Origin of the sequence: Pseudoalteromonas sp. APC 3694 (assembly GCF_030407565.1) — a bacterium.
GTDB classification, from domain to species: Bacteria; Pseudomonadota; Gammaproteobacteria; order Enterobacterales; family Alteromonadaceae; genus Pseudoalteromonas; species Pseudoalteromonas tetraodonis.
Genome location: NZ_JASDDE010000013.1, coordinates 1 through 53,560, shown reverse-complemented (window position 1 = coordinate 53,560; position 53,560 = coordinate 1). Strand labels below are relative to the sequence as shown.

Genomic DNA, 53,560 nt, shown 5'->3' with positions numbered 1-53,560 from the left:
GTAAGAAACCAAATTTATCTTGCTGCTCTTGCGCTTCAATACCTAAAATTCTAAATGCTGCTTCTTGCATATCTGCATTGTGAATACGTACCGAGCCACCGCCTACTTCGTAGCCGTTTAATACCATATCGTAGGCATCTGAGATAGCCGTTGCAGGGTTTGCTTCAAGCTCTTCAGCACTAATGTCTTTAGGTGCAGTAAATGGATGGTGTACAGCGTGAAGTGTGCCTTCGTCATCTTCTTCAAACATTGGGAAGTCAACAACCCAAAGTGGTGCCCAGCTATCTAAATTAGTGATTTCTAAATCAATACCAATTTTTAAACGAAGTGCGCCCATGGCTTCATTTACGGTGTTGCGTTTATCCGCACCAAATAAAATGATATCGCCTGTTTGTGCATTAGTACGTTCAAGTAACTGCGTGATCACATCTTCATTTAAGAATTTAGCGATTGGCGATTGCACGCCCTCAACGCCTGCATCGCGGTCATTTACTTTCATCCATGCTAAGCCTTTAGCACCGTAAATACCAATAAACTTAGTGTATTCATCTAGTTGCTTACGAGAAAGTGATGCACCACCTGGAACAGTTAGCACTGCAACACGGCCTTTTTCATCATTTGCCGGACCCGAGAATACTTTAAATTCTACGTCTTTTACTAAATCAGCTACATCAATAAGCTTCATTGGGTTACGTAAGTCTGGCTTATCAGAACCATATAAGCTCATTGCCTCAGAGTAAGGCATAATTGGGAAATCACCTAAATCAACATTTAGTAATGACTGCCACATTTCACGGATCATTTTCTCTGTCATACCACGTACTTGATCAGAGCTCATGAACGAGGTTTCTAAATCTATTTGAGTAAATTCAGGTTGACGGTCAGCACGTAAGTCTTCATCACGGAAACATTTAACAATTTGGTAGTAACGGTCAAAACCCGACATCATCAACAATTGCTTAAACAACTGTGGTGACTGTGGTAATGCGTAAAAGCTACCTTTATGAACACGACTCGGTACTAAGTAATCGCGAGCACCTTCAGGCGTTGCTTTAGTTAGCACTGGCGTTTCGATATCTAAAAAGCCATTTTCATCTAAAAAGCGACGTACAAAGCTGCTTGCTTTAGCACGTAATTTAATACGGTCGCTCATTTCTAAACGACGTAAATCTAAGTAACGGTATTTTAAACGACGCTCTTCTGAGTTCACTTGGTTAAAATCAAGTGGCATAGGCTCAGAGCGGTTAATAATCGTTAAACCAGTGCCTAAAATTTCTACTTCACCGGTAGCCATGTCTTTATTTACTTGGCTGTCTGGGCGAGCGCGTACAATCCCTTTTAACTGAACACAAAATTCTTGACGAAGTTTGTTAGCTGTTTCCATTAATCCTTCAACTTCCGGATCGAATACAACTTGTACTAAACCTTCTCTATCGCGTAAATCGACAAAGATAAGTCCACCAAGGTCACGTCGTTTGTTGATCCAGCCACATAGTTCAACTTCCTGATCTACGTGAGTTTTATTTAGCTGTCCGCAGTATATAGAGCGCATAGTTTTCCTGTCAGATAAAAGGCTTCAACGGTTAAAGTTATTTGTTTTTTAAGGCGTGTGATATAAAAAAGAGCCACCACACTACAAATAAAGCCGCTAGCAATCTAAAAATATTCAAATTAAGCCCTGCATTATACCCAAGTAGGTTGAAGATGCTAGGCGTGTTTGGCTTGTTGGTGTTAATTTAAAGCATGCGCTGTTTGGATTTGCTACACTTGCGCCACGATGTAATTTATCAGCTTTTTTTATGTTATATATTGGATGCCCACAGTGGTCGAGCAACGCATGGAAAGGGAATTTGTTTTCACGCCAGTGCAAAAATGCCGATATGCTCAGCCAGTATGCGCAGCATTTTAATTCAGTAGAAGGCAATACCAGTTTTTATGCTGACCCATCGCCTGACACCGTTTTACGCTGGGCAGACAGCGTGCCTGATGAGTTTAAATTTACCTTTAAATTTCACCGTCGCTTTAGTCACGAACTTCAGCTTACTAACGTACAGCGTGAGCTAACCGATTGGCTCAATTTGTTCGCCCCATTGTTTGCAAAAACAGGGCAAATAATGCTGCAGTTACCCAAAGCGTTTGCACCACAACAGTTAGCTAAGCTTGCCGCTTTTATTGAATTACTTCCTAAAGAGCTGAACTATGGGGTTGAGGTACGCCACCCTGATTTTTTCAAAAAAGGGGAGGCCGAAATCGCACTTAATCAGCTTTTAATGGCACATAATATAAACCGCATTGCAATGGATACCCGCGCATTATTTGCGGTTAAACCCACAACCGAAGCACTGATAGATGCACAACAAAAAAAGCCTTATTTACCGGTGCACGCTATTGCTACGGGCTCGCAGCCTATGGCACGCTTTGTTATTGCTAACTTAGAAAACGATTATAAAACCTTTTATAAGCCGTGGCTTAGCAAAGTAACCCAGTGGCTGAATGAAGGCAAAAGCCCCTATGTGTTTTTTCATACCGCTGATAACCGCGAAGCGCCCTTACTGGCTCGCCAGTTTTGCCAAGATTTGGGGTATAATCACAACGTACTAAATCCATTTAGTGGAGAGAAAGAAGCCCAGCAGCAAGCGCTTTTTTAAAAATAAATTCAAGATACAGAGATAATAATGAGTGAATACGCACGTTACTTTACCGGCTACCCTAGCAATATCGTTGAGCAAGTATTAAGCCTAATAAAAGCAGGAAAGGTAAGTGAGTATTTACTTAAAAAGTACCCACAGGCGCACCGCTTTACCAGTGATAAGTTATTGTATAGTTACGCCACTGAGCTTAAAAAACAGTATTTAAAAAATGCACCGCCGTTTGGCCGCGCAGCCTTTAAAAAACAAGGTGATATGGTTACCAATGCGCTCGGTACCCACACGTACCGTATGCAAGGTAAAACCCGTAAGCACGATTTAGCTATCAACAGCGATTTACTGCGCGCGCCAGAGCCATTATTAAAAGCATTAGTGGTGCACGAACTCGCGCATTTTAAAGAAAAAGACCATAACAAAGGCTTTTATAAATTATGCTGCCATATGGAGCCGCAGTACCATCAGCTAGAGCTGGATTTACGGATTTTTTGTGTAGCTATTGCGATGGGTGAGAATCCGTATATTTAGTGCTATATAGATTTTATCTTTTTTCAAAAAAGTACCGTTTAATTAAAAATAAAGTGAGATCAATATGCTTCAATTATTGCAAGAATCAGCTGAAAAATACCCATTAATTATTCAGCCATTATCTAGCTTTTTAGCAATATTCTTTGCTTTCTTAATCGCATTCTATGTTCAGTATAGAATGGATAAAAGGCAGCGTAATAATCATGAGTACGAAAGAGGTGAAAAACTTAGAGCCGTTGAAAGAGAAAAAATTGAGGTTATTTTTAAATCTGTCGAAACTTATATAAATGATTCTCGTAGCTTAATGTCACTTTTAAATTCAAATGTCGATATTAAACACTCTAATGAAAAGACAGATAATGATATAAAAACTATTCTTATCAGAAACGCGATAAGTCTAAACAGTAGTAATAATAACGTTTCAGAGGCAGCAATTATTTCAAAATTAAATTTTAATGAGTTAGCTCAAGTTTCTGACAACTTTATTGAAGCTGACTCTAAATTTTATACCTTTCTTGAAAATCTTGTTCAATTCCAAAAGCAGGAGTGGAAAGCTGAGCTTAGGAAGGAGTTAAACGCGGTTCAAAAATCTGCAATAAATTGGAAGGAAGAAATAAACAAAATGAGTAAAGATAAAAAGTATATAAAATAAACTCAAATAAAAAAGTACGATTTCAAATCGCACTTTTTTATTTGAGTAACTTTTTAACTTACCACTAATAGCTAAAAACTGACAGCTAGCTCGTTGGGTTTCGTTTTACTCAACCCAACCTACTTAAAACGTTAAAGCCCTAATTCGGCCATAAAGTCGTCGTCGCTATCATCTTGCTTTGGCTGTTTCGCTTTTTCTTTATCCGCTTTTTGCTTAGCTTCATTTTCGATAATATCGTCTGGGTCTATCGCTTCTACAATGTCAAAGTCGTGAAGTTTAATAAACTCTGTTTTATCCATCGCTAATTCTAAATAGAAGATATTTTGGTTGCGAGTCGTAAACGTTACGCGACGTGCTTGCGGACGATCCATAGTGGTATCAACCGATATTTGCACTTGTTTATTAATAGCCATCATTTTTGGCTGATTTTGGGTAATAGAGGTATGCAGCTGTTCACGCACTTTTGACGTGAAGTCGCCCACTATTTGGTTCATCAACTCGCCCATCACGTTTGAAACATCATCAGACAAGTGGCTGTGTGCAATTTCGTCTTCTGGCATGCCCATATTACGCATGTAATCGCCATAAATTTCCATCGCCGCTTGCGCCGTAAAGTTGGTAACAACTAAGCCGGTAAAGCCCCCGTCAAATAAAACAAAACAACCTATGTCTGGTCGCATACATGTCCGGGTAATTTTTTGTACCATGGCTGAATAGCTGATCTCGTTGCCGCTGGCTGATGAAAGTACACCCGTTACTGAGTGGCATAATGTTGCTAATATATCGTCGGTACTAATAACCTTACTTTTGCTCATTTAATAATCTCTTTTATACTTATTCTTCATAATTCTAGTCAAGCTACTGAATTTATCACTGACTATCCAGCATAAAATGTTAAAATAGCACTATTATTTTCAAAGAGACTGCCTTCGTGAGTATAAAAGACAGTATTTATGCCTCTGAGCAACAAGTAAAAGACTTTAGTTTTGATCAAAACGTGGTTGAAGTATTTCCCGACATGATCCAACGCTCGGTACCCGGTTACGCCACCATAGTAAGTACCATGGGAAAATTAGCGGGTGAGTATGCTCAGCCTAATTCTAACCTTTACGACTTGGGCTGCTCGTTAGGGGCGGTTACCCTAAGTATGCGCCGTAATATTCAAACTGATAGCTGTCATATTATTGCTGTAGATAACTCACAAGCCATGGTGGAGCGTTGTAAGGTCCATTTACAAGGGTTTAGATCAGACGTTCCTGTAACGGTTACATTAGGTGATATTAACGAGCTTGATATTCAAAATGCCTCAGTAGTAGCGATGAATTTTACTCTGCAGTTTATTCCACCTGCGCAGCGCAAAGCGGTACTTGAAAAAATATACGCTAATTTAAAACCCGGTGGCGTTTTGCTATTAAGTGAAAAAATTAAAGCCGAAAATGAGCAATGTGATAACTTACTGATTGACTTGCACCACGACTTTAAACGTCATAATGGCTACTCTGAGCTGGAAATAAGCCAAAAGCGTACCGCCATTGAAAACGTAATGCGCCCCGATACACTTAGCACACATACACAACGTTTAAGCGACATTGGTTTTAGCCAAACGCAAGTGTGGTATCAATGTTTTAATTTTTGCTCAATGGTAGCAATTAAATAATTTAGAGAGTGACACATGTCTGCATGGTTTAACCAATTTTACGCTGCTATTGCACAAAGTCCACTTAGCCACTGGCTAGAAACCTTGCCTGCGCAATTAAAGCATTGGCAACAAGAGGCCAGCCATGGCGATTTGCCTCAATGGCAAAAAGTACTAAAAAACTTACCTGAGGTATCAACAAACCAAGTTGATATTGTCAGCAAAGTAGCAATAGGCGCGCCTGGCGAAATGACTGAAGGCGAAAAAAAGCAAACCACGCATTTATTAAAACGAATGATGCCTTGGCGTAAAGGCCCATTTAATGTGCACGGTATCGACATTAATACAGAATGGCGCAGTGACTGGAAATGGGATAGACTTCTACCGCATATTGAGCCATTAAAAGGCCGTACTGTATTAGATATTGGTTGTGGCTCGGGATATCACTTATGGCGTATGCGCGGTGAAGGTGCACAGTTTGTGGTGGGTATTGACCCATCTGACTTATTTTTGTGCCAGTTTCAGGCAATTAAACACTTCAACCCTGATGAAAACGTGCATTTATTACCATTAGGTGTAGAAGCCCTGCCAGAGCTTAAAGCATTTGATACGGTATTTTCGATGGGAGTACTTTATCACCGTCGCTCACCTATCGACTTTTTAGCGCAATTAAAGGCACAGCTTCGCCCTGGTGGTGAGCTAGTACTTGAAACTTTAGTTATTGAAGGCGATGAAAACACCGTTTTAGTACCGACCGACCGCTACGCAAAAATGCGTAATGTATGGTTTATTCCAAGCACTGCGGCATTAAAATTGTGGATGGAACGTGTTGGCTTTAAAGATGTGCAAATTAAAGATTGTGCTATTACAACGCTCGACGAGCAGCGTAAAACTGACTGGATGGAAAACGAATCTTTAGTTGACTTTTTAGACCCTACTGACACCAGTAAAACCATTGAAGGCTACCCTGCTCCACTTAGAGCGATACTTACAGCAAAAGCCTAATTTGTAGTATTAATTTTTATTTTCATGTTAAAAAGCGCCATTGGGCGCTTTTTTTGTTTACTAATGCAACAATTAGCGGACAAGTGTCCTTGTCTTTAAAATCAAATATAGATTTCAACTAGCCGCGCTCCTGCAATTGTTGTAAAATACGCGCGTTTCTAAGTAAGCATCAAAACAACTATTTTGAGGAAAACCTGTGAGCGAACAAAAACAGTCTCTAAGCTATAAAGACGCGGGCGTAGATATCGACGCTGGTAATGCACTTGTTGAGCGTATTAAAGGCGTAGTTAAAAAAACTCGTCGTCCTGAAGTGATGGGCGGAATTGGTGGTTTTGGCGCACTTTGCGAAATTCCTGAAGGTTATAAGCAACCTGTACTTGTAGCAGGCACTGACGGTGTTGGCACTAAGTTACGTTTAGCAATTGACCTTAAAAAGCACGATACCGTAGGTATCGACTTAGTTGCGATGTGTGTAAATGATTTAATAGTACAAGGCGCTGAACCCCTGTTTTTTCTAGATTACTATGCAACGGGTAAACTAGATGTAGACACAGCAGCCGACGTAGTAACCGGTATTGGTAAAGGTTGTGAAATTTCAGGTTGTGCCCTAATTGGTGGCGAAACAGCTGAAATGCCAGGTATGTATGATGGTGAAGACTACGACATGGCAGGCTTTTGTACCGGTGTGGTAGAAAAATCAAAAATTATTGATGGCACTAAAGTAGCCGCAGGCGATCAGCTAATTGCCCTTGCTTCTAGCGGTCCTCACTCAAACGGTTTCTCTTTAATTCGCAAAGTTTTAGAAGTCTCTAACGCTGATACTAACCAAGTGATTGATGGCAAAACCTTAGGTGAGCACCTTTTAGAACCAACACGCATTTACGTTAAGCCATTACTTGAGTTGTTTAAGCAAGTAGATGTGCATGCGCTTTCGCATATTACTGGTGGCGGTTTTTGGGAAAATATCCCTCGTGTATTACCTGAATCTGCTAAAGCGGTTGTTAAAGGTGATAGCTGGCAGTGGCCTACTGTATTTAGTTGGTTGCAAGAAAATGGCAATATTACCACTCACGAAATGTACCGCACATTCAACTGTGGCGTAGGTATGGTGTTAGTTGTACCTGCAGATCAACTTGATAACAGCTTAAACATTTTAAAAGATCTTGGCGAAAACGCATGGCACCTTGGTGAAATCCAAGATGCCGTTGCTGGCGAAGAGCAAGTTGAAATTGTAGGTGGTGCTGCGTAATGGCACCCACTCGTCTAGTAGTTTTGATCTCAGGCAGTGGCTCAAATTTACAAGCCATTATAGACGCCTGTGAAAGCGGCGAGATAAACGCCCACATAGCGGCTGTTATTAGTAACAAAGCAGACGCTTATGGGTTAGAGCGTGCAAAAAGTGTAGGCATTGCTACGCAAGTACTGAGTCATAAAGAGTTTGACTCACGCGAAGCTTACGATGCCCAGTTAATGCATATAATTGACTCTTTTGAACCAAATCTAGTTGTATTAGCTGGGTTTATGCGTATTCTAACTCCTAGCTTAGTGCAAAAATATGTTGGAAAAATGTTGAACATTCATCCATCTTTGTTGCCTAAGTACCAGGGGCTGAATACCCACCAAAGAGCAATTGATGCAAAAGACGACGTTCACGGCGTTAGTGTTCACTTTGTTACTGAAGAGTTAGACGGCGGACCCGTTATTCTTCAAGCTAAAGTGCCTGTATTAGCAAACGATACAGCAGACACGCTCGCTAAACGTGTGCATGCGCAAGAGCACATAATTTATCCTTTGGTGATCAAGTGGTTCAGTGAACAACGACTTACGATGGAAGCAGATTATGCAGTTCTTGACGAAAAACAACTTCCTGCACACGGCGCGCACTACCCAAAATAAAAAATTAAGTGCTTGGCTACTATGTGCGGGCACTTTATTACTTCCTACCAGCCTGATTGCAGGCGAGTTAACCCAGTACCAAGCTAGTTATGATATTTTGCGCAAAGGCACTAATCATGGCAAAGCCGAGCGTGAACTAAAAAAACTCGATAATAATAACTACCAAGTCACTTACCACAGCGATATTGAATGGATGATTTTCTCTGACTCACGTCAAGAGTCATCAACCTTTAGCTTTATGAATGATAAAGTAGAGCCTATTGATTACACGATGATCCGCACAGGCACTGGGCCTGACAAAAAGTATGAAATTAACTTTGACCGTCTAACCAAAACTGTTACCAGTAACACCAGCGATTACCCGTTAAAATGCCAATGGCATGATAACTTCCAAGATGGTATTTCTTATCAAGTACAAGTTCGTGAGGGTCTTAAAAAAGGCAAAACCAACTTCTCGTTTCCGTTGGTTGATAAAAAAGGTAATTGCCGTGACTACGACTTTGAAGTGGTAGAAACCGAAATGATTTCTCTGCCTATAGGTAATGTAGAAGCAGTGAAAGTTAAACGCTTATACGATAACGATAAACGCCAAGCTTTAGCCTGGTTTGCCCCAGAAATGGATTATATGCTCGTGCGCATGTGGAAGGGTGAAAAAGGTGTGGAACAGTTTGAAGTGCAGATGAAATCGTTTACCGTGATCAATCCACCGGCTTTACCTGAAGAAGTTAAGAACGAAATAACCCCCTAATAAATTACTTACAAGATGCAATACGAAAAGCCCAAGTGTGGTAACCATAACTTGGGCTTTTCATTTCAATACTTAGATTTGAAACTTTAAGTTGAGTTTCGTTTTACTCTACCAACCTACATTAATTCACCCATTTTAAATAACGCAAACTCTCCTGGCTGCATTTTTTGCCAGCGCTCATCATTAGTTAATGGCCTTGTTGCTATAACCGTTACTACATCGTTTGGTGTGGTTTCTTGTTGAAAGTCGACCACCATGTCAGCATCAATCAATGTAGCTTTACCAAATGGTGCACGGCGCGTTATATAATGTAAGTTATTAGTACAATACGCTAAAACAAATACACCATCGGTCAATAACATATTAAATACGCCCTTTTCACGCAGCGTATGCGAAAGCTTGGCGGCGTATCTAAAAACCGATGCCATATTACTTGGACGCTTTGGGTATTTTTCGCGAATTTTGTCAAGTAACCAACAAAAAGCGAGTTCACTGTCGGTGTTTCCCACAGGGCGATAATACTCTGGTTTTAAATCGTGATAATTTGAAAGCTGCCCATTGTGTGCATAGGTTATTTCGCGCCCCCACAACTCTCGGGTAAACGGATGAGTGTTTTCAAGACACACCCGACCACGATTCCCTTGGCGAATATGACTAATAACCGATACGCTTTTAATTGGGTACGCTTTTACCAGCTTTGCTATTTCTGACTGGTAACTTGGCTCTGGATCTTTAAAGGTTCTGCAGCCTTTACCTTCATAAAAAGTAATACCCCAGCCGTCTTTATGCGGGCCAGTATTTCCACCACGCTCCAACAACCCTGAAAAACTAAAACAAATATCCGTTGGCACATTGGCTGACATGCCAAGTAATTCACACATAAAATAAATAACCCCTTATAAACAACGCAGTAGTAAAAAACAAACAACCCACGATTTCAATTGGTCACACTTTGGGTCGCACTTTGGTTCTGTGGCCGTTATATTTTTTAGTTTCTTACTGCTTTAGTGCGGTTATTGTTAAGCACGATTAATGAATTGGCAAGTATTAACATTACTCTACGATTGGCTCTAGTGTGCTTTTTAAGCTGCTGGCTGTTGATTTATGGCCTGTAAATTCGCCTTTGGTAATTGGCGGTCCCGCGCCTTGGTCTTTGTGGCCGTGGGTTTCTAGGCTTTGGTTTATATCTTTAACCAGGCTTATTAAATCTAGCAGTACTTGCGCTACGTTTACTGAGTTGTTGCCGAGCCACACGGTTTTGCCTTCTACCTTTGCTAGTTCGGTGGCTTTGGCGTGCAGGGTTTTTAGCGTGGTTAGGCTCATGTTTTCGGTGGCTTCAATGTCTACCTGCTTTTTACTGCCTAGCAGTAACCCTTCAAGTGCGACTATTAGTGCTTTTTCACCGACTACTGTTTTTAGGGCGCCCATTACTTCGGTTACTTGGTTGCCGTCTATTTTTAGCACGTCGTGCGTGGCTATGTTGGCGCTGCGCTCGTGGTAATTTTGCTCGCTGCTGCGTGCTGTTGTTTTGTTTGTGTCGCTGGCTTGGGTTATTTCGCCGTCCGTTGTAGTGTGCCAGTGGCCGGCGCGGCCTTGTATTTTGCTGCGGTTACTTTGCTGCAGCGTTACATCTGTTCGTTTGTGCTCGGGCACTAGGCTTTGCCATGGCAGTAAATTGGTGATCACGGCATGGCTGTTTAGGCCGTCTATATATTGTATTAAACAATGCATGCCTGGCGCTGGTTCGTTTAATAATCCGTGGTCGGATGTTTGCCCTGTGCCGAGTGTTACCTGTTGAAATGCGGGCACGGCTAATGGCTCGCCTGTTCGCGGGTTTAATAGCTGTACGTCGGCTGCTTTTAACGGCCTAAATGCGGTGCTAATGGCTGCGCCGCCGCTTGGCAGGTCATATATTTTTTCAATCCGCGCCAATTGCGGCAAGTGTTTACGCTCGCTTAGCTCTGGAAAGTAGCGCTGTATTAGGCGTTTAATGGCTTGTTTGACCATCGTATGTGCATCCTGTCGTTGATTAGGGTTGTTTCGGTTATGTGCCGGCCGTTTATTTGTATGCCTGGTCTTAATTTTGGGATGGCTATTAGCTCGCCGGTGGTTGAGCTTTTGGCTGTTATTGTGTGCTCTGGAAAGTCGTTTATTGCTGCGAGTGGCCAGCGCGAGTCATGCCAGCTGCCGACAAATATTTTACCATCGGGGCGTTGCTGAAATATAAAATCGCTAATGCCCCACACTTTACCTACTTGTCTAAGCGCTTCAATACCTGTGCCGCTGTGATAAAACGCGGGTGCTATTTTATTTAAATATTCGGCGTTTTCAGGCGTTACGAACTCAATACCGAGCTTTGCCAATTCATCGAGCACCGCTTTTATTGTTGCGTGACGAATAGCAAGCGGGGCGGGAAAGCTTAGCGCGCCGAGTAATTCACGGCAGGTTAAATACCAGCGGCCGTTGGCTTGGTGCTTTGACTCTATTACACCAAGGAAATACGGGATCATATTATCAAGTGTGTAACCTAGGTGCAGCTCGATTAACCCGCTTGGCTCTTGCTCTGCGACTACTTCAAATTTTGCGCGACCTGTGCTGGCAATGTCTAGCTGCACGGTTTTGCTAACAATATTGGTTACTGTGTTGCCGCCAATTGTTAGGGTGTTGGATAGGCGGGTGCTCATGGCCCTTCGACCTCGTTGAATTTATTTTGCACATCGTCGTTGCTGGTTGTTGCTTGCGGCTGGGCGCTTTCGGTTGCCTGCTCGTCTAGCTGCTGTTGCTCGCGCTCTGAAACAGACTGCACTTCTACCAGCTTAAATGTGACTTGCCATGCGCGTTTGTCTTCTATTTCGGTTGCGCTTGCGTCGCCATCAAACTTTGCTTTGCGTATTTTATATGCGGCTGCTAGCTCGTTATTTACGGTGTAAATGATACGCGCGCCGTTTTCATCCAGCGCCTTGGCTTTGCTTATTAATAATGCAAGGCTAGCGCTTTCGTTAAATGGGATTTTAGTATTTACAGTTAGTGTGCCCGACTTTACGCCTTGGTCGCTACTTAGTGAAAAGCTGCCAAGGCCTGACATATCGCCACCGGCTAATTTTACGCCTGCGTTTACGCGGGTTTCGAACCCGGGCACGTTCCAGCCGTCGAGTGCTATGCTCATAGTACCTCTTTAATTTTATTTAGCTCAGCTGCTTGGCCTACAAATACGCACATTGCCCAATACATTTGGTCGCTGCCTTTGCGGGTGATTGCATCGGCTAGCTGCTTTGCTGTGCCAGCTGTAATTAATTGCACATCTACCCCGCTACTTTGAGCAGTGAATTGCGCCTGATTTAGTCGCTCGTCGCGGGCTGTTTTTAGCTCTGCTGTTTGGGTTAGTGCATCGTCAATGGTAGTAATTAATTGCTTGCCGCTATCATCGACCGCCGCGAGTTCGTCAGCTATTAGCTGCTCACGAATTGGCAATAGGTTTTGCAGGGTGTTTATTTGCCACTCTATGCTTTGGCCGCCATACGTTTCGAGCTGGGTTTGATCTAATGTACTTTGGCTTTTGGCATACTGGGCGCAGGCGATAAACTCAGGGATTGGGCAGTATTCGTTTATTGATTCCAACTTACTGGCTAGCGCTGCGGGATCGATTGCGCTCACTGATAACAACAAACCGCCATAGCTTGCTGGCTTATCTGTGCGCGAGTCGTCTTTAATGGCAGACGCAAGCAACTGCGCGCCCACTTGCATTGAGCAAGGGGCGGCAGTTTGATGATAACAAAGCGCTAGGTTATGCATTGTCAGGCAGTGGGTAGCGCGCTTTAATTTCGGCCACTTTGTCGCGCCATTTTTGTAGCGACTCTGGCGTGCCTTCGAACTGCGCTTCCATGTATAGCGGGTCTGACTCTTTTGTGTATGCCGCTTGGCGCTTTTCTAGGTTTTGGCTTAGCTCAAACTGCTGCTGATTTAATACAGATTCGATTTGCTCTTGGTCCATGCCTAGCGACTGCATGTATTCGCTGCTTGTATTGCTGTGGCTTGCGCCTTTGTAAATGTACGTAAACATAGTTTTACCTTTTAAATTGTTAGTTATGCCCGCGCTATCGCGCGGGGTTCAAATTTCAATAACCAATTACGCAAAGAAAGCGGGACGAAAACCGAAAGCACTGTCCGTATACGAACGCGCATTGCCCAGATCGAGCGCGCCCAGCCCAGCGCTCGAGCCAAAGTGCCAGTAGCCGCCACGTCGCGGGAATCGAGAGCCATAATTTCGACAGCTGATGTAGCCGCCAACGGTTGTGGTTGATTCAGACTCGATTAACAGACGGCGTAACAGCTCGATTTTGTTGTAGTCGAGTGCTTTTTCGATTGCTGCAAAATGACTATTTGTTAAATAAGGGTTGTCGTTTGCGTCATTACCTACTGGGCCGTTGCGATTTGTAACGCTGTTGCTTAGCTTTGGAGATCCAGCGCTGCCGGTGCCTTCTGTGTTTGCCGTTGGCGAGTCGAAAAACGCCGTGTGCTTGTTCCAGTTTTCTTCAATTACTGCTGGGTTGTTGTCGAGCGTAGTAATGATCTGCCCTTCGTCTAGCATCATTTGGTCTAACCACTCGAACACGTTACCCACTAGGTCTTGAATGCCCCATTCGGTGTGGTCGTGCGACCATGTTACAGGGCCTTTGCCGGTGTCTGTTCTGCCTAGGCCTGATGCATCGCCTGGCAAGCCGTTGTCGCTACGGCGTGCTGTTTCTAATTTGTTTTCGTGGCTGCGGCCGTAGTTTGTATTGCCGCGCGGCACTGTGCCATTTGCATAAGACCACAGCGCTATTGCTGCCCATTCGTGAATGCTCATCATGTGCCAGCCAGCGCCTTTGTTATTGCATAGTGCTTTTGCCTGGTCGTAATTAACCGATGTGCGAGGCTGCACACCACCGATAACACTGCAGCCGCCATTTGCTCCGGCTGATGCTAGGTATTTACCAATGTACACTTCGCCCAACTGAACACCGTTGCGCATAAACATGGTTGGAATGCCTGTGCCTAGGTTTAAGTCTATGCTGTATTTTTCTTGGATTGCAGCGGCTAACTCTTCATATGTGAACGGGGCAATTGGCACCATCACATTTGGGTTGCCCTGTTCGTCGATGATCACTTTATTGCGGCCACCTGATGCGTGTTCGATTGCCTTGCGGTAACCGTCTGATGCAACGACTGCCATTTCGTTTGCCTTGGCCTTTACGAACTGGTCTAGCTGCGTTGTTTTGCTGTCGATTTCTGCTGCTTTGCCTTCGATTGCTGTTGTTAGCTGGTCGGCTGCGGTTACTAGCTGGTTTATTTGCGTTACGCTCATGATAGTTCCTTGCTGAAATTGCTGAAGTTTTTATTTAAAAAGTAATTGCGCACAGTGCGGCGCATGTTGTTTATTTGTGCCGTTGCATTGCTGGTTGCTAACAGTGTTAGCGCGTCAATTTGCGGGCTGTAGTCGAACATCCACGATTGCGCTGGAATGGTAATGCGCGCTAGGGCTGCGGCTGCCGCAAACTTTAAAACAAACGAGCGGTTGTGCACGTTGTTTACACCTTGACGCTTGCGCTGCAGTGGTAAGTAATCTACTGCTAGCAGCGTGCCGTTGCGCGTAACTAGGCCTATCCAGTTGTAGTCAAAGTCGCCTATATCTTGCTCTAACACTACTGCCCACGCGACTGTGTTTGCATCTACATACCCTGACGTATCTATGTTGCGACGATAAACTATTTGTGCGCCGCCCGGCATTTTTTCGTTTGGGTTGCGGGTTGCTTGCTCGTTTAGCCCGGGTATATTTGCAAATACTAGCTCTGTTACTTCAAGCCCTTTGTTTTGCAGCGTTGCTGTTGTTATGTATGCCTTGCCAGCATTGGTCATTATGCCGGTTATTGCCTGATTCATAGTTGCTCCTTGGCGGTGCTTATGCCGCCGTCTTTGCTTAAAAACCCATAATGCTGGTGCGCGGTAATGTTGTGCTGCACATCAATGCTTGTTGCTTGGTGGCGCGTGTTGCTTGTTAGTGCGTCTAGCCCTAAAAAGCTATGAACTACGCCGTGATCAATGCCGGTTATTGCGTTTATTTTTGTTGCTGAGTTAACGTAGTTGTTATCCCATTGCACATGCGTTAGGCCGAGGTTTAGCGATACTGCTGCCAAGTTATGCACCGTTAGTTCGTATCGGCGGCATGTTCGGCCGTACAGTTGTATTAGCTCTGGCAACAGTTCGTATGCGCTTGCTAGCGTTGAGTCGGTCATGTCTATTGCAATAATATCCCAGTCGCGCCCCTCTATTCGCTCGCGCACATTTATGACCTGGAGATCCAGCCGGTTAAAAATATCTTTTATGGTTGCTATTTCTCCGGCGTCAATTGTATTGACCAGGGCGTGCTGTACGCGCTTGCGGTAGAGATCCAGCGGCTCACTATTTAACCGCTGCGTTAACCGCTCCCACGCTAGCAGGCCGAGAATTGGCTCTTCGTTTTGCAGCTCGTCTTTTTGCTGTACAGCCCACATAACGTAATTGCGCGACTTGCTCCAATACCCTGTAGCGGCTTTTACAAGCTTTTCGGCGTAGCCTTTATTTAGCCATGTTGCTATTTGATTAGCCATTTTAGCCCTTGGTTACTGTGAGTGATGAAAGCACGGGTAGCCAGTTAGCGGCGGTTATGTCGTCAATGTCGAACTTGATTGATTGCAGTTCACTAAATTGCGCGTGGCACTCTGCAACCAGCTGGCTAACACTGAACACGCATTGATGCGCTACGCGGGTGGGTGCGTATGCTGCATTTTGCCTGAACGCTGCTTGTATAAATGTTGTTAACTCGCTTTGTATGTCTTCGCTTTGCGAGTGTAGCTTGTATGTTGCTGTTACATTAAACCCAGTGGTTGCCATTGCATACGCTATGAAGTCGTCGCCTAAGCCGTGATGCCCTGCAGCTCTTATGTGCTGATTAATTGCCCCCAACAAAGCGGTGGGCACTGCGCCTATGTCTAGGTATATATAGGCGTTTGCTGTGCCTGGGCCGCGCGGCGCTCCGGTTTGAATGTAGATGTTATCTATTGGCACGCCAAAGCTTGCAATTATTTGTTTGTATACTGCGTTAATGTGCCAGCGAGCGGCCGTGCCGAACACGTTGCGTATGCGTTGGCGGTAATGCTCGGTGCTTTCGGTGTTTGCCCCGGGCTTTATTAGCCAGTCTTGGTTGTTAGTTACTGTTATGCCTTCTTGTTGATCAATAAAGTAGCGGTATGCGTTTGCTGGCAAGTTATATGCTGCGCCCTCTTCTTGTGCTTGCGCCAATGCGTATGCCGTGCTTTGACCTGCTGCAAAATGTACATCTTGCATTAGCGTTAATTTATATACTTGTTCGCCTAGCACGTCGGTAGCAATTTGCGCACCGGCGATAATAGAGTTTTCTCCGGCGGTGTCTTGGCGCGTGAACGTGAGTATGCCTTGCGCTTTTACGCCCGCTTGAATAAATACATTGCGCGCGGGGCCGTGCTTTTCTATTAGTGCGTCGCGGTTGGCGGTCATTATAAATAGGTTGGGCATAAGCTGCTGCGCAACCCAGTTTAATAGCTGCACTAACGGCTTGGTTATTAGCGCTTCAACGGTTCGCCAAAACGGGCTGAACGGTGAGTTATTAGCAACTTGTATGTTTTGCTCTTTTAGCTGGGCCTGCCATTGCTCCGCTGCTGCTTGCTCGTCCATTGGCAAGCCTGCGTTTTGCATCATTGTTTTAAAGTTCATTGCTGCTCCCGTACTGTCGTGTTTGCGCGTTAATGCTTAGCGTGCCATCGTCGTTGCGGTGCACTTTTATTGTGCCCGGCTTTATGCGATTGTCTTGCTCGGTTAGTAGTTCTAGCTCGGTTAATATGGGCGCTATGCCGTTTTTGTTGCGCAGGCCAACAAGCTTGGTTAGTAAGCCGCTTTCTAAAATGCGGTGCTTTATGTCTTGGCCTATTACGTCGGCTTTTTTAAGCGTGCTAGGGCTTAACGAGTCGTTGAGTGCAAAATCGCCGTCTTGTATCTCTAGGTCTATGTGTAGCGCTATATCAAATTCCATTAACCTGCCAGCTCCATCATTTGTTCAAAGCTTTGCGCTAAGTTGTCTGATTTAAAGTTTACGTTTTCAATGCTTATATGCTTGCTGCTATCGCTGCTATTGCTGTTGTTATTTGTGTTGCTGTTGTTGTTGGTTAGGCTTTGCAAGTAAGCCGACTTTTGTGCTTTTGGCTTATATGCAGTGGCCTGTTGCTCTGCGCTAATTTGCTGTGCTTTTTCTGCGCTGTTGCTGGCTGTGTTAGTAATTACCTGATCTGTTTTTACGATTGGCAATGCTGGCTCTGGCGCCGCACCTTGATTAACGCTTACCAGCTGCGGTTGCTTGGGGGTATAAACAGGCGAATTTGCCGCGTTAGTAATATTGCTAACTGTGGTTGTTACCACTGGTGTTGTGTTGTTTTGAACGGCGTTAATTGCGCTGCTCGTTACTGCGTTGTTTTGCGTGTTAGAAAACGCGCTGTTTATTAACGCTTGGCTGCGTGCTTGCGCCTGTAAATTTAACGGTGCTGTGGTGTCGGTTGGCACTGCGGGTAAACGCTGGTTAGTGAATTTAAATGCGTCGTTTGTCGCTTCACGCTCTGTCATTACTTTTGGCTGCGCTGAATAAACAGGGTCGTTTGCTGCTGCCTGCTCTGCCAATGCTTTTGCGCGCATTTCTTTAGTTTCAGTAATTGTTGTTACTTTAGTTGCGGCATAATTTACAGTGCTATTTGGTGCTATGTATTGCGAGCTTGCTTGCGTTGCTGGCGTGTTTGCTTTGTTTATTACTGCTTGGCCGTAGTCGCGGCTGTAAGCTTGGTCGGCACTTTGCATAACCATAGTTTGCGGCTGAACGGCTTGGGTTACCTGCTCAACTTTGTTTGATACTTTTGCTGGCTCGTCGTCTGAGAAAAACGAGATAACCGAGTTTAATACGCCGTTGTCGGCAATGGCTGAAATAAAGCTACTTACGCCGTCAAATATTCCACTGATGCCGCTGGCTATGCCGCCGAAAAAGTCGCCCAAAAAGCCGAACGTTTCGGTTAAATAATTTATTAGCGATTCAATTATGTCGACTGCGCTTTGCCAAATACCGGTGAAAAACCCTGATACAGAACTCCCTATGCCTGAGAAAAATCCGGTGATGGCGCCGCCAAAGCTGGACAGTAAATTAAACACATACGAAAACGCTGAGCCTATGGCGTTAACCATACCCATAACCACGCTGCCAATGGCTGAAAATGCGGGTGCAAAAAAATCGACTACGCCTGCGGCTATTGTTTTTATTAGCCGCCATATTAGCTGCAGCGGCAATGTGATTAGGTCGAACGCAACCTTTAGCGACTTAAAGATCATTGAGCTTTGCGCCCACTCGTTAAATGCGGCGGTTATGTCGTCAAAGTAATAGATAAGTGCGGCAACAGCGGCGATTAATGCAACGGCCGCTATAACAACCCATGTTAACGGGTTTGCCCAAAGGGCGGCGTTAAATAGCCATGTAGCCGCTTGGCCTGCAAGCATAACCGTTTTAAATGTACCCATGGCAATAGCGGCGGCGCCCATGGTCGCTATAAGCGACAGGAACCCAGCAACACGCAGTGCAATTAATGCGCCCTGCCATAGCTTAGTTACTACTAACTGTGCATTAGTTAGCGTTATGCCTATACCTGTAGCAAAGTTGTATAACCCCATGGCAAAGGTAGCGAGCCCAAAGGCGGTCATAAGTGCGACTACGCCCACCACCGCGACTGATATTACGCTTGATAAAAATGGGAATTCTTCGGTTAGCGAAACGATGCCTGCAAACATTGACGCAAGCACTTCTACAAAAGGCTCTACCACGGGCAGCAAGCGGTTACCCATTGCGGTGGCTGCGGCATTGAATGAGCCGCCTAGTCTATCCCACGGGCTGGCAATGATGTTTGCCATTTCTGCCGCTTTGGAGTTGTCTTGCACGTTTTCGAAAACGTTTATGCCGTCTTTTAATTTATCGACTTTGGTGCTGAGCACGTCGACTGCTTTTGCGCCTTGCTTGCCAAATATTTGTGTTAGCACATCGCCACGCGCTACAGAACCGAGTGATGATAACCGCTCATTAATACGCCCTAGCACTACGTCTATTGCAAGCATGTCGCCGTTGTCGTCGGTTAATTGAATGCCTAGCGACTCTTGTGCTTTGCCAATACCCTGTAATAGTGATGCGGCTTGCGTGCCTGCAACCGAACCCGACTTAGCAACTAGCTGTAACTCGCCCACTAGGGCAAATTGTTGTGCTGAGCTTAGGCCAATATTTGTTGCCGTTGCGCCTAGGTTTGAAAACGCCGCTTGCATTTCTGCACCGGTGGTTTTGTAAAGCTGTACGGCGGTGGCGGTTTGGCCTGCTATTTGGTTTACCCAATTAGACTTGCCCATTTTGTTGGCTGTTTTTTCGAAGATGCCATACATGGTGCCCATGTAGCTGGTAATGGTGGCTGCATCGGCTTTTGTGGCTGTAGCCAGTATGTTTGATGTTTTAGTAAATTCTGATAGCTCATCGCCCGTTAGTCCGGCAATGGCTGATTGAATATCGTAGGCACTGCGTACAAATTCGGCAGAGTTGCCGCCAAATTGAAAGCCAAATTCGTAGGATGTTTTGGTTAGCTTTTGCAGTGCGTCGTCGGCAACGCCCAAAGATTGCACTTCGCCTAATGCTGCAACGTGATCAATTGCGGGAGCGAGTGAACGCGCCAGTGCATAACCACCGCCCACAGCCGTGGCTGCGCCGCGCATCATTTGATCTTGCGCGGCGGCTGTTTGCTGGCTCAGCTGATTAATTTTAGCCATGACTTTATTAACCGGCCCCGTCACTTTGTCGATGATGCCGATTGAATAAGTTAGCTTGTCTAATTTGCTGAGCGTGGCCATTGATTTACTCGCTAAGTGCTTGGCATATGCCGTTGTTTACAGCAACTACAAAGTTTTCTTGCTGCTGCGTTTCGAGATATAGCGCTTGCGCTAGGCTCTCTTGTGTTACTGGCATATCGCTAAAATACTTAGCGTGGTATGCCAGTAGCTGTTCTAACCGAGACTTGCCTATTTGCTTGGCTCGGTCTTCGATTTTTTTACCGTAAAGTTAAACTCTGGCTGGTATTCTTCAACAATGGCACCTACTAAAAATAGCGCGGCACCGGGCTGTTGCACTAGGTCTTTGAGCTTTTTAGCGTCTTCTTGCACTACGGTGTTTAATACAAAGTTAGTGGCTGGCTGCACTTTGTTGTTTGGCTGCGTAGCGTTAATGTATTTGTTGTAATCGCTTGCGTTTACGTTGAATGTAATTTCGCCTACTGGGGTTTCTAATGTGATTTTTTTCTCGAACGCCATGATTATTTACTCTCTTTTGGTTTTTTAATGTCTGCTTGCTCTAGCAGTGTGTAGCTAAAATAAGGGCCGTACTTGGCTGCTGACTGATCACACAAAGCAATAAGCTCGTTAAAGTCGCTTGGATTAGCTAGCACTTGGCAACCAGCTGACCATTTATCAACTTGGGTTGATGTGGTTTTGCTGTTTGCGCGGTGACAGTTAATGCCAAAGTAACCTTGCTGTAGCTCGGCTTGGGGTGTGACGTCCGTGTCTAACTCGGTGTTTTTGTCGTTGTCGCGTAGGACAACAACAGGTTTATGCTGCACGAGGGCGCGGTATTTGCCCTGGTGATAACCCAACTTCCATACGCTTTTATGCTGCCCTGCAATAAGTACTGCAGTGCCGTCTATGTTCATTGGGTTGGTTCGCCAGTACGTTCCTGCGTCTGTTGTAGCTTTGTACTGCTTTAATTGCCATTCGCCGCCTTGCTGATACAGCACACAAATAACATCGTTAAAGGTATTGGCGCGCGTGTTGTGGTGGCGAATACCTATAATGTTTAGGTTTAATTCTCCCTCGAACACGCGGTAGCCGCAGGCCTTTAGAGTGCTAAGCAGTGTTGCGGCAGTTAGTTTGCGAATGGCTTTGGTCATTACAAGTCTCTCACTTCGTCAGATGTTAGGTACGGTACGCCGTTGATTTTTACAAAGTCGGGGCTGGTAACCGGACACTTAATTGATGTTGTGTCTTCTTCGCCGCCGTCGGCTTTGATGTTTAGGATTTCGTCTAGCTGCGGCAAACAGCCAAACGCTTCTACGTTCTTTTTGCCTGCGGCTACTTCGGCGTTAAAGGCTACGTCGAACGGCTCTATGCCTTTCCAGCTGCCTGCTTTTTCCGCTTGCGCTTGGACAATTAGCCAGTTTTCGTGGTCGAGCTTTAGGGTTACTTCGGCTTCTACATCGCCGTCAATAAAGCCTTTTGGCACGCCACGCACTTTTTTAACTGTGCGGCCGTCGGTGATTTTTACGGTTGCTTCAATGACATGAACCATTGAGTTACCAATGAATATGTCGAAGTCCTTGCCGCCTAATACTTTTTGCATGTTCGCGCTCCTATTCTGCGTTATCTAACATGATGCCAACAATGATGGTGTTGGGTGAGTTGATTGGCTTAACCTTGAGTACTACTTGCAATGTGGTTGCGTTCATAAACGTTAGGTTGATGCTGTCGTCTTTTGGCGTGTCGATTAAGCCCGGGAACTTGTCGGCACCAATGTTAATTGAGCGCGCCATTTCGCGTAGCGGTTTGCCCATAATGCGCTTACCAAACTCAATACCGCTGGTGCTGTTGTTTAGGCGGCGGTTTTTAATGTTTTGAATGGCAATAATGCGCACGTCTCGTGCGGCTTTATCGACAATGCGGCCTGTTTCGATTTGCTGAAAGTCGCCACCTTCGGCATCTAGCATGTTTACGTCGCCAAAATATGTGCCGTCAAAGTCTGGGTAAAACTGAGTGCAACTAAAGCGCAGTGCGTCTAGTGCGGCGGTGGTTGAGTTGGTTAGCGGTTTGCCTGCGGCATCTACCGGATGCGGCATGAGTGACATTGCACCCGTTAGCACTCGCATTGGGCTATCGGCAATAGTGACTGCACTTTTACATAAGCGGCCTGTTACTGCGCCTAGTTCGTCGCCAAATAGCAATGGCACTACGCCTACACGATCAGCGACTACGCCATCGGTAATGGGCTGTAAAGCGGTGACTAGATCAGACCAGTTTTGTAGCTCGGTTAGCCCTGGCGCTGCAACTAAAAAGCGCACGCGGCGCGCAAGGCTTGATAGTATTTCAAGCGCTTTAGCTTGATAGCTTTCCACTTCGGCTTTGCCGGTGACTGGCGTACAAATAACAATGATTTCTGGACTTACGTCTTGATCCATTGCTTCGTCAATAAGCGTCATTACGTCGGCGTCAATTGCGTGCGCTATTGCATAACCACTTACTAGGTCGTCGCCGTTGCGCTGCCATGCTTTAACTTGGGTTTTTAATGGTGATTCGGCTGCGCCAAATAACTCATCAAAATCGCTTTGTGCATTAATGGATAGAATTTTTCCGTTGTTTTCGGCCGCTTGGCCGATGAACAATACGGTGCGTTCTACCTGTTTTGTAGCGCCACTGCCTGTTTGAATGGCGGCAACGGATACTTTACCTTGTGCCATGGTCGTTCCTTTTTTTGCTTGCGCTACGCCACTTGCATAGCTTTGTTTAAAATAAAATTCATTTGCTCTTTTTGCTCGGCCGCTGTTTGCCCTAAAAATGAGCGGGCCGGTAAATTAATTTTCCATGTGCTCTTGCCTGAGCTGCCCTTTAGTTCGCGCAGTAAAAACCCTGCTTGGTTAATGCTTAAATTGTTTGTTATCCATTTAATACTGGGCCGCTTACTGCTCTTACCTTTGCCGCGCGGTATTTTGTAACCCTCGGCTATTAATGCGCGGGCCAAGTTGCGCGTGGCTGGGCCTTCTTTATTTTGTGCGGCACTGCTTTTGGGCTTGCCTGCATCTAGGCTTATGCCCTCTTGGTGGGCGCGGGCTATTTTTCCGCTGTTGCCACCTTGGAAAAAAACGCCTGCGCTATTTGCGCCGTAGCGCACTTTCATGTTGCGCTTTAGCTTGGTTAGCATTTTCTTTTTTTTGCCGTTGGCACGTGCTTGCCATGTTTTGCCCGTTAAATCACTTTGCCTGGTGATCCGCTCTTTACTGCTTCTGTTTGCTGCGCGTATTGCGCTGCGCAATATGTTGCGGCGCTTTTGTGGCTTGAGCTGTAAAAACGCGAGCTGCTCTTTGCTGCGCCCTTCGTCAAACTTGACGTTAAGCACTTACTTCGCCATGCAGTGTGAATGCTTCAGCTATCCATAGGCTTTGCTCGCCAAAGTCGTAACGCTTGCCGTTTAATTCAAACGGGCCGTTTGGTGTTTGTACTAGCTCTATGTCTTCACAAAGCTGGTGTATTGTTAGTTCTACTTCGTTGCTGTTGTCGTCGTTTACGTCGGCACTAAATTCAATGTCGCTGCTGTCGTATTTGCCGCCGTTGTTTTGCAACCAAAACGATGCAAAGGCACAAATAAGTGCTGCGGGCGCTGCGCATGGGTTTATGCTGATCACCCCTGAGTAATAAAACCTTGCTGCCAATAGGCCATTGCCGTTAATGGTTTTGCTGCTTGGCTCTATGCGGCCGCCTTCTATCCAGCTGTCGAACTGGGTGCTTAGCGCTAGGTTGCGGCCTTGATATTCTGCAGTTGCTAAATGCTGCTTAAGTTTTGCTATTTTGCTTTGGCTCATAGTAGCTCTACCGTTATGTTAGGGCTTAAGCCTTGCAGTTGGCGCATGGCGTTTATGCTTTGGCCTTTCCAATATTCATAATTATCAATGGCCGTTTGGCTTTGTGCTGTGGCGCTGTCGCGGTGCGTACTGCCTAGCTTTGATACCAGTAAATTAGCTTTGGCTTTACTGTATACTGCATCGCTATAAAAAATTATTTGCTGTGCGTTTAATAGCTCGCCATTGGTAAGCACTGCGCTGGCTAGTTCTTGGTTAATTTCGGCCTGTGCGCGTGTAAGTTTTTCGACTAGCAAATCACTTTTGTTGGCGTACTCTTGGGCAACTGCGTAGTGCTCAATAAAGTGTGCGGTGCTGAGCGCTGGGTAATAGCCATTGCCTGGCACATCAACATTGATGCTTTGTAAATCTGCTTGTGGCATACCGCTTAAGTTCATATTGCACCTGTAAAATACACTCATTAAATTGGGTGCGGGCGCCACTTAGTCACGCGCGTTAAGCAAGTAATGCTAACGTTGTGCTAAGTTGCCCGCTGGCGTTGGAGCTAGTTAGCGGTTTGCTGTTCTGGCTCCGCTGGTTTAATTATTTTTTGCAATTCTTTTATCAGGGTTTTAACGCCTGCTTTGTCGTTAATGCTTTGGGCCATTTCGGCAAAGTAAAGCGCGTTACCTAGGTTAAGCTGTGCTTTGTTAACTTTTGCGGCTATGGCGTAAAGCTTTCCGCCGACGACTTCTAGCCCTGCCCAGTCTTGGTTTTTAACTGCATTAATTAAGCGGTGCAGAATAAAGCCAATGTCGTGCAGCTCTTGCTGTTTTGATTGTGCTAGGTAGTAATTTGCATCGTCGTAGAGTTGGTCGATAACGAACGCTGCCCAGTGCTTGGTGTTAAACACGGTTGGCAGTGGTTGCTTTTGCTCGATCATTAATGGCAATAAGTCCATTACTGCATCCCAGCGTTTTAAATCAACTAGCCAAATAAACACCCATGCCAGCACTTTGTTGTGGTGGTTTTGGCCGCTTAGGCGGTATTGGTTTATGTATGCTAGGTAGTCTTGGCGCTCTAGCGCTTCTGATTTGTAGCTGGCTTTATCTGCAATATCGGTAAATGTTTTTAGTTGAGCCAGGTCGGATTCTATAGCTGCTACATAAAGCTGGTACTCGGTTTGCTTGTTTACGGTTGCTGGCGCGTTGGCTTGAGTGGCGTTAGCCGCTGCCGTTGGCGCTTTATTTTCAGTGCTAGTTGGTACACTGCTTACTGCTTTGGCTAATGATTTTTTGACTAAGCTCATTTAAAAACACTCTTATTTGGTTAAAAAAAGCCGCCCTGAAACTCGGGATAAAAGGGCGGCTAATTGCTGCGCTAATAAATTAGGCGGTTATACCCAGGCGTCGCCTGCTGAGTTTGGCAACTTGATGTTTGCTGACTCGAAGTACATTGCTTTTTCAAGGTCTTCGACGTAGTAGCAATCGTTGCGCGATAGGTAGTCTTCAACGCGTTTCTTTTTGGCGTTGTCTTCTACGTGGGTGCGGGTTGAGCCTGCTTGTACGTAGTGACTTAGGTTTTCAAAGCTGGTAATTAAAATGCCGCGCTCTGGAAAGAACGGAATTTTATAGCTAGCTAGGCCGCCGTAAGTGTCGATAACTTGCTGCAATTCGATTTTAGTTTTTTCGCTTGGCGTGTGTGCTTGTTTGGCGTATAGCTTGTTTTTATCTTGCGCTAATAGCTCGTCCCCAATAATGGCCACCATGTTTACACGCTTGTGAACGGGGATGCCTTGCAGTGCATCGTGCACGGCTTGGTCTAGGTTTTCGTAGTCGCCACCGGCACCAATGCGAATTTCATCAACGGTTGCACCTTCGGTAATTACACGCTCGGGTGCGTCGCGGCGTAGCAGCTGTAACCAACCGATGTTTACGTCTTGTAGCATGGTGTTGGTTGCAATGTCGGTAGTGTTGGCAGCTGATGTACCATTAAAGCCAATTTTAATAATGTCGAGTGCAATTGCTTGGCGCACATGGTTGCGGTAACGCTGATGAAAGTCGGGGAACTTTGACCACTGATCCATTTTTGCCCACGATAAGTGAATGTCACATTCGACTGGGTAACAGCGGTATTCGCGATTGGCAAGGCCTGCTACGTCGCGTGTTTGGCGCTCTTTGGTGTCGTCGGTTTCTACACCGGCGCGACCTGTTACGCCGCCGTCTACGCTCATAATTACCGATTGGCCTACGATGTCGTCTACTAGTGCGGTGTTGATTAATTGTAGAAATTCTACTGAGTCGTACGTTGCGTCGTATAGGCGCTGCTCAGTTGTTGGCTCTACGTTAAATTGCTCGCTCATTGATGCTACGCCGTAGTTGCTGGCCATGCCTGCTAGTACTGCGGTAAAGAGTTGTTTTGTTCTGGTTCTCATTTTCGTTCCTGCGTTTTGCTAAGTTAATTTAGGGTGCGGCAATTACAAGCAGTTGCTGTATTTGCCTTCGTCGCCTTCGTGTTCTTCGTCGGCGTTGGTTGTGTCACCCGCAGGTGTTTTTAATGCCTTGGCAAACTTGTCGTTAAGTTCGTCCAATGCGGTTTTTGTGCTTGATAGCTCTTCTTTAAGCTTTGTAAGCGCCGCTGGCTCTTCGGCTGGCTGGGCGGTTTCTTGTTCGTCGTCAACTTTTGTTGTTGAAAACGAATCGAGCTTTGCTGTTAGTCCGTCTAGCTTTTGGCTAAACTGCTCAAGTGGTGTGCCGAGTGCGTCTTTTAACGCGGTGGCTAATTCTTCTGGTTTCATGTCGGGTTCTTCCTTTGCGAATAGTCGTTTAAAAAAGGGTTTTTTAGGTGTGTCGATAGGCTCACATGACCCTAAGTCAACGGTTAATAAAGAGACTTCCGTGTCGTCTGCTTTGCTCTTACTACTGAAATGAATGCGGTCTGTGTAGCAGCTTGCTGGATAGTCGGTTACAGCAAGGCCGGTTAGGTAGGTTTTGCCAGTGCCCATGAAGTCGCGGTTAATTTCGATACTAAAGTAAACCGCTTGGTCGGCTTTGTTTAATGCTACAAACCCTTGATTGGGTGCGAGTACGGCGTATAGGCACGTTATGCCATCTTCGTTTTCGTATGCTTCTACGCTTACTACGTCGCCGAGCATACCGGGTATATCTACGTTGTGTAGGTTTTTAGCGGCCCAGCCTGACCAGTTGAATTCGTGATCTAGGTTTATGCGTGCGCCATATTTGCGGGGGTTGTAGGTTTCTACAATGTCGGCTACGTCTTGTTCGGTTATTTCTCGGCCGTCGACGGTCATGCCAACGGCGGCAATTGATAATGGTTTTGTACGTAGTTGACCTGGCATATAACAAACCTTTTAAATGTTTTTTAATTAAGCTTTATGCTTTAAAGTAACTGCAGTTTGCACCCTCCTTTTTTACCTTTCCAACGGTTTAACTTTTTGAAATTCCTATATTTAGCTTTTAGGAATGGGCAGGTTTTTAACAGACAGATTACGCGCTTTATTACTAATACACTGCCGCCATGGATTAATTAATGTGGCGCGCTATGAAGGCTAATTACGGACCAGAGATACGCAAAAAAGCACAGGATTTGTATGTTGTTGAGGGCTATACCTATGAAGAAATAGCCGACTTAGCAGGCATGCCCAGTGCGCGCAGTATTAGGCGTTGGTCTGAAGCTGAGAACTGGGCTGACATGTGCCCAACGTATAATGCCGAAATGGCGTTTAGTCGCCGCATTAATTTGTTAGCCGATAAAGACAATAAAACCGATGCTGAATATAAAGAGCTAGACTTTTGCACGCGCCAGCTGTGCGCGCTTAATAAAAGCAAGCTGGCGCCTGCTCCTAAACAACGCGCTAACAATGACGATGCGGCCGCTGGCAATAGTGGCAGCGGCAAAAAGTCGAAGAAGAAAAAGAAAAATGATTGCTCTGGCATTACGCTTGATATGCTCAACGAGCTTAAAGATAAACTGCTTTACCCTCACCAAAAACATTGGTTTGAAAACCAAGATCACCGCACCCGCTTTATTTTAAAGCCCCGCCAAATTGGGGCTACTTTTTACTTTGCGTTTGAAGCCTTTGTTGATGCAATTATTAATGGCCGCAATAAAATATTTATATCGGCGAGCCGCGACCAGGCGGAAGTATTTAAGGCCAATATTGTGGCGCTGGTGCGTGAGCATTTTAATGTTGAGCTAACCGGTTCACCAATGGTGCTTAATTTAGCCGGTGGTAAAACGGTTAAGCTTATTTTTAAAAGTACTAATGCGCGTACTGCTCAGTCGGAAAGCGGCGATTTATATATAGATGAAGTTTTTTGGATTCCTAAATATAAGAGCTTACGGGGCTTGGCGCAGGCTATGGCAACGCATAAGCATTTGCGTATTACGTATTTTAGTACGCCGAGTGTTACTAGCCATGAAGCATACGACCACTGGAACGGTAAATGGTACCGCAAAACTAAGGCGTGTAACGATCCTGAATTTGCGATTGATGTTAGCCATAAAAGCTTAAAAAATGGCAGGCTTTGCGATGATGGCATTTGGCGCCAAATGCTGACTGTGCATGATGTGGTTAACTCAGGCTTTGACCGCATTGATATTGGCGTACTTGAAAACGAATACAGCACGGATGAGTTTAATAACTTGTTTATGTGTAAGTTTATTGATGATGCGCACAGTGCGTTTAATCTTAAACAGCTTATGGCGTGTGTTGGCGACTCTACCAAGTGGGATGATTTTGACTTGGATGCCGAGCGCCCATTCGCATTAAAGCCGGTGGTTATTGGCTTTGACCCTGCCCGTTTTGGCGACAAAGCAAGCGTTGCTGTGTTAAGTGCACCTATGAAGCCTGGCGAAAAGTTCCGCTTACTTGAAGCGGTTGATTTAAGCGGCAATGACTTTGAAGCCATGGCCAGCGAGATAAAACTACTCACCGAAAAATACAACGTGCAACACATTGGTGTTGATACCACGGGCATTGGTTATGGTGTGTGGGAGATGATCACTAAATTTTACCCGAACGCTGAGCCTATACATTACAACCCCATTATTAAAAACCAGCTGGTTATTAAGGCGATTAACGTAATTAAAAACCGACGCCTTGAGTTTGATCAGGACGCGGTAAATATTGCCAGTTCGTTTATTAATATTCGCCGTAAAGTGGTTGGCGACCAAATTACCTATGCTACTAACCGCACCGCTACAACTGGTCATGCCGATATTGCGTGGGCGATTATGCATGCCATGAAATTTGAACCATTGGACGGTAATGCCCACAGCCGCCAAACATCTGTAGGAATTGCAGCTTAATGAAACCACGATTAAAAGTAAGCAACGGCCATGCGCCTAATTATAACCAACGAACTGCGGTAACTGATGCGTTTAGTTTTGGCGACCCTGAGCCGTGTTTAGATAACCGGCTAACCGATTACGTTGGTGTGTTTAGTGATAGCAACGGCGTTTATGCGCCGCCCATTAGCCTGCAGGGCTTAATTAAACTGCTGCGCGTTAATGCCCAGCACGGGCCCATTTTGTATTTTAAGCGCAACATGATTTTAAAATGGTATAAGCCGAACCCGCTTTTAAGCCATCAAGCATTAAGTAAATTTGGCTTTGATTTGTTGTGGAGCGGTAATGCCTATTTGCAGATTATTAAAAACTCATTTGGGCAGGTTATTAAGCTGCGCCATTTGCCTGCACTGACTATGCGTTATACCGATACGCGCGGCGTATATGCACAAATAAGTAATCGCAGCTATGAGCCTATTTACTTTAATGCCGGTGAAGTTATTCACGTAAAAGAGTACGACCCCGCCCAAGGTATTTACGGTATACCGCAATATTACGGGGGCATTCAATCAGCCTTACTCAATGAAGATGCCACTTTATTTAGGCGCCGCTATTACAAGAACGGTGCGCACATGGGTTTTATATTCTCAATGGCCGACCCGAACTTAAGCGATGCCGATGAAACAGCACTAAAGAATGCCATACGCGATAGCAAAGGCGTGGGTAATTTTAGAAGTTTGTTTTTTAATTTCCGCAGTAATAAGGCCGATGCTGAAAAGTCGATAAAGATAACGCCCGTTGGCGACATATCAACTAAAGACGAATTTGAACGCATTAAAAAAATTACGCTTAACGACATGCTAAGTATGCACCGCGCGCAAGAAGCGCTAAGCGGCCAGTCGTCTGGTGATAGTGCTGGCTTTGGTGATTTAGATAAAATTACCCGCGCCTATTACAACAATGAAGTGGTGCCACTGCAGCAAGATGTATTAGGTATAAATAATTATTTACCTGCCGCGCAGCATATTGAATTTAAAGAGCCTGAATATTCAGACCTTAATCCAACACCCAAGGAAGACGCATGAGCTGGATAGATATAGTTGAATTTATTAAACAGTGGGGGCAGTTGCTTATGTTGAGCTTTTTAGCGGCGGCTATACAGATGTATTTAAACCGCAAGGTGTTTACGTTTTTTCATTATTTTATGAGTGTATTAATTGCTGTTTTTGCGGCTTACTTGGCGGCTATGTTTTGCGAGTGGCGGCAATTTGATGAAAGCTTAAAAACGGGTGTTATTGGTGTAACCGCTTATGCGGCCCCGCACATTTTGGAAGGGATCAATAAATTGATTGAAACGTTTAGCAAAGACCCAAAGGGCTTTATTAAATTAATTAGGGGCGGTAAATAATGGGCTGGTTTAAAACACTAGTTTCATTTATCACTGACCCAATAGCCGATTTAACCGGCGGCTATGTTGAGCGTAAACGCATTGCGGCTGAAATGGCCGCCGATGTAGCGCGCGCTGAAAACAATTTTAAAATTGCGCAGTTTGAAGCTAAAGCAAGGCGCTGCATGCAAGCCGAGCAAAACGATGCAGATTATGACTTGCTGGTACTTAAGAACCGCGACAAAACCTTAATGGATGAAGTGATCATTCTATTCTTTTTGTGTTTGTTTGTTTGTCACTTTATACCTGTGATGCAGCCGTACATGGCTGAAGGCTGGAAAGCGATGGGCTACACTGGCGCGCCCTGGTACTTTGAATTTGTAATTGTGGGGATTGCCGTTTCAACGCTTGGATTAATGCGATTGTTTAGAGCGTTTTGGGGGAGCAAAGGCGGTAATAAAAAAAGCGCTAGTTAGGAGCTAGCGCCTTTGGTGTTTAAACTTCTTCTAGTTTCAAATCAATTGTTAATCTGAATGTTGAGCCCTGCTGGTTTCCTTTGGTTAATTCTGCTTTTGCCATATATAATTTAACCGCCTTATTTATACTCGACTCAAGATTCTCTAGCTTTTCACCAAATATCTGCTTGCTTCTAAATTCACGAAATGCTTTTTCATCTTCTTCTGTTAACTCCAAATAGGTATCATCTATGATTAAATCAAAATTAACGTGAATATCTTTATCTATGGACCTAAAATGATATTTCATAACCGATGTTCTTGTCGGCTCAGCGTGCTCATCTAAACCTAATTCATTTAAAACGTACTTAATAAAATCTAACATTGCTCAATCCTTTTCTAATGCATAGTAATAGGTATAACAAGGTAGCTTTTTTAATTAACCAAGTCTACTAGACCAATCTAGCTCCTTAACCTCTTCAACCTTACCTGCAACAACATCAAGGCGCTTAAGTGCTCTTGTTAAATTTGGTGCCGGTACAAAGTTAAGTGCTGCTGCATTGGTCTTACTAATACCACGAACCAAGTAATCACTGAGTGCCGCTTTTATATCTTCACTGGTGCTTTTACCAAACGATAAAAGTGCATCTAACCGCTCTTGGCTTTGTGAGCCTTTGTGTAAATATTTCATAATTTATTTATCACTTAACTGATAATAAATTAATGATATTTCAATATTAGGTAAATAACCACCTATTTGATCTTTTTGTTGTCACTTTGTGTCAAACATTGTCACACCTTTGTCATTACGATCCTTTTTAACTGTCATTCAGATCCTTTATTTATAAGGTCTAGCCCAAAATGGCCTGTCACTGGGGGTGTCAATTAAACGCATTTTTGCACGAAAGCGGAAGGCGAGGAGGAGTGAATTTTTTAGCTTGTTGATTCTCAGGCAATAGTTAAATGGTTATTTGTAACGCAACCAACCACTGTATATAATGACAGCTGTTTTTATTAACGATGGGTGGTTATTATGGCGCGGGTTACATGTCCAAATTGCGAAGCTAAAGCAACAATTACATCGCGCGAAAAGCAAAGCGCCCATGTGGTTAATTTATATTGCTCATGTACTAATACAAAACAATGCGGTGCTACGTTCCGTATTACCCAATCGTTCGATCACTTCTTAAATCCGCCCGTTAAAAACACTCAGCAATTGGCCGCATCGTTAATTAAAAATCTTTCTCGCGAACAACAATTGGAATTAGTTGGCCTTTAGCTTTTACTTTATTTCACGCATTAAAAAGCCCGTATTAAACGGGCTTTTTTGTGGGTGCTGTTTTTATTTTTTACTGGCGCTGCCTGCCATATTGTTGTTGTGGCGCTGGTTGCTGTGGTGCGTATTGTTGCGGCGGTGGCTGCTGTTCATACTGCCCTTGGTATTGCTGCGGTGCGTAGCCTTGGCTTTGGTCTTGGTTTTGTTGGTTTTCGCTATCCCAAAAAATATACAGCTTTAACGGGCCTTGGTGGTTTATTGGCATGGTGTCGAGCTCTATCTCTACGCTTTCGCTGCCTCCTTGGTTGTTGCTCGGCCATTTAGTGGCGCGGCCTAATGTGGCGTAGCGGTTTTTGGTGGTGTTGCCTTGCTGGTATTTTTCAGCAATACAGGCTACACGGCCTTTGTCGAGTGGTTTATTTTGTTGGTGCATGGTGCGTTTCCTTTTTGGTTAATAAAATAAAATGTTTGCAGCGAGTTTGGTTAACTCATAAACCGCTGCTGACAAGGTAAAGCCTACTTGTAAGTAAAAACCTCTTAATACCCACATCAATGCTGCTTTTTGTTTCATTTGGTTGCTCGCTTTTGTTTGGTTTAACAACTGAGTGAAATACCCAGTTGCGGCGTTTAACGGTTGCTTTCATGGTTCACCATAATTCGCTTAATTCTTTTTCTAACTGCTTTTGTGCTAAGCGCTCTTCTAATAGCTCGCGGGTTGATTTGCTGCGCTGCTGGTATTGCGGCCGTGGCTCTTGGTTTTCATGATGTGATATTTTTACCGGTGTGCTTACTGGTTTGGGTGACACAATGCGCGTTTTTTTAGTGCGTGGTTTGGTTTCACCCGTGCGTGCTTTGTAAGCTTTGCGATCACAGCCACAGCCTTGAACAAGCCCTAAGTTATCTTTACGTACTACGCGAGTGGTGCCGCATACGCATTTACACATAAAATGCTGCACTCCTCGGTTACGGCGGTCTTCGTTTAATACTGTCCAGTTGTTGAAAACGTCACCCGCTTTTACTTTACCTGTGGCCATAAGTTACTCCTTATCACTTGTTTTTTCTGGTAGTGTTTTGTCATGCACTGCGTTACCCAACCAAATAAATAAACGCCCTAATGCATTAAATATTTGCATTACTGGGTGAGCTATAATGTTGTGAACCCACCAATTTTTATAAAGCATTGCAACTCTCCTGAAATTTAACTTCTAGCTCTTTTAATAATTTTTTTAGCTCTTTATCAAGCGTAAGCATTTGCCTTGGGTGTAACATTCCGTCGTGGGTAATCGTTACAGATTTGAATCTGAACTCATTACCATATAAAACTCCCATTTCCTTTTTAAGCGCATTAAAAATGACAGTTCCACAGTAAATTTTATTTTTGTGTATATCGTGTTTACTTTCTTTATGCATGGCTGTTCACCTGTTGTTTTGGTTGTGGTCTGTTGGTTACTGCAACTACATCGGCGTTAGGTTCTTGCTGATAGCCGGTGCAAATTTCGGTTGCGAATACGCTGTTATTGGTTTTACCGCACTGGCCGTATTGGGTTTTAGGCGCGGGCTTATCGAATTTAGTAATAAACGGGCTGTGCTGATCCTCTGCATACCCCTTTGGGCAAAACGCCTGGCAACTAATACATGCCTTTGGCATGAGTACTTTTGAAATTTGAATAGTCATTTTCTCTCCTACGCCATTAAATCGAGTGACCACCAATCGTTGTCGCTGATTGCTGATGCTTCACCAGCAAGCACTAATCGGGCTAAATCTAAATCGCCGATAATGTCTGCATGGTATTTTTTAAATTGGGTGTTCGACGGTTCGCTGCGTCCGTCTAGCTCTGCATACATAAATGCCAAGTCGTAAAGCTCGCGAGCATATGCGTAATGTTTTTCGGTTGGGGTTGGCTTAATAGCCGATTTTGGCGCTTGCATGTTTAATTGCTCAAAGCTATGCAGTTCGCGCTCTTGCATGTAGTACACGCGATTGCCGCTGATCACGTTGCCGCCTTGGTTAAGCGCTTGAATTTGCGCAGGGCTAAAGTCGCTAAGCTTGTTTTTACATTTAACCGTGGTTTGTTCGTTATTTGGGGCGTGTTTTTGCGCTTCGCTATTGGCTATGTAGTCAATAGCGTGCTGGCGCTGCTCTTGGCGCTGCGCTTTTTCGTCTAATGTGACTAAATGGCCGTCTTTTATTAGGTAAATAAGGCCGTTATTTTTAACCCGCTTACCTGCTAACAGATCCTTTTTAACGCTTGCGATCTGTTTTTTAGTAAAACCGATCATATCTAGCAATAATGCGTCTGTATGCCCTACAGCTAAAGGCGTACGATTATTCCCACTAGTCCAAGATAGGTCGGCTGCGCCGACGTTGTTAGCATCCTGCCCACCAATTACGGTGGTGTTGTTATTAGCTGCGGTGCCTATGGTTTGCTTAGACCAGGTATGAACGCGAGTCACTAACGTGCAAAGCCCAAAGGTGTCTTCAACGCCTTTTAGGGTTTTAGTAAATTCGGCATATTGATTGCCGTATTCGGTATGTTGGTATGCAGGTTTAAAACGCGCATCGCGGCCAATACCAAAACCACCCATTAAATTAACAAAGGCTTTAAAGTCGCCCTTATCGGCAGCTTGGCGTATTTGTTCTAATTGCTCGTTGCCTTGCACTTCTTCACGCACTCGGCGCAACTCGCGCCAAATAGTAATAGAGGGCGATTTTTGAAATTGAAACTGCCTAATACCCCACGTACTGGCCCACGCTTTAACTGGGTTTACCGCTTGGGTTAGCTTTTCGCCTGTTTCGGCGTCAAACTCGTTAGCCAGTGCAAAACCATCAATATTTTTACTTACGTACTTGGCAACATAGGCCGCTGCGCCGCCTGACTTTTTGCCGTTTTTATCTACGGTAGCCGGTAGCATTTTTATTGCTGTGTAGCGCGGGCTACTCGGAAAGTAATTTTTAAGCGGTGCGCGGGTGTAAATACCTTTTGATTTATTTAAACCCCAAATACGGCGTGCTTTTGTGTAGCGTGCGCGCAAAGCTTTACGGTTTTTAAAACGTTGAAAAAACACCTCACGGTCGTCGCGGGTAAAGTAGCGGCGTAGTAAATGATTAACCTTGTCGTAGTAACGCGCTGGCATCCATAAAAGCATGTGCCAGTGGGTGCAACCGTCGGCGTGTGGCTCGGCTACCCTTATTCCAAAATATGGTATTTCAAGGCGGTCTAGTTTTGCGCGCGCTTGTGAATACAGTTTATTTAAATAAAGGCTGGCGTCTTTTGGGGTTGAGCCATCCCACGATGGCGAATTTGCATGAAAACGACTCGGCGCTGTAATGTTATAAAACCCACCGGTGTAGCCCATTTCATCGGCCAGTTCTTCGGTCTCGCGTATGCGCAGCATAAGTTCGTTACGCATGTTTTCAGGGTTGGCAACGCCTGCTTCAACCGCTTTCATTAGCGAGATCACATCGTTTTGCTCGTTTACTAATTCTAGGCTTTCTAGGTAGCGCTGGCCGCGCTCTCTATTGGTGGTGTATTCAGCAACTGCTTGCTTTGAGCAATAGGCATTTATGCCTTGGCGCTTGGTGCTTTTATTACCTTTTCTATCTGTGCTAGTAAATAGGTCTTTGCCTACTTCACCAGTCGCAATTTCTAGGTGTTCTAGGTAACGGCTACGAATCGTTTTAAGTTTACGTGCCCACCACTTATGATCTTGCACTTTTAACAGTGCTACTTCAGCATCGGGCACGGTCAGGTAATCGCCCTTTTCAGCAAACTGTAACTGCACAGTAAATTGCTCGGCGTACTCGCTCACCTTTTGATAAATGTCAGTGGCATCCCATGTGGGTTGCTCTTTAGCTATATCGGCAATTATTTCAGCCGATTGCATAGCCAATACATTTGCATGCTTTTTAGTTTTATCGGCATTAGCCAATATATGCCACGGCAATGGCATAGCGCTTGTTATTTGCTCAAGTATTTTTAGGCGTGGCTTTAATGTTTTAACCGTGCGGCGCAACCAGTCGTTAGCTTTGTAATGGGCACGTATAGCTTTGGTCGTTAATAGCGGCTTTTTATGACCCGTGTTATTACCGCTAAAGTCGTAAAGGCCACGGCTAATGTTTAGCAAGCGGCTTTTATATTGTTCGTCGGTTTCGTTTTTACCTTTACCCGCACTTTTTAAGTTGGTGTCGTATTTATTAATAAAACGCTTAGCCACTCGCATTTGCAGTGGCTTGGGCACTTTGCTTAGGCATTGGTAAATAAAGTTTACTTCTTCAGCATCGTCAATTGCGTTAATAACCGACATTGCCGATTTAGACACCTGATCGCCAACCTGCGGCTGTAAATTCTGGCTGGTTACAGGTTGTTGCTTTTTTACATTGCGCTGCTTTTGTGCAAACTCCATATTGCTGGCTGTTTGGCGCACAAAGCTGGCTTGTATGCTGGGTGCACGTTTACTTTCTACAATGTCTTTAACAATAAAATTATGAATATTGTTGTTATGCACTTTTTTAAGTGCCGCTTTAGCCGGTGCGCTAATTTTTAGGTTGGTTACATCAATGCGGTGTTCAATACCTTTAAGCTCATCATAAAGCCAAGCGTTTGCTTTTTCGCTTGGGTTTACGGGCTCGTCTTTATACCAGGCATCACTCGGTGGGGTAATTTTGGCCATATACTGCTTAACCATTTTATATTGGCCGAACGCAGTAAAACGGCTAAGGCCGTTTATTAAAAATGCTCTATGCTCAACATCGTCAACGGCTTTAACCATGGTTAAAGCCGCTGTGCATACGTCAAAACTTACAACGGGCCACATGCTCATTTATGCAAACTCGCATTGCTTTTTATGCATGTTCTCTGCACAGCTATCGCAAAGTAAAAGCTGGTTTAAATCTGCCTGCTCTGCTTTACCCGTAATGCCATTTTCGTCAAACTCATGCAACGATACGCTATCTTCACTTTCACATATCCAACAACGCACTGGTTCTACACCGCCAATCATGCTGCACCGCCGTCTAATTCAAGTTCAATTAAGTCAAAATCAGTACCTCGTTGTACTGCGTCTAGGGTTTCGCTCATACGGTCGTAAATTGGCGCGTATTCAATGTGGTCAACTGCAATTAATTTCACTACAGGCATTAGGTCAGTAAGGCAGTTTTCACACTCCATCAGCATCGCAACCGTTGGGCGCTTGGCTAAATTTTTAATAGTAAAATTGGCTTGGTCTACAGCGTGTTCAACAATGCTTTTAAGTAATTGCTGGTTTTTAGATATATCTTGGTCTTTGATAGTGTTCATTTTTAGTATTCCTTTGGGTGTTGTTATTGGGCGTTAAATTACAAAAAGCTCGGGCGCTAGGTGGTAGCCTTTGCAAAATACAAAGTGGGCGTATTCGGTAGAATCGGTTTTGCTTGGTTTTTCTGGGTCAAAGCCTGGGCGTTTGCTATGTACATAAACGGCGGCTAATGGCAGTTTTTGCCACATAGGTTTACGCTTTTGGCTACCTAACCAATTAAGGCGTTGCAGCATAATCACTAAACCGCCCTCTTTAACCATTTCAAGTGCATGTTCTGTAAATGCTTGCGCTTGGTTAAACGGTGGGTTTGTGATGATCATGTCGTATGGTTTTTTTAAACTCTTTACCTGTAAAAAATCCAAGTTAATTACATCAGCGCGTGAATCAGCACGAATATCCCAGCTTTCAACAATAAAGCCCTCTTCTTCTAATACGGTTGGGTAGCTCATTGGGTATTGCTCACACCCGCCTGCGCTCGGGTCTAACACTCTTGGGTCTTCATCTGGTGAACAAACCAACATATTATTTTCAGCAAATGCCGCTAAAAAATCTTCAATTAGCCAATGCGGTGTTACGTAGTAATCATCTGCATTGCGCTGGGTTCCGCGATTAGTTGAACTCATGATCAATCCCTAGTGTGAACTAACGGTTAAGTGTGAATAGTCGGTGTTGGCATCTTCGCGCGGGGCGTTTTGCACAAACTTAGCCGGTGCCATGGCGTTAGCATCAACAAATGCTTTAACCAATGCTTGTAACTGCAAAATAGCTTTGTGAATTTTTAAGCGGGTATCGGCGTTAAAATTGGCAAAGCCTTTTTCAAGGTCATGGCGCTTTAAGCCTGCAGCAAAACATACAATAGTGCGCTCTTGCTCGCTTAACACTTTGGTGTAAACGTACTCTGGCGTGTGGCGCTCACTTCCTAAAAGCGCTTTTATTTCGGCAAGGCCTTTTGGTATGTGGCGCCCTTCTACAGCTTTTAGTGGCGCAGGTTGTGCGTTTTCGGTTTGTTTAACTAATGCATTTGCCATGGTTATATCTCCTGCTGTTTAGCTGCGTTTAAATAGTTGACGGCTTGAGTTTTTAACCAGAAAACTGCTTTTTGAATGGTTTGGTACTCGTCGCCATTGCAAAAAACAGGCAATAAAAAGTCACCCACACGCGCTTGCAGTGCTTTACCGTTTGCGGTTGCACTAATTTTGCAGCTCAATAAATAGCGGCATTGCTCAGCTAATGTTTTAAAGCTGCTTAACGTTTCTCTGCTAAATGCTTGATATGTGCTCATTTCCCTGCTCCTAGTTATTTGCCGTACTTTCTACCGCAGAAGCAGCAGTAGTTTGCATAAATACTTACATAATCTTTGCGCAAATTTTTAGCGTGTCCACCGCCCTTTTTTGGCGCCCTAAATTCAAACTCAACTCTTGGATTAACAGGCGCTCTATCACCGCCGCTTAGAGAAAAAGTTTGATCACGCCATTTAAATTCAACATCTTTAGCACCTTCAGGTATTTTCACTTGTGTAATTAAATGATTTTTAACGCGATCTAAATAATCGGTAAAACAGTTACATGCTGTATTTTCAGTAGTCATAGAATTGCCCCTAGTTTGCTTGTTGTTTGCCGTAAAATTCGTGAAACTTTTCAGCGCCTAGGCGCATCCATTCTTCAATGTCTTCTTCAACCCACACCACACGGCCGCTTGATGCCTTGTGCGATTTAGGAAACTGGCCGCGCTCTATTAAGCGGTAAATTGTTGAACGGTGAATACCGCATTTTTCAGCCACATCAGCTGGGCGTAAGTAGCGGTCGTTAATGGTGATAACTTCGCCGCGTAAATTGCGGCGGTAGTGATCGGCTATATTTGATTGACTCATGCTGCATCGTCCTTACCTAATTTCTATAAAATCCCTCTCTGTTTTGGTATGTTGCAAGTGCGAATATTCACAAACCAAAACAAAGAGGAAAAACCTATGTCGGAAATTGATAAAATTAAATTATTCAATAACCTGTCTAAAAACCTAATGGCTGTACTGTTTAAACAATTCCCTGAGCAAGGCATACTTGAACAGGCTGAATTTGTTAACAAATCGCCGTACATCACACCATCGGTGTACGAATCCACCTTAAAACAACTAATTCTTAGTGGCTTTATCGCCCCAGCCGACCAAAAAAACGCGTATTACTTAACAATTAAAGGGGCAAACACTGTTTATACAAACCTCGTTCAAGACCCTCACGAGCGCCTTGCAAAACAAGAGGCTAAATAAGCGCTAATGCTTTTTTAATTGCGCTTGGATGCTCAAATACATCCTCGTGCCGTGCGGCTTCTTCAAAAACATCAGCCAAAAGAGCCGCCATATCATTTACACTCTTCCCTTTATTTGCCTCAGTGCGCGCAAATTTAACTGCAACACCTAACGCAATGGCCGCTAAGTCAATCGGCGTTAACGTGGTCGCGCTACTCATGGCGTTTATAATGGCAAACTCCACTTTGGCTTTTTCTTTACGCTGTGCAAAAAACTCAACCGCCAGTGCGTCAGCATCAAAAGCAGGCGCATCTTTATTTTCTTTTTTTTTGCGGGCTAAATTTTCTTTTGCCAACTCTTCTGTGATGCCTAATCCAGTAAACATGTCATTAATCATGCTGCATCGTCCTTGTTTGTTTTTTGGTGATCGGCGAGTAAATCGTTTACCGATACTTCGCCATTTGTTAGTTCTGAAATACGCGGGATGTATTTCGCTGGGGCTTGGCAGTGGCGGTTAATCCAGTACCAAATAATGTTTTGCTTTGTGCTTAACAGCTTGGCGGCTTTTGTTTGGCCACCAATTATTTCTATTGCTTTTGCTACGGCGCTCATATTTCCTCCAAGCAGTATTTATCAATTAAACCGATAATAGACATCAGTTAAACCGATGTCAATATCGATTTAACTGATTAGACAAAATAAAATAAAAAGCAGATAATCGGTTTTTATCACTTTAAGCGATTTTTAATATTAGGAATTTACAAATGGATTTAGGTAAAAGAGTAGAAAAAAGACGTATTCAGTTAGGGATGACACAAGCGCAATTAGGTCTAATAGCGGGCTTAGCACAAAACTCTATTCACAATATTGAATCTGGCGAAACAAAACGCCCCCGTAAAATAGATGCACTCGCGGAAGCTCTAAACTGTACCCCAGAATATTTGCTGTTTGGGATTGGTGAAACTCAATCTGATCAGAAAAGTGCTAACAATAATGTTTCACCAGGACCAACAATTAAAGCCACCGCCCCACTAATAAGCTGGGTGCAAGCAGGTAGCTGGTCTGAAATAACTGAAATTAAAGCCTATGACGCAGAGCGCTTTATGTGCCCAGTTAATTGCAGTGATCTTACGTTTGTATTAAAAGTCCAAGGCATTAGCATGGAGCCAAAGTTTGATGAGGGTGATTTAATTTTTGTAGACCCTGAAGCCGAATGCATCCACGGTTCGTATGTAGTAGCCCGCCTAGACGACGACAACCAAGCCACTTTTAAACAGCTGATTATAGAAAATGGCCACAAATTCCTGAAAGCCGCCAACCCCAACTGGCCTGAGCAATTAATACCAATTAATGGCAACTGCACATTGGTGGGTAAAGTGGTGTTTGCTGGCAAGTCGTTTTAATTAACTAAACACCAGGCACAAAAAAGCCCGCGTTTGCGGGCTGTTTTTTTAATTACTTTTGGGTTTTTTAATGGGGTTATTTTCCCACTTAACCGCTAGTTTTTCAAAGTTACAATAAGCTGTTTTTTGCCCTTGTGAACGAATGATATTTATAAAAGGCTTGCACCTTTCATGGACATTCACAATAGTTGAATACATGCTGTTTTTTAGTATTCTTTCAGCGTATACACCTTCATCAACACCTACAGATAAGTACTCATAAAAGTTTAATACATAACGAATATGCTGTGCTTCCTCAGCGGCTGCATGTTCATCATAAGCAAACGTTTCTATGGATTTTGTAGGGTCTTTATGAACTTTGTAAATTGCGCCAATTGCATTTTTAAGCTTGTCGTCACCTTTAATTACTAAAATTGTATCCAGTGAGTTCTTCTTTTTTGCAAGTTGACGGTTTGAAATTATGGCTGATATGGCAATTATCGACGCTATAGTTCCAAAGCTTGCTGTGGCTATGGCTGATAATTGCCCATTAGGTATGTTTTCTAACAAAGGATCCTTCCCTTATACAGGTTCGTAATCGTCCTTAAACGTACGGGTTGGAGTTACATATTGATTGTTCATAATCACTCTCCTAAATTGCTGATTAGTCCATGGGTTGCAATAAACTTAGCACACCCACTGTTGTAATAGTAGCATGTTGCTGCTGATACTAAAAGAAACATATAAAGACAGCAAGAACTATATGCACTGATATGACACTCTATAAGACGCCATTAAGCGCTTATAGTTCTCTTTAAAATTTATATCCTGCTCATCAGTATTGCTTTCTTCTCTGTAAACTCTTGCTCGTTTAATATCCCCAGCTCCTTTAGTTCACCGAGTTTTTTAAGTTGTTCGTATACGTCTTCTTTTGGTTCTGCTGGTTCTGCTGGTTCTGCACTGAGTATAGGCTTTGTTGGTGAGCTGCCTGAATTTTCTTGTGCTTTTTCAATTTCTGATACTAATTTTTCATTATCTTCTTTATTAAAGCTTTTAAACTCTATTTCATTACCTGAGCTGTAAATAAATATTGTGTGTTTCATCAATGCTGATTGGCGCTCTAAGGAGTTAATGTTTTTTAATGGTATTGATTCTATAACTTCACCCATTATTCCTTTTCGGTAAAAAACCACTCGCTCTGGTGTTACAAGTAAAACCCCATTGTGTTGGGTGTCACTTCCTTTACCCATTGCATTACCAATATAGCCTTCGCTCCATGCAATAATTCTTTCATTTTGTTTTAGGTGTAGCTCTTTAAATTTAACTATGTGCTTTGGTTCTTTAGCCATGCCTTATCCTTATATTTTCCATAATGTTGCAATTGCTAGATTAAGTTAGCGTTCAGTTTTTAACAAGCTGGGGATTTATACAGCTTTTTTATAACAGAATCGTAAATTTGTTACCCGTTATATTTACCGTAGTTTCATCTATCTTTTTTAAGGCTTTACTATTTAGGTCCATCAATTGCGCTTTAATTTTAAAAGTAGCTACTTGGTTTTTTTTATCTACATCTACAACGGTCAATTGTGCGTAGGTTGCATGGTTTGATGAGCGAATAAATGTTTGCCCATTTAATTCAGCAAACACTGCAAAGTTAGTATTATTTTTTGATTCAGAAAAAAATTTAGTCCCTGTTTTAATATCTTTTTTTCTGATCGCAAATGAGTAGTGGTTTTGTGGGTTTTCTCCAAATGATACAACAACTGACTTGTCTATCCCTTGAATGAAATTAAATGCGGTTACTTCTGTATATTTGTGTGTTTCTACGCCTGAGCAACCTGATAAAAATAATGCTAACCCTGTTGCCACAATCCATATTTTGGTATCCATCCTAGTTACCTTACTTGTTCCTAATTTATTTAATATAGTAAAATTAAGCGTTAATTCAATGTTTTTAACTTCATAGATAATCATAAACTTCTAAAAACCGCCAATCCCAATAAACTGTAATTGTACGCTAGTTCGTAAAGTGGTTTTTTGCAGGAAAATCGATTTAGTTTTACTATATTACAGGCACAAAAAAGCCCGCATGATGCGGGCTTTATTAGCTGCCTAGACTTCTGTGAGCTGGGATGGGAATTCCTCTTAAAGGCGTGTCTTCTAAAATAGATTCAATTATCTTTTTCGAAGATTGTGCAACAAAATTTAAGAAAAACCATTCATTATCTTGGCCGATTGTTTCTTCTAAAATATCATCGCCATAGAGACAAAATACGGCAGTAAATTTTAACTTTAAACTAAATATTTTCACATCCGTATCTTGTTCAAACCCTTCAAGTACTGAGTTTACTTCTATCTGTATATCTCTTTTAAGATTCTCTTTATCCGATTCGTCTTCTATAACAATAACATCGTTATCAATCTCGTTTGAGTAATTGTAATACCCTTTTCCTTCATGATCAGAAAACATATCAAAATCAACAGATGTTAAGTTGTGGCCTTTATAGAATAAGTTCTTTAAGTCCATTGTTTAGTGCTCTTCAAATGTATGGTTGATAAAAGTTGATTTAGTATTCATGTCCCACGTATTAGCTATATCGAAGGCCATATCGAAATCTCTTGTTATAGGAGTACTTTTCAGGTTTTTGTGAATAACATGGACTTGCTGAATTTCTCCAATCCCGCGCTCTAAAAGCTCGCAAATATATTCATTAAGTGACTTGCCATTTTCTCTAGCTTTTAAGAAAACTTTTTTATGAAGCTCGTTTCCTACTCTCACATTAAAAGTTCCTGACATTGTTTTATCAGGTTGCTTTCCTAATAATTCACAAGTCTCCAAATAATCATCTACGGATGACTCAAACTCTTTACGAAGCTCAGCAAGATTAGTTGCTTCATAAGTAATCAGATCATTTATGCATTCAATTTTGCCATAAACCACACCTTCTTCTAGGCAAACTTCAACAGAACCTAAAAAGCCTTTGTACTTTAGACATTTACTCATTATCTATTAACTCCATTTCAACTAACTTAGTAGTGACTTGTTCAATTATATACCTCTTTAAAATATTACCTGGATGAGGCTCATGTATAATTATTATTGTTTTTGTTTCATTATGAACAAACTTCCTTTTAGAGCCACTCCCCTTAAGTAATTCGAATCCTAAATTGCCAAGCAGGGAATTCATTTCACTCCATGTGAAATCTTTTGGCTTGGATAAAAGCCTATTTCTTAATTTTTCTTGTTTCCCCATTGACTATAGCCTTAAAAATTTGGACTGCAACTATAATTTAGTTGCAGTCGCTTGTACAGTTTAAAATTCACTAATTTTAGTTGTTATTATTTACTAAATATTTTTCAACGATCAGTACGCAAATGAATAATTATCGAAAATTATAGTATCTTACGTAATAACCACTTTGTCTAATTTAAACGTTCTAATCCTTATATACACTTCAATAAGAATTTCTCCCACACCTCAATGCTTTGGCGTTTTTCTTTCATGTAGTCGTATCTATCATAATGCACACTTGATACATCAAACTTGTTGTGTTGCTGGAGAATGTCGCGGTTTATTTTATCTATGCCTGCTTTGCCCATAAGTGTTTTACACGTTCTACGTAGATCGCGAGGGTTAAAGTTTGGCACTTTGTTTTTTTCACACCAACGTAATATTGCCATTCTTAATGTTGATACGTGGGCGGTTGCTGTTGGGTTGTCGCGATGCGGGAACATTTGCCCAGCTTTACCGCTTTGCTGCATTAGCTCTTGAATAATGGGTATTGCGGTTTCGCATAGTGGCACTATGTGATCGCCCCGTTGTTGTACTTTTATTCTGCTGGCTGGAATGGTGAATGTTTTGCTTTCTAAATCAAAGTCACTTACGTACGAGCCGTAAACCTCGTTTACCCGTTGGCCACCTAACAACAATGCCAGCTTTATATATTGGTGGGTGTAATAAGGTAGGTCGTCGGCGTTCCACACTTTTTTAAGCTCATCTTCGTTTAGCCAGCGTTCGCCTTTGTTTTTTGGCGTTTCAAAATTAATGTCTCTGATGAAGTTTGTTTTTATGTCGTATAGGTTTGGCTTTTTGTATTGCTCTGGTGAGTTATCAAAATCTATAGCAAATTTTAATATGCTCATTAGTATGCTGCGAACTAGTCGCGCTTGTTCTTTTGCGCCACGATTATAAACACGGTAAATAATGTCGCGGGCCATGTCTATGGTGAACTCGTCGGGCATTAATTCGGGTTTTATAAACGGGGTAATGTTTCTTTTAATGAGCTTTTCAGTTCGGTCTATTGTTGACTCTGCCCAGCGTGTGCTTATGAATACATTAAAGTCATCGAGCATTTTTAACATGGTACGCTTTGCTGATGATTCGAACTCGGCTTTTTGAGTTTCTAATTGGTGTTCTTGCGGGTCGATATTGTCACTTAATAAGACGGCTATTTTGGCATGTTTACTGCGCGCTGTTTTAAGATCGACGGTTGGGTAATTACCAAGGCCTATTACTTTACGCTTGCCATTTATGTGATACTGAACCCGAAACGTTTTAGCGCCTGATTCACTGACTCTTATTTGTAAGCGCCCTTCGCCATAATTGCCCGACTCGGTTAATACGTAGCGTTTTTCTTTGGCCTTAAGCGCCTTAATTGATTTGTCTGTAAAGTTCATATATTGCCATTTAAAACTGTGACCACCACATGGGTCACAGTTTTGGTCACAGATTAGTATGCGATAACAATAACAGAAAGAGACAAAATGAAAAGCCTTAAGCTTTTAAAAACGAGGGTTTGAAGTGGGTTGCGTCAAGCTAATACTGGATGAAACCTAAAAAACCGACATGCCAAGTAATTCACACATAAAATAAATAAACCTTTAAAAAGCTAAACATAGAATATCGTTCTATTTTTAATAAGCGTACACTGATCATCATAAGTATATTTACTTAATTAAACTTATATTACTACTAGATTAATTGATTTTTTTAATGCTTATATTTTTTTATGATAAGCCAAAATAAACGATTACAGCCAAACTGTTCGTATAACATACAACGCTTTGTAATAATCGTACCGATAACTACACTTTAATCTAAGTAATGTACTTGAAACTTAGCGTTACTAGCGCTACTCTAAACGAGGTGGTCTGACCTCTATTAAGGAATTAGCAATGACACTCATATTTACACTCGGTTTAATCGCACTGCTCAGCATTGCGCTTTACCACAGAGCGAGTTGGAACACAGCACTTGGTGTTTCTGCCGCAACATTATTAATTGGTACCTTTGCTGGTGCTTTTGGTTTAATTAGCTGGGTGATTTTTTTAATCATCGCAGTGCCTCTTTCTGTTACTGGCATTCGTCAGCAATATATTATCAAGCCTATTTTCAAGGTCTTCAAAAAAGTTACACCGAGCATGTCTGACACCGAAAAGTCAGCTATTGATGCCGGTACAACTTGGTGGGAAGCTGATTTATTTTGTGGTAACCCAGATTGGAAAAAGCTTCACCAGTATCCAGTTCCAAAACTTACTATTGAAGAGCAGGCATTTATCGACGGCCCTGTTGAAGTTGTATGTAGTATGCTGGACGATTGGGAAGCTACGCATGAGCTAACTGATTTACCTCAGGATGTATGGCAATATCTAAAAGATAACAAATTCTTTGCCATGATCATTAAAAAGGAATACGGCGGCTTAGAATTCTCTGCATTTGCACAATCGTGTGTACTGCAAAAACTAACCAGTAAATCAACATTGCTTTCGTCAATTGTTGGTGTACCTAACTCGTTAGGCCCGGGTGAGTTATTACAGCACTATGGTACTGAAGATCAAAAAAATCATTACTTACCGCGTTTAGCAAGCGGTCAAGAAATTCCATGTTTTGCTCTTACTTCGCCAGAGGCAGGTTCTGATGCAAGCTCAATTCCAGACTACGGTGTAGTATGTAAAGGGCAATGGAATGGCGAAGAAGTAGTCGGTGTAAGCCTTACATGGAACAAGCGTTACATTACACTTGCACCTGTAGCTACGGTGCTTGGTCTAGCATTTAAATTACAAGATCCAGATGGATTATTAAGTGACGTTAAAGAGCCTGGTATTACCTGTGCACTTATCCCAACAGATACCCCTGGGGTAGAAATTGGTCGTCGTCACTTCCCGCTTAATGTGCCGTTCCAAAATGGCCCTACTCGCGGTAAAGATATTTTTGTACCACTTGATTACATTATTGGTGGCCCAGAAATGGCTGGTCAAGGCTGGCGTATGCTGGTTGAGTGTTTATCGGTTGGTCGTGCAATTACATTGCCGTCAAATTCAGCCGGAGGCATTAAAATGATTGCTGTAGCAACCGGTGCTTACAGCCGTATTCGTCGTCAATTCCGCTTACCAATTGGTAAAATGGAAGGGGTTGAAGAGTCAATGGCGAAGCTTGCCGGTTATGCTTACAGCTCAGACGCTGCAGTAAGTATGTCTACGGGCGCGGTTGATTTAGGCGAAAAACCATCTGTTATTTCGGCCATTATTAAATACCACCTTACCGAGCAAATGCGCGATTCAACCATTCATGCAATGGACGTGCTAGGCGGTAAAGGGATCATGCTTGGGCCAAATAACTATTTGGGTCGAGGCTATCAAGGTGCACCTATTGCCATTACCGTTGAAGGTGCAAACATCTTGACCCGTAATATGATTATTTATGGTCAAGGTGCTATTCGTTGTCATCCATTTGTACTTACCGAGCTAGGTGCGTGTGAAATTGAAGACCGCGAAGAAGCGCTTAACGTATTTGATAAAGCGCTAATGGGCCACATTGGCTTTACCATGTCTAACCTAGTGCGCACTAAGTGGCTTGCACTTACTGGCGCTCGCTTTACTAGCGTGCCGTACAAAGACGAAACGGCAGAGTTTTATCGTATAGCTTCACGCTTTAGTGCATCACTTGCACTTATGTCTGATATTAGTATGGCAGTATTTGGTGGTTCACTTAAACGTAAAGAACGTATTTCAGCACGCTTAGGTGACTTATTAAGCTACCTTTACTTAGTGTCTGCAACGCTTAAACGTTATAACGACGAAGGCCGTAAAAAAGAAGATTTTGCACTGGTTCAGTGGAGCTGTCAGGATCACCTTTACCACTGTCAACGTGCGCTTGCTGATTTAATCAACAATATGCCATCTGCACCACTTCGTGGCGTATTAAAAGTATTGTTATTCCCGTTTGGTCGCCCGGTTCGTAAACCTACCGACAAACTTGAGCATAAACTAGCGCAATTACTGCAAGTGCCTAGCGAAACGCGTAATCGTTTAGCAAGTTATGTATACCTTACAAACGAGCCGCTTAACCTTGTAGGTCGTCAAGAGCAAACGCTTAAAGACGTGCTAGAGGTAGAGCCTTTATTTGAACGCGTATGTAAAGAGAAAGGCGTTAAATTGCCATTCTTCCAACTTGATAAAGTGGCGCAAATGGGCTTAGAAGCCGGCATTTTAAGCCAAGCTGAAGCTGATAAGTTAGCAGCTGTTGAACAAGCTCGCTTAGACGTTATTAACGTTGACGACTTTGACCCTGCAGATTTACTTGCCGGCAAAGCAGCGCGTAATAGCAAAGCTAAATCTAAAAAGGCAGATGCCGCTTAACTAATTTAGTAAAGCTAGCAGCAACCCTGTTGAAATTAGCCAAACCAGCGCATAATGCGCTGGTTTTTTTTGTGCAAGGTAAGCCTGTAATACACACCACATATTTCCAATGACAAATAATACAATATGAGTGTAACCAAAAATAACGCTATAACTTATTGTGGCTAATAAAAACAGCAATATGCTAGGTAAAAAATGGCTAATATAAAAGGCGCGTTCTTGCTCGCATGTTTTAAAAAATAATCGATACTGCTCATACACCCTACCGCAATCAAATTGCAATGAACTACTAAAGAGTACAATAAAAGCCATGGCTAATATCACAAGTATAGGTACTAAATCAGCACGTTCGTTTATTAGCGCAGCTGATGCCATGAATACACATAAAAGTAACGACACGCGCCAAACAAGTGTCCAACAATGGTTTAATAAATAACAAAACCAAAAGCCCAATAATGAACTTACTGCAATACGCCCTTTAACATTAACCACGGGGACAAAAAGGCTCAGCGCAAACAATAAAGTAAAGCCCATATGATAAGTGAGCGGCTGCATATGAATAGGAACCAGCACTAATATCACGCTAAACAAAAAGCCATATACCAGTGCGCTGGTTTTGTATAAACACAAAACGCCCAAGCTAAACTGCAGCAACATAAATACAATAAAATGCGGTACTTTAACCCATTGTGATAGCGTTAAATCTAGCGCAATTAATACACTGGCTATAAGCCATGCATTACTGAGCGTTAATAGTTTAATATCGACTAAATATAACCAAACTGATCGTGCAATAGTTTGCTGAAATAACCGCTGCTTACTATTTTTAATTGCTGACTTCATTGCGCTGAGCATCACACTTTGTAGTAACAAATAAAATAAAGCCATTTGTGCACCGTATTGGGGTGCTGCGCTGCTGTCTATAATTTTTCCAAGGCCTAAAAAAAGTAGCAATATCAAACCCAACACTGACGAGCCTAACACCACTAAAAATAACAACCCAAAGCTTTTTAGTTGTAACAATAATTGCGTGAGTTCAGTTTTGTAAGCCTGATAACGATAATCCATAAAAGAGCGATATTGCCCGATTGATTGTTTTAAATTTGCAATCATAACGGTATACACTCAAAGCCACGCTCAATAAATGGCGCTGGTTCATGGCAGGTGATGACTATTTGCCCATTTGGCTTATCTATTAGATATTCATCAAGCAGTACTAATAAATACTGAATACTGGCTTGATCAAGTGCTGCGCTGGGTTCGTCTAGAAGTAAATAAGGTGCATCACGCATAAGCGCTAAAATTAACTGGCATTTCTTTTGATTACCTGACGACAGCGCATCAAAACGAGTATTTAAAAATTCATTGAAATTAAACCCATCTATTATTGTCGTTGGCCAATCACAATCCAGCGTATTCGCAGATAAGTTAATTATTTGCTTTGCAGTCAAAAAGTCGGGTAAAGCAATACGGTCTGAGGCTATAGCAACTTGCTTATGTGGTTCGGTTAATGCTTTGCCTGAAAACAAAATCTGCCCACTTTGGCGCGTTTCAAGCTCAGCTAGCATCATCAACAACGTTGTTTTACCTAGGCCATTTGGCGCTTCAATGCATATTTTAGGTGCACAAAATTGCACGCTATAGCCACTGTACAATACGTTTTCAGCAAACTGTTTATGTAACCCAATGACTTCTATCATAAATACTCCCTGATTTTGAAAGTGAATTATAACTGGTTTTCTATTTTTGTGGGCTACATGGTTTGTAACACTTTATTGCAGTTCGAATAGGCTAATTACTTGCGTTTAAAAAATGTTCGGTTAACACTAAAAGTCTATAATTATAATCCAAGGAATGTATCTATGAAAAAAGCCCTCAAATTTGCCTGTATTACCTGTGCAGTATCAATTGCATTAACAGGTTGCAGTCAATCTAATAATTCAGCCTCTACCCCTGTGGCAACTGAGCAAACACAACAAGTAAAAACCTATAACGCTAAAACCTTTTTTGATACAACATCTATCATGGGCAGTAGCTTTTCCCCGACTGGCGATAAAGTTCTAGTTAGTAGCGATGAAAGCGGTATCTATAGCCTCTATGAAGTCGATGTAAAAACAGCAAGTAAAACGCGCCTAACCAATTTTGAAGACAGCACCTACCCTATTCGCTATTTCCCAAATGATGAGCGTGTACTATTTACCAAGGACTCAGGCGGTAATGAGCGCTACCATGTTTATGTGCGTGAAGTTGATGGTTCAATCAAAGATTTAACTCCAGGGGAAGAAACCCGCGCGAGTTTTGCAGGCTTTACTAAAGGTGGCAGTCAGTTTTTTATTACCAGTAATCAACGCGATGCCAAGTTTATGGACTTGTATCGTGTAGATAGCAAAACCTATAAAGTCACGCCCGTTTATCAAAACACACAAGGACTAGATGTGGGCGCAATTAGTCCCGATGGACGCTACATTGCATTGTCTAAAAATAATACCAATAAAGACAGCGATACGTTTATCCTTGATACCTATAAGAAAACCCTCAAGCCGCAATTAATTTCAAAACACGATACACCAGCACAATATACGCCTGAGACCTTCTCTGTAGACAGCAAATATTTATACTACTCAACAGACGCTAAAGGAGAGTTTTCAGAGGTGTGGCAATATGAGCTCGCCACAGGCAAGCACAGTCCAGCATTAAAAGATGATTGGGACGTTAGCTTTATTTATTTTTCTAAATCTGGGCGTTACCAAGTAAGCGGTGTAAATGCTGATGCCAGCACAAAGGTCACAGTAAAAGACACGCAAACAGCGGATGAAATTGCCATGCCTAAATTACCTGCGGGAAATCTACGTGGTGTGAATTTCTCAAGCGATGAGAAAACCATGGCGTTTTATTTAAATTCAGATACCTCACCAAGCAACTTATTTGTTTGGCAAGTTGGCAGTAATGAAGCCAAGCAACTTACCAACACATTAAGTGAAGATATAGATCAAAACGACTTAGTAGAGAGCACCATTGTGCGCTTTAAAAGTTTTGATGGTTTAGAAATACCGGGCGTATTATACAAACCAAAACAAGCCAGCAGCACCAATAAAGTACCTGCACTTATTTGGGTGCATGGCGGCCCAGGTGGGCAAAGCCGAACTGGTTATAGCGCAATGCAGCAACATTTAGTTAATCATGGCTATGCTATTTTTGCCGTCAATAACCGCGGTAGCTCAGGCTATGGTAAAACATTTTTCCATTTAGACGATAAAAAACATGGCACCGATGATCTACAAGATATTGTCTACGGTAAAAAACACTTACAAAGTCTAGATTGGGTCGATGCAGATAAAATCGGCATCATGGGTGGTAGCTACGGCGGCTTTATGACCGCAGCCGCGCTTGCCTTTGAACCGGAAGAGTTCAAAGTAGGTATCAATATTTTTGGTGTGACTAACTGGGTACGCACACTGAACTCAATTCCACCATGGTGGGAAAGCTTTAAAAAGGCGCTTTACGATGAAATGGGCGATCCTGCCACCGATGGTGAACGTCACCGTGCTATTTCACCGCTGTTTCATGCCGATAACATCACTAAGCCTTTAATGGTGATACAAGGTGCTAATGATCCACGCGTATTACAAGTTGAAAGCGATGAGTTGGTTGCTGCGGTTAAAGCTAATGGTGTGCCAGTAGAATATGTATTATTTGATGATGAAGGACACGGTTTTAGCAAAAAAGAAAACCGTATCAGCGCCTCAAACGCCTACCTCAACTTTTTAGATACTTACTTAAAAGAGTTATTTGGCCCACAAGGATAATTGCAAGCCAATTTATATTAAAGCCTGCTGCGTTTTCATGTACGCAGGCTTTTTATTACTTTTTTATTGCTTGGTTAATCTGGGTTCCAGTAAAGCAAACGCCAAACCAAATACAGCAGCCAAAATACCTAAAAACTCAAACCAACTATTGCCTGCATGTGGTATTGTTCGCGAGAGTTCATCTACGTTATAAAGTCGTTTACCTCCCTCGACTTCTTCAACAAATGATTCACCGATGTATTCATCCATTAACTTAAAACTGGGTACCCTTCTGGCCAGCATTTCACGAGTTTTTTCCTCTCTTTTCTCGCGGTTTGAATCAATAATATAATTGCTCCAATGAGTATATATATATTTAGAGGTTCATCATTTTTGATCACACCCAGTGATTTATATTCGTAAAAGCGTTCATTGAACAGATAATTTTTATGTCCTGCATAAAATAATGCACAGCCAAAAGAAATCAGAAACATAGCGAGGTATATAATTTTACGCTGTGCGACTGAGCTCTTTACTGCTTTACTTTTAAACCACAGCTCTAAATCGGGTATTTGCATGAGTCTTGTTTTGTCATGGCTGTAGGTAAGGGGCTTCATAAACTCATCAATTGAAAGGTCTAATTCTATCAATAAAGCTTTAAATATTTCATTCGAGGGAATTGATTTATCGTTTTCAAGTTTTGATAAATAACTCTGCTCTATCCCCACTTGCTGGGCAAGTTCAGGTTGGCTCAATTTTTTATTATTTCTCAGCTGCTTTAATTGCTGACCTAATGTACTCATCTTAATGCTTCCTTTTTTAAAGTGAGATTAGATCCTTGGTAATTCATGCAGATATAAGAAGCTGAATATTGAAGAATAGACAAGAATATTAGCAGGTTAGTATATAAGAGCCGAGCTGATAGCTGATAGCTGATAGCTGATAGCTGATAGCTGATAGCTGATAGCTGA

The 53,560-nt window shown here is 43.0% G+C and carries 69 protein-coding genes (1 of these 69 cut by a window edge); 17 read left to right on the top strand and 52 right to left on the bottom strand.

What is annotated here, in order from left to right; translation table 11 throughout:
* Positions 1-1,552, bottom strand: the 5' portion of a protein-coding gene (gene aspS, locus QMA00_RS07020) for an aspartate--tRNA ligase (protein WP_076921609.1). It extends 227 nt beyond the left edge of the window; 1,552 of the gene's 1,779 nt are visible here — the first part of the coding sequence; its start codon is at positions 1,550-1,552; its stop codon lies off the left edge, out of view.
* Between the two features lie 247 nt (positions 1,553-1,799).
* On the opposite strand from aspS, the gene QMA00_RS07015 reads away from it, so the two are divergent.
* The 3 genes from QMA00_RS07015 (at position 1,800) to QMA00_RS07005 (ending at position 3,825) form a co-directional block, all read left to right on the top strand.
* Positions 1,800-2,648 carry a DUF72 domain-containing protein gene (locus QMA00_RS07015; protein ID WP_076921607.1) on the top strand — a complete coding sequence of 283 codons (849 nt, stop codon included), beginning with the start codon at positions 1,800-1,802 and terminating at the stop codon, positions 2,646-2,648.
* Between the two features lie 27 nt (positions 2,649-2,675).
* Positions 2,676-3,173, top strand: coding sequence for a YgjP-like metallopeptidase domain-containing protein (locus tag QMA00_RS07010; protein WP_076921605.1), 498 nt, complete (start codon positions 2,676-2,678; stop codon positions 3,171-3,173).
* Positions 3,174-3,237: 64 nt separating this feature from the next.
* Positions 3,238-3,825: a hypothetical protein gene (locus QMA00_RS07005; protein ID WP_076921601.1), complete on the top strand. Its 588-nt coding sequence runs from the start codon at positions 3,238-3,240 to the stop codon at positions 3,823-3,825.
* Positions 3,826-3,956: 131 nt separating this feature from the next.
* Here the strand turns inward: QMA00_RS07005 and QMA00_RS07000 are convergent, their stop codons facing one another.
* Positions 3,957-4,640 (bottom strand): DUF3334 family protein, encoded by a 684-nt coding sequence (locus tag QMA00_RS07000; RefSeq protein WP_008111638.1) that lies wholly within the window; start codon positions 4,638-4,640, stop codon positions 3,957-3,959.
* A gap of 116 nt (positions 4,641-4,756) precedes the next feature.
* Here QMA00_RS07000 and cmoA point away from each other — a divergent pair, with 116 nt between their 5' ends.
* The 5 genes from cmoA to QMA00_RS06975 all read left to right on the top strand — a co-directional run bounded on the left by cmoA (position 4,757) and on the right by QMA00_RS06975 (position 9,110).
* On the top strand, positions 4,757-5,482 hold the full coding sequence (gene cmoA / locus QMA00_RS06995; protein WP_008111640.1) for a carboxy-S-adenosyl-L-methionine synthase CmoA: 726 nt from the start codon (positions 4,757-4,759) through the stop codon (positions 5,480-5,482).
* 15 nt (positions 5,483-5,497) lie between these two features.
* Positions 5,498-6,466, top strand: a complete 969-nt coding sequence (gene cmoB / locus QMA00_RS06990; RefSeq protein ID WP_010391439.1) for a tRNA 5-methoxyuridine(34)/uridine 5-oxyacetic acid(34) synthase CmoB — start codon at positions 5,498-5,500, stop codon at positions 6,464-6,466.
* A 196-nt stretch (positions 6,467-6,662) separates the two neighbouring features.
* Positions 6,663-7,715, top strand: a complete 1,053-nt coding sequence (gene purM, locus QMA00_RS06985) for a phosphoribosylformylglycinamidine cyclo-ligase (protein ID WP_054202176.1) — start codon at positions 6,663-6,665, stop codon at positions 7,713-7,715.
* On the top strand, positions 7,715-8,362 hold the full coding sequence (gene purN / locus QMA00_RS06980) for a phosphoribosylglycinamide formyltransferase (protein ID WP_076921599.1): 648 nt from the start codon (positions 7,715-7,717) through the stop codon (positions 8,360-8,362). Before purM ends, purN begins: the two co-directional genes overlap by 1 nt.
* Entirely contained in the window at positions 8,316-9,110 is a 795-nt protein-coding gene (locus QMA00_RS06975) for a DUF3108 domain-containing protein (protein WP_254843641.1), read from the top strand. Before purN ends, QMA00_RS06975 begins: the two co-directional genes overlap by 47 nt.
* Positions 9,111-9,226: 116 nt before the next feature.
* Here the strand turns inward: QMA00_RS06975 and QMA00_RS06970 are convergent, their stop codons facing one another.
* The 22 genes from QMA00_RS06970 to QMA00_RS06865 form a co-directional block, all read right to left on the bottom strand.
* On the bottom strand, positions 9,227-9,991 hold the full coding sequence (locus QMA00_RS06970) for a class II glutamine amidotransferase (protein WP_008111650.1): 765 nt from the start codon (positions 9,989-9,991) through the stop codon (positions 9,227-9,229).
* A gap of 172 nt (positions 9,992-10,163) precedes the next feature.
* On the bottom strand, positions 10,164-11,117 hold the full coding sequence (locus QMA00_RS06965; RefSeq protein ID WP_290156626.1) for a hypothetical protein: 954 nt from the start codon (positions 11,115-11,117) through the stop codon (positions 10,164-10,166).
* Positions 11,090-11,794 carry a hypothetical protein gene (locus QMA00_RS06960; protein WP_290156624.1) on the bottom strand — a complete coding sequence of 235 codons (705 nt, stop codon included), beginning with the start codon at positions 11,792-11,794 and terminating at the stop codon, positions 11,090-11,092. Before QMA00_RS06960 ends, QMA00_RS06965 begins: the two co-directional genes overlap by 28 nt.
* Positions 11,791-12,276, bottom strand: coding sequence for a hypothetical protein (locus QMA00_RS06955; protein ID WP_290156623.1), 486 nt, complete (start codon positions 12,274-12,276; stop codon positions 11,791-11,793). The genes QMA00_RS06960 and QMA00_RS06955 overlap by 4 nt, the downstream gene beginning before the upstream one ends.
* A complete protein-coding gene (locus tag QMA00_RS06950) occupies positions 12,273-12,902 on the bottom strand; it encodes a hypothetical protein (protein ID WP_290156622.1) in 630 nt (209 codons plus the stop codon). The genes QMA00_RS06955 and QMA00_RS06950 overlap by 4 nt, the downstream gene beginning before the upstream one ends.
* On the bottom strand, positions 12,895-13,170 hold the full coding sequence (locus tag QMA00_RS06945) for a hypothetical protein (RefSeq protein WP_290156620.1): 276 nt from the start codon (positions 13,168-13,170) through the stop codon (positions 12,895-12,897). Before QMA00_RS06945 ends, QMA00_RS06950 begins: the two co-directional genes overlap by 8 nt.
* A 66-nt stretch (positions 13,171-13,236) precedes the next feature.
* Positions 13,237-14,454, bottom strand: coding sequence for an SUMF1/EgtB/PvdO family nonheme iron enzyme (locus QMA00_RS06940; RefSeq protein ID WP_290156619.1), 1,218 nt, complete (start codon positions 14,452-14,454; stop codon positions 13,237-13,239).
* On the bottom strand, positions 14,451-15,029 hold the full coding sequence (locus QMA00_RS06935) for a phage tail protein (protein WP_002960013.1): 579 nt from the start codon (positions 15,027-15,029) through the stop codon (positions 14,451-14,453). Before QMA00_RS06935 ends, QMA00_RS06940 begins: the two co-directional genes overlap by 4 nt.
* Complete coding sequence (locus QMA00_RS06930; RefSeq protein ID WP_290156618.1) at positions 15,026-15,736, bottom strand: hypothetical protein; 711 nt, start codon at positions 15,734-15,736, stop codon at positions 15,026-15,028. Before QMA00_RS06930 ends, QMA00_RS06935 begins: the two co-directional genes overlap by 4 nt.
* A gap of 1 nt (position 15,737) precedes the next feature.
* Positions 15,738-16,877, bottom strand: coding sequence for a baseplate J/gp47 family protein (locus QMA00_RS06925; protein ID WP_290156616.1), 1,140 nt, complete (start codon positions 16,875-16,877; stop codon positions 15,738-15,740).
* A complete protein-coding gene (locus tag QMA00_RS06920; protein ID WP_290156615.1) occupies positions 16,867-17,193 on the bottom strand; it encodes a DUF2590 family protein in 327 nt (108 codons plus the stop codon). Before QMA00_RS06920 ends, QMA00_RS06925 begins: the two co-directional genes overlap by 11 nt.
* Positions 17,193-20,075 carry a phage tail tape measure protein gene (locus tag QMA00_RS06915; protein ID WP_290156614.1) on the bottom strand — a complete coding sequence of 961 codons (2,883 nt, stop codon included), beginning with the start codon at positions 20,073-20,075 and terminating at the stop codon, positions 17,193-17,195. The genes QMA00_RS06920 and QMA00_RS06915 overlap by 1 nt, the downstream gene beginning before the upstream one ends.
* Before the next feature lie 168 nt (positions 20,076-20,243).
* The gene (locus tag QMA00_RS06910; RefSeq protein ID WP_008111673.1) at positions 20,244-20,531 is read right to left on the bottom strand and encodes a putative phage tail assembly chaperone; all 288 of its coding nucleotides are present in this window, start codon (positions 20,529-20,531) and stop codon (positions 20,244-20,246) included.
* 2 nt (positions 20,532-20,533) lie between these two features.
* Complete coding sequence (locus tag QMA00_RS06905; RefSeq protein ID WP_290156613.1) at positions 20,534-21,163, bottom strand: hypothetical protein; 630 nt, start codon at positions 21,161-21,163, stop codon at positions 20,534-20,536.
* Positions 21,163-21,612 carry a phage protein gene (locus QMA00_RS06900; protein WP_008111677.1) on the bottom strand — a complete coding sequence of 150 codons (450 nt, stop codon included), beginning with the start codon at positions 21,610-21,612 and terminating at the stop codon, positions 21,163-21,165. The genes QMA00_RS06905 and QMA00_RS06900 overlap by 1 nt, the downstream gene beginning before the upstream one ends.
* 10 nt (positions 21,613-21,622) lie before the next feature.
* Positions 21,623-22,723: a DUF2586 domain-containing protein gene (locus QMA00_RS06895; RefSeq protein WP_290156611.1), complete on the bottom strand. Its 1,101-nt coding sequence runs from the start codon at positions 22,721-22,723 to the stop codon at positions 21,623-21,625.
* 23 nt (positions 22,724-22,746) lie between these two features.
* Positions 22,747-23,379, bottom strand: coding sequence for a phage virion morphogenesis protein (locus QMA00_RS06890; RefSeq protein ID WP_290156609.1), 633 nt, complete (start codon positions 23,377-23,379; stop codon positions 22,747-22,749).
* Positions 23,372-23,842 carry a phage tail protein gene (locus tag QMA00_RS06885; RefSeq protein WP_290156607.1) on the bottom strand — a complete coding sequence of 157 codons (471 nt, stop codon included), beginning with the start codon at positions 23,840-23,842 and terminating at the stop codon, positions 23,372-23,374. The genes QMA00_RS06890 and QMA00_RS06885 overlap by 8 nt, the downstream gene beginning before the upstream one ends.
* Positions 23,839-24,276: a head completion/stabilization protein gene (locus tag QMA00_RS06880; protein WP_290156605.1), complete on the bottom strand. Its 438-nt coding sequence runs from the start codon at positions 24,274-24,276 to the stop codon at positions 23,839-23,841. Before QMA00_RS06880 ends, QMA00_RS06885 begins: the two co-directional genes overlap by 4 nt.
* A 107-nt stretch (positions 24,277-24,383) precedes the next feature.
* Entirely contained in the window at positions 24,384-25,127 is a 744-nt protein-coding gene (gene gpM, locus QMA00_RS06875) for a phage terminase small subunit (protein WP_290156603.1), read from the bottom strand.
* 87 nt (positions 25,128-25,214) lie between these two features.
* The gene (locus QMA00_RS06870; protein WP_290156601.1) at positions 25,215-26,252 is read right to left on the bottom strand and encodes a phage major capsid protein, P2 family; all 1,038 of its coding nucleotides are present in this window, start codon (positions 26,250-26,252) and stop codon (positions 25,215-25,217) included.
* 42 nt (positions 26,253-26,294) lie between these two features.
* Positions 26,295-27,176, bottom strand: a complete 882-nt coding sequence (locus QMA00_RS06865; RefSeq protein ID WP_290156599.1) for a GPO family capsid scaffolding protein — start codon at positions 27,174-27,176, stop codon at positions 26,295-26,297.
* A 191-nt stretch (positions 27,177-27,367) separates the two neighbouring features.
* On the opposite strand from QMA00_RS06865, the gene QMA00_RS06860 reads away from it, so the two are divergent.
* From QMA00_RS06860 to QMA00_RS06845, 4 genes are read left to right on the top strand one after another with little or no spacing between them, the layout of a single operon-like run.
* Positions 27,368-29,149 (top strand): terminase family protein, encoded by a 1,782-nt coding sequence (locus QMA00_RS06860; RefSeq protein ID WP_290156597.1) that lies wholly within the window; start codon positions 27,368-27,370, stop codon positions 29,147-29,149.
* Positions 29,149-30,213, top strand: a complete 1,065-nt coding sequence (locus QMA00_RS06855) for a phage portal protein (RefSeq protein ID WP_290156594.1) — start codon at positions 29,149-29,151, stop codon at positions 30,211-30,213. Before QMA00_RS06860 ends, QMA00_RS06855 begins: the two co-directional genes overlap by 1 nt.
* Positions 30,210-30,536 carry a phage holin family protein gene (locus QMA00_RS06850; RefSeq protein WP_290156591.1) on the top strand — a complete coding sequence of 109 codons (327 nt, stop codon included), beginning with the start codon at positions 30,210-30,212 and terminating at the stop codon, positions 30,534-30,536. The genes QMA00_RS06855 and QMA00_RS06850 overlap by 4 nt, the downstream gene beginning before the upstream one ends.
* A complete protein-coding gene (locus tag QMA00_RS06845; protein WP_290156588.1) occupies positions 30,536-30,991 on the top strand; it encodes a hypothetical protein in 456 nt (151 codons plus the stop codon). Before QMA00_RS06850 ends, QMA00_RS06845 begins: the two co-directional genes overlap by 1 nt.
* Positions 30,992-31,010: 19 nt before the next feature.
* On the opposite strand, the gene QMA00_RS06840 is transcribed toward QMA00_RS06845, so the two are convergent.
* The gene (locus QMA00_RS06840) at positions 31,011-31,355 is read right to left on the bottom strand and encodes a hypothetical protein (RefSeq protein ID WP_290156586.1); all 345 of its coding nucleotides are present in this window, start codon (positions 31,353-31,355) and stop codon (positions 31,011-31,013) included.
* Between the two features lie 54 nt (positions 31,356-31,409).
* Entirely contained in the window at positions 31,410-31,661 is a 252-nt protein-coding gene (locus QMA00_RS06835; RefSeq protein ID WP_290156583.1) for a hypothetical protein, read from the bottom strand.
* Between the two features lie 342 nt (positions 31,662-32,003).
* Between QMA00_RS06835 and QMA00_RS06830 the strand changes: the two genes are divergently transcribed.
* On the top strand, positions 32,004-32,249 hold the full coding sequence (locus QMA00_RS06830; RefSeq protein WP_290156580.1) for an ogr/Delta-like zinc finger family protein: 246 nt from the start codon (positions 32,004-32,006) through the stop codon (positions 32,247-32,249).
* Positions 32,250-32,319: 70 nt separating this feature from the next.
* Here the strand turns inward: QMA00_RS06830 and QMA00_RS06825 are convergent, their stop codons facing one another.
* The 13 genes from QMA00_RS06825 to QMA00_RS06765 form a co-directional block, all read right to left on the bottom strand.
* A complete protein-coding gene (locus QMA00_RS06825) occupies positions 32,320-32,679 on the bottom strand; it encodes a hypothetical protein (protein ID WP_290156577.1) in 360 nt (119 codons plus the stop codon).
* Positions 32,680-32,893: 214 nt separating this feature from the next.
* Positions 32,894-33,280, bottom strand: coding sequence for a hypothetical protein (locus QMA00_RS06820; RefSeq protein WP_290156575.1), 387 nt, complete (start codon positions 33,278-33,280; stop codon positions 32,894-32,896).
* Between the two features lie 3 nt (positions 33,281-33,283).
* Entirely contained in the window at positions 33,284-33,427 is a 144-nt protein-coding gene (locus QMA00_RS06815; RefSeq protein ID WP_290156572.1) for a hypothetical protein, read from the bottom strand.
* A complete protein-coding gene (locus QMA00_RS06810) occupies positions 33,417-33,656 on the bottom strand; it encodes a hypothetical protein (protein WP_290156569.1) in 240 nt (79 codons plus the stop codon). The genes QMA00_RS06815 and QMA00_RS06810 overlap by 11 nt, the downstream gene beginning before the upstream one ends.
* Positions 33,649-33,921 carry a hypothetical protein gene (locus tag QMA00_RS06805; protein ID WP_290156568.1) on the bottom strand — a complete coding sequence of 91 codons (273 nt, stop codon included), beginning with the start codon at positions 33,919-33,921 and terminating at the stop codon, positions 33,649-33,651. The genes QMA00_RS06810 and QMA00_RS06805 overlap by 8 nt, the downstream gene beginning before the upstream one ends.
* Positions 33,922-33,929: 8 nt before the next feature.
* On the bottom strand, positions 33,930-37,067 hold the full coding sequence (locus QMA00_RS06800) for a replication endonuclease (protein ID WP_290156567.1): 3,138 nt from the start codon (positions 37,065-37,067) through the stop codon (positions 33,930-33,932).
* Positions 37,068-37,247, bottom strand: a complete 180-nt coding sequence (locus QMA00_RS06795) for a hypothetical protein (protein WP_290156565.1) — start codon at positions 37,245-37,247, stop codon at positions 37,068-37,070.
* Entirely contained in the window at positions 37,244-37,543 is a 300-nt protein-coding gene (locus tag QMA00_RS06790; protein ID WP_290156563.1) for a hypothetical protein, read from the bottom strand. The genes QMA00_RS06795 and QMA00_RS06790 overlap by 4 nt, the downstream gene beginning before the upstream one ends.
* 33 nt (positions 37,544-37,576) lie before the next feature.
* Positions 37,577-38,164 carry an SAM-dependent methyltransferase gene (locus QMA00_RS06785; protein WP_290156560.1) on the bottom strand — a complete coding sequence of 196 codons (588 nt, stop codon included), beginning with the start codon at positions 38,162-38,164 and terminating at the stop codon, positions 37,577-37,579.
* Between the two features lie 9 nt (positions 38,165-38,173).
* Positions 38,174-38,569 (bottom strand): hypothetical protein, encoded by a 396-nt coding sequence (locus QMA00_RS06780; RefSeq protein ID WP_290156557.1) that lies wholly within the window; start codon positions 38,567-38,569, stop codon positions 38,174-38,176.
* 2 nt (positions 38,570-38,571) lie between these two features.
* Positions 38,572-38,823: a hypothetical protein gene (locus QMA00_RS06775; RefSeq protein WP_290156554.1), complete on the bottom strand. Its 252-nt coding sequence runs from the start codon at positions 38,821-38,823 to the stop codon at positions 38,572-38,574.
* A gap of 14 nt (positions 38,824-38,837) precedes the next feature.
* The gene (locus QMA00_RS06770) at positions 38,838-39,128 is read right to left on the bottom strand and encodes a hypothetical protein (protein ID WP_290156551.1); all 291 of its coding nucleotides are present in this window, start codon (positions 39,126-39,128) and stop codon (positions 38,838-38,840) included.
* Positions 39,129-39,138: 10 nt separating this feature from the next.
* The gene (locus QMA00_RS06765) at positions 39,139-39,411 is read right to left on the bottom strand and encodes an AlpA family phage regulatory protein (RefSeq protein ID WP_272452435.1); all 273 of its coding nucleotides are present in this window, start codon (positions 39,409-39,411) and stop codon (positions 39,139-39,141) included.
* A 96-nt stretch (positions 39,412-39,507) separates the two neighbouring features.
* Here QMA00_RS06765 and QMA00_RS06760 point away from each other — a divergent pair, with 96 nt between their 5' ends.
* Complete coding sequence (locus QMA00_RS06760; protein WP_290156547.1) at positions 39,508-39,804, top strand: hypothetical protein; 297 nt, start codon at positions 39,508-39,510, stop codon at positions 39,802-39,804.
* On the opposite strand, the gene QMA00_RS06755 is transcribed toward QMA00_RS06760, so the two are convergent.
* Positions 39,797-40,180, bottom strand: coding sequence for a hypothetical protein (locus QMA00_RS06755; protein ID WP_290156546.1), 384 nt, complete (start codon positions 40,178-40,180; stop codon positions 39,797-39,799). The two genes, QMA00_RS06760 and QMA00_RS06755, sit on opposite strands and share 8 nt — an antisense overlap.
* Positions 40,177-40,395 carry a YdaS family helix-turn-helix protein gene (locus QMA00_RS06750; protein WP_215522012.1) on the bottom strand — a complete coding sequence of 73 codons (219 nt, stop codon included), beginning with the start codon at positions 40,393-40,395 and terminating at the stop codon, positions 40,177-40,179. Before QMA00_RS06750 ends, QMA00_RS06755 begins: the two co-directional genes overlap by 4 nt.
* A gap of 152 nt (positions 40,396-40,547) precedes the next feature.
* Here QMA00_RS06750 and QMA00_RS06745 point away from each other — a divergent pair, with 152 nt between their 5' ends.
* The gene (locus tag QMA00_RS06745) at positions 40,548-41,186 is read left to right on the top strand and encodes an XRE family transcriptional regulator (protein WP_290156544.1); all 639 of its coding nucleotides are present in this window, start codon (positions 40,548-40,550) and stop codon (positions 41,184-41,186) included.
* A 48-nt stretch (positions 41,187-41,234) separates the two neighbouring features.
* On the opposite strand, the gene QMA00_RS06740 is transcribed toward QMA00_RS06745, so the two are convergent.
* The 7 genes from QMA00_RS06740 to QMA00_RS06710 form a co-directional block, all read right to left on the bottom strand.
* A complete protein-coding gene (locus QMA00_RS06740; RefSeq protein ID WP_024602767.1) occupies positions 41,235-41,735 on the bottom strand; it encodes a DUF4760 domain-containing protein in 501 nt (166 codons plus the stop codon).
* Between the two features lie 251 nt (positions 41,736-41,986).
* Entirely contained in the window at positions 41,987-42,514 is a 528-nt protein-coding gene (locus QMA00_RS06735; RefSeq protein WP_215522010.1) for a PH domain-containing protein, read from the bottom strand.
* 88 nt (positions 42,515-42,602) lie between these two features.
* Positions 42,603-43,139: a hypothetical protein gene (locus tag QMA00_RS06730; protein WP_290156535.1), complete on the bottom strand. Its 537-nt coding sequence runs from the start codon at positions 43,137-43,139 to the stop codon at positions 42,603-42,605.
* A gap of 130 nt (positions 43,140-43,269) precedes the next feature.
* Complete coding sequence (locus QMA00_RS06725) at positions 43,270-43,692, bottom strand: hypothetical protein (protein ID WP_290156534.1); 423 nt, start codon at positions 43,690-43,692, stop codon at positions 43,270-43,272.
* A 3-nt stretch (positions 43,693-43,695) separates the two neighbouring features.
* The gene (locus QMA00_RS06720; RefSeq protein WP_290156533.1) at positions 43,696-44,169 is read right to left on the bottom strand and encodes a type II toxin-antitoxin system HicB family antitoxin; all 474 of its coding nucleotides are present in this window, start codon (positions 44,167-44,169) and stop codon (positions 43,696-43,698) included.
* On the bottom strand, positions 44,162-44,419 hold the full coding sequence (locus tag QMA00_RS06715; protein WP_024602772.1) for a type II toxin-antitoxin system HicA family toxin: 258 nt from the start codon (positions 44,417-44,419) through the stop codon (positions 44,162-44,164). Before QMA00_RS06715 ends, QMA00_RS06720 begins: the two co-directional genes overlap by 8 nt.
* 191 nt (positions 44,420-44,610) lie before the next feature.
* Positions 44,611-45,843, bottom strand: coding sequence for a site-specific integrase (locus tag QMA00_RS06710; RefSeq protein ID WP_290156530.1), 1,233 nt, complete (start codon positions 45,841-45,843; stop codon positions 44,611-44,613).
* Between the two features lie 498 nt (positions 45,844-46,341).
* On the opposite strand from QMA00_RS06710, the gene fadE reads away from it, so the two are divergent.
* Positions 46,342-48,804, top strand: a complete 2,463-nt coding sequence (gene fadE, locus QMA00_RS06705) for an acyl-CoA dehydrogenase FadE (protein WP_076921597.1) — start codon at positions 46,342-46,344, stop codon at positions 48,802-48,804.
* On the opposite strand, the gene QMA00_RS06700 is transcribed toward fadE, so the two are convergent.
* A complete protein-coding gene (locus QMA00_RS06700; protein ID WP_076921594.1) occupies positions 48,805-49,917 on the bottom strand; it encodes a DUF6136 family protein in 1,113 nt (370 codons plus the stop codon).
* Positions 49,914-50,504 carry an ATP-binding cassette domain-containing protein gene (locus tag QMA00_RS06695; RefSeq protein ID WP_076921591.1) on the bottom strand — a complete coding sequence of 197 codons (591 nt, stop codon included), beginning with the start codon at positions 50,502-50,504 and terminating at the stop codon, positions 49,914-49,916. The genes QMA00_RS06700 and QMA00_RS06695 overlap by 4 nt, the downstream gene beginning before the upstream one ends.
* Before the next feature lie 162 nt (positions 50,505-50,666).
* On the opposite strand from QMA00_RS06695, the gene QMA00_RS06690 reads away from it, so the two are divergent.
* Entirely contained in the window at positions 50,667-52,610 is a 1,944-nt protein-coding gene (locus QMA00_RS06690) for a S9 family peptidase (protein WP_076921589.1), read from the top strand.
* Positions 52,611-52,673: 63 nt separating this feature from the next.
* Here QMA00_RS06690 and QMA00_RS06685 read toward each other — a convergent pair whose 3' ends face one another.
* Entirely contained in the window at positions 52,674-52,859 is a 186-nt protein-coding gene (locus tag QMA00_RS06685; protein ID WP_254843640.1) for a hypothetical protein, read from the bottom strand.
* A complete protein-coding gene (locus tag QMA00_RS06680) occupies positions 52,859-53,392 on the bottom strand; it encodes a helix-turn-helix transcriptional regulator (RefSeq protein WP_254843639.1) in 534 nt (177 codons plus the stop codon). The genes QMA00_RS06685 and QMA00_RS06680 overlap by 1 nt, the downstream gene beginning before the upstream one ends.
* Positions 53,393-53,560: the final 168 nt, after the last annotated feature.

What these genes read in the sequence shown, in the direction of transcription:
- QMA00_RS06840 (WP_290156586.1), bottom strand. Translation starts at nt 31,355, where the DNA reads ATGTTAGATTTTATTAAGTACGTTTTAAATGAATTAGGTTTAGATGAG.
- QMA00_RS06720 (WP_290156533.1), bottom strand. Translation starts at nt 44,169, where the DNA reads ATGAGTAAATGTCTAAAGTACAAAGGCTTTTTAGGTTCTGTTGAAGTT.
- cmoB (WP_010391439.1), top strand. Translation starts at nt 5,498, where the DNA reads ATGTCTGCATGGTTTAACCAATTTTACGCTGCTATTGCACAAAGTCCA.
- QMA00_RS06965 (WP_290156626.1), bottom strand. Translation starts at nt 11,117, where the DNA reads ATGGTCAAACAAGCCATTAAACGCCTAATACAGCGCTACTTTCCAGAG.
- QMA00_RS06960 (WP_290156624.1), bottom strand. Translation starts at nt 11,794, where the DNA reads ATGAGCACCCGCCTATCCAACACCCTAACAATTGGCGGCAACACAGTA.
- QMA00_RS06695 (WP_076921591.1), bottom strand. Translation starts at nt 50,504, where the DNA reads ATGATAGAAGTCATTGGGTTACATAAACAGTTTGCTGAAAACGTATTG.
- QMA00_RS06905 (WP_290156613.1), bottom strand. Translation starts at nt 21,163, where the DNA reads ATGACCAAAGCCATTCGCAAACTAACTGCCGCAACACTGCTTAGCACT.
- QMA00_RS06830 (WP_290156580.1), top strand. Translation starts at nt 32,004, where the DNA reads ATGGCGCGGGTTACATGTCCAAATTGCGAAGCTAAAGCAACAATTACA.
- QMA00_RS06955 (WP_290156623.1), bottom strand. Translation starts at nt 12,276, where the DNA reads ATGAGCATAGCACTCGACGGCTGGAACGTGCCCGGGTTCGAAACCCGC.
- QMA00_RS06690 (WP_076921589.1), top strand. Translation starts at nt 50,667, where the DNA reads ATGAAAAAAGCCCTCAAATTTGCCTGTATTACCTGTGCAGTATCAATT.
- purN (WP_076921599.1), top strand. Translation starts at nt 7,715, where the DNA reads ATGGCACCCACTCGTCTAGTAGTTTTGATCTCAGGCAGTGGCTCAAAT.
- QMA00_RS06805 (WP_290156568.1), bottom strand. Translation starts at nt 33,921, where the DNA reads ATGACTATTCAAATTTCAAAAGTACTCATGCCAAAGGCATGTATTAGT.
- QMA00_RS06685 (WP_254843640.1), bottom strand. Translation starts at nt 52,859, where the DNA reads ATGGATGAATACATCGGTGAATCATTTGTTGAAGAAGTCGAGGGAGGT.
- QMA00_RS06800 (WP_290156567.1), bottom strand. Translation starts at nt 37,067, where the DNA reads ATGAGCATGTGGCCCGTTGTAAGTTTTGACGTATGCACAGCGGCTTTA.
- QMA00_RS06940 (WP_290156619.1), bottom strand. Translation starts at nt 14,454, where the DNA reads ATGAGCGTAACGCAAATAAACCAGCTAGTAACCGCAGCCGACCAGCTA.
- QMA00_RS06970 (WP_008111650.1), bottom strand. Translation starts at nt 9,991, where the DNA reads ATGTGTGAATTACTTGGCATGTCAGCCAATGTGCCAACGGATATTTGT.
- QMA00_RS06820 (WP_290156575.1), bottom strand. Translation starts at nt 33,280, where the DNA reads ATGGCCACAGGTAAAGTAAAAGCGGGTGACGTTTTCAACAACTGGACA.
- QMA00_RS06880 (WP_290156605.1), bottom strand. Translation starts at nt 24,276, where the DNA reads ATGAACTTAAGCGGTATGCCACAAGCAGATTTACAAAGCATCAATGTT.
- QMA00_RS06895 (WP_290156611.1), bottom strand. Translation starts at nt 22,723, where the DNA reads ATGGCACAAGGTAAAGTATCCGTTGCCGCCATTCAAACAGGCAGTGGC.
- QMA00_RS06730 (WP_290156535.1), bottom strand. Translation starts at nt 43,139, where the DNA reads ATGATTATCTATGAAGTTAAAAACATTGAATTAACGCTTAATTTTACT.
- QMA00_RS06790 (WP_290156563.1), bottom strand. Translation starts at nt 37,543, where the DNA reads ATGAACACTATCAAAGACCAAGATATATCTAAAAACCAGCAATTACTT.
- QMA00_RS06710 (WP_290156530.1), bottom strand. Translation starts at nt 45,843, where the DNA reads ATGAACTTTACAGACAAATCAATTAAGGCGCTTAAGGCCAAAGAAAAA.
- QMA00_RS06855 (WP_290156594.1), top strand. Translation starts at nt 29,149, where the DNA reads ATGAAACCACGATTAAAAGTAAGCAACGGCCATGCGCCTAATTATAAC.
- QMA00_RS06930 (WP_290156618.1), bottom strand. Translation starts at nt 15,736, where the DNA reads ATGGCTAATCAAATAGCAACATGGCTAAATAAAGGCTACGCCGAAAAG.
- gpM (WP_290156603.1), bottom strand. Translation starts at nt 25,127, where the DNA reads ATGAGCTTAGTCAAAAAATCATTAGCCAAAGCAGTAAGCAGTGTACCA.
- QMA00_RS06910 (WP_008111673.1), bottom strand. Translation starts at nt 20,531, where the DNA reads ATGGCGTTCGAGAAAAAAATCACATTAGAAACCCCAGTAGGCGAAATT.
- fadE (WP_076921597.1), top strand. Translation starts at nt 46,342, where the DNA reads ATGACACTCATATTTACACTCGGTTTAATCGCACTGCTCAGCATTGCG.
- QMA00_RS06785 (WP_290156560.1), bottom strand. Translation starts at nt 38,164, where the DNA reads ATGAGTTCAACTAATCGCGGAACCCAGCGCAATGCAGATGATTACTAC.
- QMA00_RS07000 (WP_008111638.1), bottom strand. Translation starts at nt 4,640, where the DNA reads ATGAGCAAAAGTAAGGTTATTAGTACCGACGATATATTAGCAACATTA.
- QMA00_RS06735 (WP_215522010.1), bottom strand. Translation starts at nt 42,514, where the DNA reads ATGGCTAAAGAACCAAAGCACATAGTTAAATTTAAAGAGCTACACCTA.
- QMA00_RS06850 (WP_290156591.1), top strand. Translation starts at nt 30,210, where the DNA reads ATGAGCTGGATAGATATAGTTGAATTTATTAAACAGTGGGGGCAGTTG.
- QMA00_RS06795 (WP_290156565.1), bottom strand. Translation starts at nt 37,247, where the DNA reads ATGATTGGCGGTGTAGAACCAGTGCGTTGTTGGATATGTGAAAGTGAA.
- QMA00_RS06845 (WP_290156588.1), top strand. Translation starts at nt 30,536, where the DNA reads ATGGGCTGGTTTAAAACACTAGTTTCATTTATCACTGACCCAATAGCC.
- QMA00_RS06900 (WP_008111677.1), bottom strand. Translation starts at nt 21,612, where the DNA reads ATGCAAAAAGTATTAGGCGGCAAGGACTTCGACATATTCATTGGTAAC.
- QMA00_RS06770 (WP_290156551.1), bottom strand. Translation starts at nt 39,128, where the DNA reads ATGACTACTGAAAATACAGCATGTAACTGTTTTACCGATTATTTAGAT.
- QMA00_RS06825 (WP_290156577.1), bottom strand. Translation starts at nt 32,679, where the DNA reads ATGCACCAACAAAATAAACCACTCGACAAAGGCCGTGTAGCCTGTATT.
- QMA00_RS06860 (WP_290156597.1), top strand. Translation starts at nt 27,368, where the DNA reads ATGTGGCGCGCTATGAAGGCTAATTACGGACCAGAGATACGCAAAAAA.
- QMA00_RS06775 (WP_290156554.1), bottom strand. Translation starts at nt 38,823, where the DNA reads ATGAGCACATATCAAGCATTTAGCAGAGAAACGTTAAGCAGCTTTAAA.
- QMA00_RS06945 (WP_290156620.1), bottom strand. Translation starts at nt 13,170, where the DNA reads ATGTTTACGTACATTTACAAAGGCGCAAGCCACAGCAATACAAGCAGC.
- QMA00_RS06950 (WP_290156622.1), bottom strand. Translation starts at nt 12,902, where the DNA reads ATGCATAACCTAGCGCTTTGTTATCATCAAACTGCCGCCCCTTGCTCA.
- QMA00_RS06885 (WP_290156607.1), bottom strand. Translation starts at nt 23,842, where the DNA reads ATGAGCCAAAGCAAAATAGCAAAACTTAAGCAGCATTTAGCAACTGCA.
- QMA00_RS06920 (WP_290156615.1), bottom strand. Translation starts at nt 17,193, where the DNA reads ATGGAATTTGATATAGCGCTACACATAGACCTAGAGATACAAGACGGC.
- QMA00_RS06810 (WP_290156569.1), bottom strand. Translation starts at nt 33,656, where the DNA reads ATGCATAAAGAAAGTAAACACGATATACACAAAAATAAAATTTACTGT.
- QMA00_RS06725 (WP_290156534.1), bottom strand. Translation starts at nt 43,692, where the DNA reads ATGGACTTAAAGAACTTATTCTATAAAGGCCACAACTTAACATCTGTT.
- QMA00_RS06780 (WP_290156557.1), bottom strand. Translation starts at nt 38,569, where the DNA reads ATGGCAAATGCATTAGTTAAACAAACCGAAAACGCACAACCTGCGCCA.
- QMA00_RS06750 (WP_215522012.1), bottom strand. Translation starts at nt 40,395, where the DNA reads ATGAGCGCCGTAGCAAAAGCAATAGAAATAATTGGTGGCCAAACAAAA.
- QMA00_RS06935 (WP_002960013.1), bottom strand. Translation starts at nt 15,029, where the DNA reads ATGAATCAGGCAATAACCGGCATAATGACCAATGCTGGCAAGGCATAC.
- QMA00_RS06815 (WP_290156572.1), bottom strand. Translation starts at nt 33,427, where the DNA reads ATGCTTTATAAAAATTGGTGGGTTCACAACATTATAGCTCACCCAGTA.
- QMA00_RS06745 (WP_290156544.1), top strand. Translation starts at nt 40,548, where the DNA reads ATGGATTTAGGTAAAAGAGTAGAAAAAAGACGTATTCAGTTAGGGATG.
- QMA00_RS06680 (WP_254843639.1), bottom strand. Translation starts at nt 53,392, where the DNA reads ATGAGTACATTAGGTCAGCAATTAAAGCAGCTGAGAAATAATAAAAAA.
- QMA00_RS07005 (WP_076921601.1), top strand. Translation starts at nt 3,238, where the DNA reads ATGCTTCAATTATTGCAAGAATCAGCTGAAAAATACCCATTAATTATT.
- QMA00_RS06865 (WP_290156599.1), bottom strand. Translation starts at nt 27,176, where the DNA reads ATGCCAGGTCAACTACGTACAAAACCATTATCAATTGCCGCCGTTGGC.
- QMA00_RS06870 (WP_290156601.1), bottom strand. Translation starts at nt 26,252, where the DNA reads ATGAGAACCAGAACAAAACAACTCTTTACCGCAGTACTAGCAGGCATG.
- QMA00_RS06835 (WP_290156583.1), bottom strand. Translation starts at nt 31,661, where the DNA reads ATGAAATATTTACACAAAGGCTCACAAAGCCAAGAGCGGTTAGATGCA.
- QMA00_RS06765 (WP_272452435.1), bottom strand. Translation starts at nt 39,411, where the DNA reads ATGAGTCAATCAAATATAGCCGATCACTACCGCCGCAATTTACGCGGC.
- QMA00_RS06755 (WP_290156546.1), bottom strand. Translation starts at nt 40,180, where the DNA reads ATGATTAATGACATGTTTACTGGATTAGGCATCACAGAAGAGTTGGCA.
- QMA00_RS06700 (WP_076921594.1), bottom strand. Translation starts at nt 49,917, where the DNA reads ATGATTGCAAATTTAAAACAATCAATCGGGCAATATCGCTCTTTTATG.
- QMA00_RS06760 (WP_290156547.1), top strand. Translation starts at nt 39,508, where the DNA reads ATGTCGGAAATTGATAAAATTAAATTATTCAATAACCTGTCTAAAAAC.
- QMA00_RS07010 (WP_076921605.1), top strand. Translation starts at nt 2,676, where the DNA reads ATGAGTGAATACGCACGTTACTTTACCGGCTACCCTAGCAATATCGTT.
- QMA00_RS06915 (WP_290156614.1), bottom strand. Translation starts at nt 20,075, where the DNA reads ATGGCCACGCTCAGCAAATTAGACAAGCTAACTTATTCAATCGGCATC.
- QMA00_RS07015 (WP_076921607.1), top strand. Translation starts at nt 1,800, where the DNA reads ATGTTATATATTGGATGCCCACAGTGGTCGAGCAACGCATGGAAAGGG.
- QMA00_RS06715 (WP_024602772.1), bottom strand. Translation starts at nt 44,419, where the DNA reads ATGGGGAAACAAGAAAAATTAAGAAATAGGCTTTTATCCAAGCCAAAA.
- QMA00_RS06925 (WP_290156616.1), bottom strand. Translation starts at nt 16,877, where the DNA reads ATGAACTTTAAAACAATGATGCAAAACGCAGGCTTGCCAATGGACGAG.